54 protein-coding genes (2 of these 54 cut by a window edge) are annotated in these 56,626 nt (G+C 58.5%); 22 read left to right on the plus strand and 32 right to left on the minus strand.

Features of this window, described 5'->3' with window-relative positions; genetic code table 11:
- On the plus strand, positions 1–415 hold the 3' end of the coding sequence (locus CLR77_RS07715; protein ID WP_097460059.1) for an ATP phosphoribosyltransferase regulatory subunit. 770 nt of this gene lie to the left of the window's left edge; only the last 415 of its 1,185 coding nucleotides appear in the window; the start codon falls outside the window, past its left edge; the stop codon is at positions 413–415.
- Between the two features lie 49 nt (positions 416–464).
- A complete protein-coding gene (locus tag CLR77_RS07720) occupies positions 465–1,763 on the plus strand; it encodes an adenylosuccinate synthase (protein ID WP_097460060.1) in 1,299 nt (432 codons plus the stop codon).
- Between the two features lie 56 nt (positions 1,764–1,819).
- Here CLR77_RS07720 and cmoB read toward each other — a convergent pair whose 3' ends face one another.
- The 6 genes from cmoB to CLR77_RS07750 all read right to left on the minus strand — a co-directional run bounded on the left by cmoB (position 1,820) and on the right by CLR77_RS07750 (position 6,372).
- The gene (gene cmoB, locus CLR77_RS07725) at positions 1,820–2,815 is read right to left on the minus strand and encodes a tRNA 5-methoxyuridine(34)/uridine 5-oxyacetic acid(34) synthase CmoB (RefSeq protein ID WP_097460061.1); all 996 of its coding nucleotides are present in this window, start codon (positions 2,813–2,815) and stop codon (positions 1,820–1,822) included.
- Positions 2,812–3,582, minus strand: coding sequence for a carboxy-S-adenosyl-L-methionine synthase CmoA (cmoA, locus tag CLR77_RS07730; RefSeq protein ID WP_097460062.1), 771 nt, complete (start codon positions 3,580–3,582; stop codon positions 2,812–2,814). Before cmoA ends, cmoB begins: the two co-directional genes overlap by 4 nt.
- Before the next feature lie 26 nt (positions 3,583–3,608).
- On the minus strand, positions 3,609–4,520 hold the full coding sequence (locus CLR77_RS07735; protein ID WP_227519846.1) for a DMT family transporter: 912 nt from the start codon (positions 4,518–4,520) through the stop codon (positions 3,609–3,611).
- Entirely contained in the window at positions 4,517–4,864 is a 348-nt protein-coding gene (locus CLR77_RS07740; RefSeq protein ID WP_097460063.1) for a kinase, read from the minus strand. Before CLR77_RS07740 ends, CLR77_RS07735 begins: the two co-directional genes overlap by 4 nt.
- Positions 4,865–4,933: 69 nt before the next feature.
- Positions 4,934–5,932, minus strand: coding sequence for a serine/threonine protein kinase (locus tag CLR77_RS07745; protein ID WP_097460064.1), 999 nt, complete (start codon positions 5,930–5,932; stop codon positions 4,934–4,936).
- A gap of 8 nt (positions 5,933–5,940) precedes the next feature.
- Positions 5,941–6,372: a hypothetical protein gene (locus CLR77_RS07750; protein ID WP_097460065.1), complete on the minus strand. Its 432-nt coding sequence runs from the start codon at positions 6,370–6,372 to the stop codon at positions 5,941–5,943.
- A 248-nt stretch (positions 6,373–6,620) separates the two neighbouring features.
- Here CLR77_RS07750 and CLR77_RS07755 point away from each other — a divergent pair, with 248 nt between their 5' ends.
- On the plus strand, positions 6,621–7,838 hold the full coding sequence (locus CLR77_RS07755; protein ID WP_097460066.1) for a saccharopine dehydrogenase family protein: 1,218 nt from the start codon (positions 6,621–6,623) through the stop codon (positions 7,836–7,838).
- On the opposite strand, the gene CLR77_RS07760 is transcribed toward CLR77_RS07755, so the two are convergent.
- Positions 7,839–8,225 (minus strand): ComF family protein, encoded by a 387-nt coding sequence (locus tag CLR77_RS07760; protein WP_143269377.1) that lies wholly within the window; start codon positions 8,223–8,225, stop codon positions 7,839–7,841.
- A 468-nt stretch (positions 8,226–8,693) separates the two neighbouring features.
- On the opposite strand from CLR77_RS07760, the gene bioB reads away from it, so the two are divergent.
- The 8 genes from bioB (at position 8,694) to CLR77_RS07800 (ending at position 18,212) form a co-directional block, all read left to right on the plus strand.
- Positions 8,694–9,764: a biotin synthase BioB gene (gene bioB, locus CLR77_RS07765; protein ID WP_227519868.1), complete on the plus strand. Its 1,071-nt coding sequence runs from the start codon at positions 8,694–8,696 to the stop codon at positions 9,762–9,764.
- Between the two features lie 8 nt (positions 9,765–9,772).
- On the plus strand, positions 9,773–10,939 hold the full coding sequence (gene bioF / locus CLR77_RS07770) for an 8-amino-7-oxononanoate synthase (RefSeq protein WP_097460068.1): 1,167 nt from the start codon (positions 9,773–9,775) through the stop codon (positions 10,937–10,939).
- Positions 10,936–11,652, plus strand: a complete 717-nt coding sequence (locus CLR77_RS07775; protein ID WP_097460069.1) for an alpha/beta fold hydrolase — start codon at positions 10,936–10,938, stop codon at positions 11,650–11,652. The genes bioF and CLR77_RS07775 overlap by 4 nt, the downstream gene beginning before the upstream one ends.
- Positions 11,643–12,443, plus strand: coding sequence for a malonyl-ACP O-methyltransferase BioC (bioC, locus tag CLR77_RS07780; protein WP_158227144.1), 801 nt, complete (start codon positions 11,643–11,645; stop codon positions 12,441–12,443). Before CLR77_RS07775 ends, bioC begins: the two co-directional genes overlap by 10 nt.
- Positions 12,444–12,453: 10 nt before the next feature.
- Positions 12,454–13,149 (plus strand): dethiobiotin synthase, encoded by a 696-nt coding sequence (bioD, locus tag CLR77_RS07785; RefSeq protein ID WP_097460071.1) that lies wholly within the window; start codon positions 12,454–12,456, stop codon positions 13,147–13,149.
- Positions 13,150–13,229: 80 nt separating this feature from the next.
- Positions 13,230–14,069: a putative metalloprotease CJM1_0395 family protein gene (locus tag CLR77_RS07790; RefSeq protein WP_227519847.1), complete on the plus strand. Its 840-nt coding sequence runs from the start codon at positions 13,230–13,232 to the stop codon at positions 14,067–14,069.
- Between the two features lie 386 nt (positions 14,070–14,455).
- Positions 14,456–16,255: an acyl-CoA dehydrogenase C-terminal domain-containing protein gene (locus tag CLR77_RS07795; protein ID WP_097460073.1), complete on the plus strand. Its 1,800-nt coding sequence runs from the start codon at positions 14,456–14,458 to the stop codon at positions 16,253–16,255.
- Positions 16,256–16,424: 169 nt separating this feature from the next.
- A complete protein-coding gene (locus CLR77_RS07800) occupies positions 16,425–18,212 on the plus strand; it encodes an acyl-CoA dehydrogenase C-terminal domain-containing protein (RefSeq protein WP_097460074.1) in 1,788 nt (595 codons plus the stop codon).
- An 84-nt stretch (positions 18,213–18,296) separates the two neighbouring features.
- Here the strand turns inward: CLR77_RS07800 and CLR77_RS07805 are convergent, their stop codons facing one another.
- The 4 genes from CLR77_RS07805 to leuS form a co-directional block, all read right to left on the minus strand.
- A complete protein-coding gene (locus CLR77_RS07805; protein WP_097460075.1) occupies positions 18,297–18,557 on the minus strand; it encodes a hypothetical protein in 261 nt (86 codons plus the stop codon).
- A gap of 130 nt (positions 18,558–18,687) precedes the next feature.
- A complete protein-coding gene (gene holA / locus CLR77_RS07810; protein ID WP_097460076.1) occupies positions 18,688–19,698 on the minus strand; it encodes a DNA polymerase III subunit delta in 1,011 nt (336 codons plus the stop codon).
- A gap of 18 nt (positions 19,699–19,716) precedes the next feature.
- The gene (locus CLR77_RS07815; RefSeq protein WP_097460077.1) at positions 19,717–20,325 is read right to left on the minus strand and encodes an LPS-assembly lipoprotein LptE; all 609 of its coding nucleotides are present in this window, start codon (positions 20,323–20,325) and stop codon (positions 19,717–19,719) included.
- Between the two features lie 30 nt (positions 20,326–20,355).
- Complete coding sequence (gene leuS / locus CLR77_RS07820) at positions 20,356–22,941, minus strand: leucine--tRNA ligase (protein ID WP_097460078.1); 2,586 nt, start codon at positions 22,939–22,941, stop codon at positions 20,356–20,358.
- Positions 22,942–23,301: 360 nt separating this feature from the next.
- Between leuS and CLR77_RS07825 the strand changes: the two genes are divergently transcribed.
- Positions 23,302–23,862, plus strand: a complete 561-nt coding sequence (locus CLR77_RS07825) for a zinc ribbon-containing protein (RefSeq protein ID WP_097460079.1) — start codon at positions 23,302–23,304, stop codon at positions 23,860–23,862.
- Here CLR77_RS07825 and CLR77_RS07830 read toward each other — a convergent pair.
- Positions 23,808–24,752, minus strand: a complete 945-nt coding sequence (locus CLR77_RS07830; protein ID WP_097460080.1) for a LysR family transcriptional regulator — start codon at positions 24,750–24,752, stop codon at positions 23,808–23,810. The genes CLR77_RS07825 and CLR77_RS07830 overlap by 55 nt on opposite strands.
- Positions 24,753–24,886: 134 nt before the next feature.
- On the opposite strand from CLR77_RS07830, the gene CLR77_RS07835 reads away from it, so the two are divergent.
- Complete coding sequence (locus CLR77_RS07835; protein WP_097460081.1) at positions 24,887–25,825, plus strand: DMT family transporter; 939 nt, start codon at positions 24,887–24,889, stop codon at positions 25,823–25,825.
- A 103-nt stretch (positions 25,826–25,928) separates the two neighbouring features.
- Here the strand turns inward: CLR77_RS07835 and lnt are convergent, their stop codons facing one another.
- From lnt to miaB, 5 genes are read right to left on the minus strand one after another with little or no spacing between them, the layout of a single operon-like run.
- Positions 25,929–27,467 (minus strand): apolipoprotein N-acyltransferase, encoded by a 1,539-nt coding sequence (gene lnt / locus CLR77_RS07840; protein ID WP_227519848.1) that lies wholly within the window; start codon positions 27,465–27,467, stop codon positions 25,929–25,931.
- On the minus strand, positions 27,460–28,302 hold the full coding sequence (locus CLR77_RS07845; RefSeq protein ID WP_097460082.1) for an HlyC/CorC family transporter: 843 nt from the start codon (positions 28,300–28,302) through the stop codon (positions 27,460–27,462). Before CLR77_RS07845 ends, lnt begins: the two co-directional genes overlap by 8 nt.
- Before the next feature lie 18 nt (positions 28,303–28,320).
- Entirely contained in the window at positions 28,321–28,773 is a 453-nt protein-coding gene (gene ybeY / locus CLR77_RS07850; RefSeq protein ID WP_097460083.1) for an rRNA maturation RNase YbeY, read from the minus strand.
- Positions 28,754–29,761: a PhoH family protein gene (locus CLR77_RS07855; RefSeq protein WP_097460084.1), complete on the minus strand. Its 1,008-nt coding sequence runs from the start codon at positions 29,759–29,761 to the stop codon at positions 28,754–28,756. Before CLR77_RS07855 ends, ybeY begins: the two co-directional genes overlap by 20 nt.
- Before the next feature lie 12 nt (positions 29,762–29,773).
- Positions 29,774–31,114: a tRNA (N6-isopentenyl adenosine(37)-C2)-methylthiotransferase MiaB gene (miaB, locus tag CLR77_RS07860; protein WP_097460474.1), complete on the minus strand. Its 1,341-nt coding sequence runs from the start codon at positions 31,112–31,114 to the stop codon at positions 29,774–29,776.
- Between the two features lie 204 nt (positions 31,115–31,318).
- Here miaB and CLR77_RS07865 point away from each other — a divergent pair, with 204 nt between their 5' ends.
- Positions 31,319–31,639 (plus strand): DUF1820 family protein, encoded by a 321-nt coding sequence (locus CLR77_RS07865; protein WP_097460475.1) that lies wholly within the window; start codon positions 31,319–31,321, stop codon positions 31,637–31,639.
- Between the two features lie 8 nt (positions 31,640–31,647).
- On the opposite strand, the gene CLR77_RS07870 is transcribed toward CLR77_RS07865, so the two are convergent.
- From CLR77_RS07870 to CLR77_RS07885, 4 genes are all read right to left on the minus strand, one after another.
- The gene (locus CLR77_RS07870) at positions 31,648–32,670 is read right to left on the minus strand and encodes a nucleoid-associated protein (protein WP_097460476.1); all 1,023 of its coding nucleotides are present in this window, start codon (positions 32,668–32,670) and stop codon (positions 31,648–31,650) included.
- 134 nt (positions 32,671–32,804) lie between these two features.
- The gene (gene cysN / locus CLR77_RS07875; RefSeq protein WP_097460085.1) at positions 32,805–34,463 is read right to left on the minus strand and encodes a sulfate adenylyltransferase subunit CysN; all 1,659 of its coding nucleotides are present in this window, start codon (positions 34,461–34,463) and stop codon (positions 32,805–32,807) included.
- 28 nt (positions 34,464–34,491) lie between these two features.
- Positions 34,492–35,400 (minus strand): sulfate adenylyltransferase subunit CysD, encoded by a 909-nt coding sequence (gene cysD, locus CLR77_RS07880; protein WP_097460086.1) that lies wholly within the window; start codon positions 35,398–35,400, stop codon positions 34,492–34,494.
- Positions 35,401–35,615: 215 nt separating this feature from the next.
- Positions 35,616–36,080 (minus strand): PilZ domain-containing protein, encoded by a 465-nt coding sequence (locus CLR77_RS07885; protein WP_227519849.1) that lies wholly within the window; start codon positions 36,078–36,080, stop codon positions 35,616–35,618.
- 343 nt (positions 36,081–36,423) lie between these two features.
- Here CLR77_RS07885 and rimO point away from each other — a divergent pair, with 343 nt between their 5' ends.
- On the plus strand, positions 36,424–37,770 hold the full coding sequence (rimO, locus tag CLR77_RS07890) for a 30S ribosomal protein S12 methylthiotransferase RimO (RefSeq protein ID WP_097460088.1): 1,347 nt from the start codon (positions 36,424–36,426) through the stop codon (positions 37,768–37,770).
- 78 nt (positions 37,771–37,848) lie between these two features.
- Here the strand turns inward: rimO and gatB are convergent, their stop codons facing one another.
- From gatB to gatC, 3 genes are all read right to left on the minus strand, one after another.
- Positions 37,849–39,294, minus strand: coding sequence for an Asp-tRNA(Asn)/Glu-tRNA(Gln) amidotransferase subunit GatB (gene gatB, locus CLR77_RS07895; protein ID WP_097460089.1), 1,446 nt, complete (start codon positions 39,292–39,294; stop codon positions 37,849–37,851).
- A gap of 30 nt (positions 39,295–39,324) precedes the next feature.
- The gene (gene gatA, locus CLR77_RS07900) at positions 39,325–40,779 is read right to left on the minus strand and encodes an Asp-tRNA(Asn)/Glu-tRNA(Gln) amidotransferase subunit GatA (protein ID WP_097460090.1); all 1,455 of its coding nucleotides are present in this window, start codon (positions 40,777–40,779) and stop codon (positions 39,325–39,327) included.
- 104 nt (positions 40,780–40,883) lie between these two features.
- Positions 40,884–41,171 (minus strand): Asp-tRNA(Asn)/Glu-tRNA(Gln) amidotransferase subunit GatC, encoded by a 288-nt coding sequence (gene gatC, locus CLR77_RS07905; RefSeq protein ID WP_097460091.1) that lies wholly within the window; start codon positions 41,169–41,171, stop codon positions 40,884–40,886.
- 235 nt (positions 41,172–41,406) lie between these two features.
- Between gatC and CLR77_RS07910 the strand changes: the two genes are divergently transcribed.
- The 7 genes from CLR77_RS07910 (at position 41,407) to CLR77_RS07940 (ending at position 50,998) form a co-directional block, all read left to right on the plus strand.
- Positions 41,407–42,450, plus strand: coding sequence for a rod shape-determining protein (locus tag CLR77_RS07910; RefSeq protein WP_097460477.1), 1,044 nt, complete (start codon positions 41,407–41,409; stop codon positions 42,448–42,450).
- 135 nt (positions 42,451–42,585) lie between these two features.
- The gene (mreC, locus tag CLR77_RS07915) at positions 42,586–43,458 is read left to right on the plus strand and encodes a rod shape-determining protein MreC (protein WP_097460092.1); all 873 of its coding nucleotides are present in this window, start codon (positions 42,586–42,588) and stop codon (positions 43,456–43,458) included.
- Between the two features lie 3 nt (positions 43,459–43,461).
- Positions 43,462–43,941: a rod shape-determining protein MreD gene (mreD, locus tag CLR77_RS07920; protein WP_097460093.1), complete on the plus strand. Its 480-nt coding sequence runs from the start codon at positions 43,462–43,464 to the stop codon at positions 43,939–43,941.
- A 4-nt stretch (positions 43,942–43,945) separates the two neighbouring features.
- A complete protein-coding gene (locus tag CLR77_RS07925) occupies positions 43,946–44,554 on the plus strand; it encodes a Maf family protein (protein ID WP_097460094.1) in 609 nt (202 codons plus the stop codon).
- On the plus strand, positions 44,547–46,028 hold the full coding sequence (gene rng, locus CLR77_RS07930) for a ribonuclease G (RefSeq protein WP_097460478.1): 1,482 nt from the start codon (positions 44,547–44,549) through the stop codon (positions 46,026–46,028). Before CLR77_RS07925 ends, rng begins: the two co-directional genes overlap by 8 nt.
- Before the next feature lie 133 nt (positions 46,029–46,161).
- Positions 46,162–50,109, plus strand: a complete 3,948-nt coding sequence (locus tag CLR77_RS07935; RefSeq protein WP_097460095.1) for a YhdP family protein — start codon at positions 46,162–46,164, stop codon at positions 50,107–50,109.
- 49 nt (positions 50,110–50,158) lie between these two features.
- On the plus strand, positions 50,159–50,998 hold the full coding sequence (locus CLR77_RS07940; protein WP_227519850.1) for a carbon-nitrogen hydrolase family protein: 840 nt from the start codon (positions 50,159–50,161) through the stop codon (positions 50,996–50,998).
- A 19-nt stretch (positions 50,999–51,017) separates the two neighbouring features.
- Here CLR77_RS07940 and yjgA read toward each other — a convergent pair whose 3' ends face one another.
- From yjgA to lptA, 8 genes are all read right to left on the minus strand, one after another.
- Positions 51,018–51,542, minus strand: coding sequence for a ribosome biogenesis factor YjgA (yjgA, locus tag CLR77_RS07945; protein ID WP_097460097.1), 525 nt, complete (start codon positions 51,540–51,542; stop codon positions 51,018–51,020).
- Positions 51,543–51,554: 12 nt separating this feature from the next.
- Positions 51,555–51,824 carry an HPr family phosphocarrier protein gene (locus CLR77_RS07950; protein WP_097460098.1) on the minus strand — a complete coding sequence of 90 codons (270 nt, stop codon included), beginning with the start codon at positions 51,822–51,824 and terminating at the stop codon, positions 51,555–51,557.
- On the minus strand, positions 51,814–52,728 hold the full coding sequence (gene rapZ, locus CLR77_RS07955) for an RNase adapter RapZ (RefSeq protein ID WP_097460099.1): 915 nt from the start codon (positions 52,726–52,728) through the stop codon (positions 51,814–51,816). Before rapZ ends, CLR77_RS07950 begins: the two co-directional genes overlap by 11 nt.
- Positions 52,729–52,757: 29 nt before the next feature.
- Entirely contained in the window at positions 52,758–53,222 is a 465-nt protein-coding gene (gene ptsN / locus CLR77_RS07960) for a PTS IIA-like nitrogen regulatory protein PtsN (protein ID WP_097460100.1), read from the minus strand.
- A 17-nt stretch (positions 53,223–53,239) separates the two neighbouring features.
- Positions 53,240–53,548, minus strand: a complete 309-nt coding sequence (gene hpf, locus CLR77_RS07965) for a ribosome hibernation promoting factor (RefSeq protein ID WP_097460101.1) — start codon at positions 53,546–53,548, stop codon at positions 53,240–53,242.
- Between the two features lie 213 nt (positions 53,549–53,761).
- The gene (locus tag CLR77_RS07970; protein ID WP_097460479.1) at positions 53,762–55,294 is read right to left on the minus strand and encodes an RNA polymerase factor sigma-54; all 1,533 of its coding nucleotides are present in this window, start codon (positions 55,292–55,294) and stop codon (positions 53,762–53,764) included.
- A 282-nt stretch (positions 55,295–55,576) separates the two neighbouring features.
- The gene (lptB, locus tag CLR77_RS07975; protein ID WP_097460102.1) at positions 55,577–56,302 is read right to left on the minus strand and encodes an LPS export ABC transporter ATP-binding protein; all 726 of its coding nucleotides are present in this window, start codon (positions 56,300–56,302) and stop codon (positions 55,577–55,579) included.
- A protein-coding gene (gene lptA, locus CLR77_RS07980) for a lipopolysaccharide transport periplasmic protein LptA (RefSeq protein ID WP_097460103.1) crosses the window boundary here: on the minus strand, positions 56,302–56,626 show its 3' portion. 269 nt of this gene lie beyond the right edge of the window; only the last 325 of its 594 coding nucleotides appear in the window; its start codon lies off the right edge, out of view; it ends in the stop codon at positions 56,302–56,304. The genes lptB and lptA overlap by 1 nt, the downstream gene beginning before the upstream one ends.

The following is a 56,626-nucleotide window of genomic DNA, read 5'->3' on the forward strand; positions in this document are numbered from 1 at the left end:
GGCTTATCCGCATCTGGAAATGGGTTTCGATTTCTGTGAGCTGCGGGGCTACAACTATCATACCGGGCTTGTCTTTGCGGCATTCGTGCCGGGAGAGGGGCAGGCTGTTGCTCAGGGCGGTCGTTATGATTCGGTCGGACGGGACTTCGGCCGCGCCCGGCCGGCGACAGGGTTCAGTGTTGATTTGCGCCTGCTTGTCGCGGTGCACGGCCCGTCGGAGGACGCTATGCCAAAGGCTATCTGGGCACCGGCGCTCGCGGAAGTCGGGTTGAGAGTGAAGATTGCTGAGCTGCGCCAGAAGGAAACCGTCATACAGGCATTACCGGGAGATCTTGAAACGCCGGCCGATCTCGGGTGTGACCGGGTACTGGTGCAGCGTGACGGTCAATGGCAGGTCGAAGTATTGAATTCATGAGCCGGCCATTACCGGCGCAAGGTTTAATCAAGCGGGGCTAGAGAACATCATGGGCAAGAACGTTGTAGTACTGGGGACGCAATGGGGCGACGAAGGCAAGGGTAAGATCGTCGACCTGCTGACCGACCAGGTCGCGACCGTTGTGCGTTTTCAGGGCGGGCACAACGCGGGACATACTTTGGTCATTGACGGCCAGAAAACCGCGCTGCACCTGATCCCGTCCGGCATACTGCGTGAGCATGTCCAGTGCCTTATCGGTAATGGCGTGGTGTTGGCACCGGATGCCCTGCTGGAAGAGATGCGCCAGTTGGAGCAGCGTGGCGTCGATGTTCGCGATCGTCTGCGTATCAGTCTGGCCTGTCCGCTGATACTGCCGGTGCATAAGGCGCTGGATATCGTGCGTGAGCAGGCACGGGGCAACGCCAAGATCGGTACCACCGGCCGGGGAATCGGCCCTGCCTATGAAGACAAGGCGGCACGGCGTGGACTGCGTGTTGGGGACCTGTGCGACAACACCAGGCAGTTCGGGGAAAAACTGCGGGAAGTGATGGATTACCATAACTTCATCCTGCGTGGTTATTACCAGGCAGAAGCCGTCGACTATAAGCAGACGTTGGACGACATGCTGGCCTACGCCGAGGAAATCCTGCCGCTGACGGCGGACGTGACGGACATTCTGCACGCAAAACGGAAAGAAGGCGCAAACATCCTGTTTGAGGGTGCTCAAGGCTCGCTGCTGGATATCGATCTGGGCACCTATCCCTACGTGACGTCTTCCAACACAACGGCGGGTGGTACCGCCACCGGCAGCGGCTTCGGTCCGCTTTACCTGGATTATGTCCTGGGGATTACCAAGGCTTATACCACCCGTGTCGGTTCCGGTCCTTTCCCGACCGAGCTGTTCGACGACGTTGGTAAGCGACTGGCCTCCAAGGGACATGAATTCGGCACAACAACCGGTCGTGCGCGCCGTTGCGGCTGGTTCGATGCTGTTGCCTTGCGCCATGCTATCCAGATCAACAGCATCTCAGGTATCTGCCTGACCAAGCTGGATGTTCTTGACGGCCTGGAAACGGTCAAGGTCTGTACCCATTACCGTACGCCCTCAGGTGACCTCTCCCGGCCGCCTATCGGTTGCGATCACTACGCAGAGATCGAGCCGATCTACGAGGAACTGCCCGGCTGGCAGGAAAGCACCGTGGGACTGCGTTCCTTCGATGAATTACCGGCGAATGCGCAGGCCTATATCCGTTTCCTGGAGCAGCAGATCGAGGCGCCCATCGACATCATCTCCACCGGTCCGGACCGTGTGGAAACGATTACGCTGCGCCATCCATTCCTGAGCTGATTCGGGTTGTGGACCTAAAAGGCCGGCCCCAAGGGGCCGGCCTTTTCCGTTTGGGGCTAGCCGGGTTTTCGGGCAATAAACGTGGCTCTTAGCGGCGCCGGATAACCTTCTATGGTGCGGCTGGGGTTTTCCGGGTCGAGGAAGTCTGCCAGTGACTGGAACTGCATCCAGTCAGTCGAACGCTGTTCATCCACTGAGGTTTGGTTGAGGTCCACCTGGCGGATATCTTCGAAGCCGAGTCGGCCTAACCATTGGCTAAGGGTCGGACAACTGGGGATGAACCAGACGTTGCGCATCATGGCGTACCGGTCTTTCGGCATCAGCGCATAGCCTTCGTCGCCTTTGACGACCAGTGTCTCCAATACCAGTTCCCCGCCAGGGCGCAAGGCATCCATCAGCTCCTGGAGATGATCCAGTGGCGAGCGGCGGTGATAGAGTACGCCCATTGAGAAAACCGTATCGAACCAGCCCAGTCTTTCCGGGAGATCTTCCATCCGAATCGGAAGCAGGTCGACCGGGACCTCTCCGAGATAGCCTTTTACTGCAAGAAACTGCATCAGGAAGAGCAGGCTGGGATCAACGCCCACAACGCGCGCTGCGCCTTCGCCATACATGCGCCAGCAGTGATAACCTGACCCGCACCCCACATCCAGGATGCGCCGGCTTTTGAGCGGCGACAGGTGTGGAGCGACTCTTTCCCATTTCCAGTCCGAATGCCATTCGGTGTCGATGTGAATGCCGAAGAAGTCGAAGGGCCCTTTGCGCCAGGGCATTAGCCCTCGTAAGCCGGTTTCCAGCGCGTCACGATCAGCGTCATCCAGTGCGGTGTCTGCATGGAGCCTGATGGCGCTCTGGCGAAGGTCGGCTCGTACTGCTTCGACCTTCGGCAATGTGGCCAGGGCGGTCTGCCAGCGTGCGAGATCGCCGTGTATGCGCTCCTCGAAGCGTGTCATGAGTTGCTGTTGCAACCGGTCGGCCCAATCCGTTTGTCCTTCTTGGGCCAAGGTGTTCAGCAGGGGCGCAAAGCATTGGCGCCAGTCCAGTGTTTTCATGGTGAATCAGAGCGAATCGCCAGCAGGGACATAAAGTTAAAGCATTGATACCAGAGGACGACATGCTCGAAGCCCGCCTGGTGTAGTCGCTCCTTGTGAGCATCGATCGTTTCGGGAATCAGAACCCGTTCGAGCGCCGAGCGTTTCTGGCTGATTTCCAGCTCGCTATAGCCGTTGGCGCGCTTGAAGTCGTAGTAGAGTTCCTCCTGGCGTTCCTGTTCGTCAGAGTCGGCGAAGCAGATCTTCTCCGAAAGGACCAGGACGCCGCCCGGACGCAGCCCGTCGTGGATGCGGTGCAGTAACGGGAGCCGGTCTTCAGGGCTGACGAACTGTAACGTGAAGTTCAGCGTCACGATAGAGGCGTTTTCGATAGCGGTTTCGCGAATATCCGCGCATTTCAACTCCACTGGCGTCGGCGCGTCATCGAGTGCGATGAAATGTTCGCAGCGTTCGATCATATCGGTGGAATTATCGATGCCTACGATGCGGCAGCCCGGTGCGTTGATGCCGTGGCGCATGGCGAGGGTGGCGCCACCGAGAGAGCAGCCGAGGTCATAGCACAGGGAGTCCGGCTGAGCGTAGCGGGATGCGATGACGCCGATCATGGGCAGAATCAGCGTGTATCCCGGGACAGAGCGACGGATCATGTCCGGGAAAACGCGGGCGACCGCTGCGTCGAAACGAAATTTACCTATCTCGGTCCGGGCGTTGGCGAATACCCGGTCGATGTCATCGGCCTTGGAGGGCAGCGTGGGGCTGTCTGGCATCCGATATCTCCTGAAATTCTCTGGCCTCAGGCCGCGACGGCGCCGCGTCGGCTGGCCGGAAAGATACGCATTTGGGCGACCAGCATGCCGGTCAGCATCAGCCCGCAACCCAGCAACCCCTTGAAGGGCAGGGTTTCATTCAGGAACAGCCAGCCACCGATAACCGCGAACATGGATTCCAGGCTGAGAATCAGCGCGGCGTGGCTCGGCTGAGCCCATTGCTGTGCAACGACCTGCAATGTGTAGGCGATACTGGTCGACATCAGGCCGGTATACAGCAGTGCGGCCCCCGCTGCCTGAATGGCCTCAAGGCTGATCGACTCGGTAGCCAGCCCGATGATCAGACTCAGGATGCCTGTTACATAGAACTGGATGATCGACAGTCGGATGGCGCTGACCTTGGGCGATAGCCATCCGATCACCAATACATGGGCTGTCCAGAACAGGGCGCCGATCAGCTCCAGCGTGTCTCCCCAGCTCATCTTGAAGTCGCCGTGGATACTGAGCAGGTACAGGCCGATCAACGTGCATACGGCGCCAACCCAGGTTTCTGAGGATATCCGGTGGCCGATAAAGAGACCTGTCATTGGGACCAGGACGATATAGAGACCGGTGATGAAGCCCGCTTTTCCTGCCGAGGTATATTGCAGGCCGATTTGCTGGAGCGATGCGCCGGCAAAAAGGACGACGCCAGCGATCAGTCCTCCCCACCACACGAGAGAGGTTTTGACCTCAGCGTGTCGTACCGCGGGGGTGTGACGGTAATACCAGAGCACTGGCAGCAGTGTGGTGGCACCCAGCAGAAACCTTAGCCCGTTGAACGAGAAGGGGCCCAGGTGCTCCATACCCGTCCGTTGACCGACGAAAGCAAACCCCCAGATGGCGGCGGTCAGGAGCATTAAACCGTTGGCGATCAGCCGTTGCCGTGTTGAACTCACTGGACGTCCCCCTTATGCGCCGTCGCCGGCGGTACCGGCACACAACGAATGCCGCGGTTGCGGTAGTCGACCAAAAGACCCTTCATGTGGGGGTCGGCATCGGAGGCGATGACCACGTAGTCGTTCTGGCACTCGATATGGACGTTGGACGGCTTGGGTGACAACCGGTGCCCCTCGCCTGCCTTGAGGTAGATGGCGTGGAAGTCACCAACTGTTGTTGTCTGCTTATTGTTGTTGTGCTGGATAAGCCCATAGAAATCGAGGGCCAGAACGGTGCCGATGACGGCAATGAGTGCCGTTACCAGTAGCGCGCGGGCAGAGTATTGATCTCTCTTTTCTGTCATGTGAACGGGCTCTCCATTTCAATGGCGGGCAGCGGCACGGGCTCGCTGCCGACCACCGTATAAGCAGTTTCAGGGTTGTCCGGGCCTGGCCAGCGCAGGCGACTGGAGGGTGGCAAGTTGTTCTCGGAGCGCCAGGATATGATCCGCCCAGAATCGATCCTGTCCAAACCAGGGGAAGCTGCGAGGGAACGCCGGATCTTCCCAGCGATGGGCCAGCCAGGCAGTGTGCGTGACCAGGCGTCGCGCGCGTAAAGGCTCGATCAGCAAACGTTCCCGGTACGGAAAATCCCGAAACATTTCATAGCCTTCGAGTAATTCGGCAAACTGGCCGGCCTGTTCGTCCGGTGAACCGTTGAACAGCAGCCAAAGATCCTGAATCGCGGGGCCGTTGCGGGCGTCGTCAAAATCGACGAACAGCATCTGTTCCTGGCGCACCAGCATATTGCCGGCATGGCAGTCGCCATGCAGCCTTATCGTCTCGTAGGTACCGGCTTCCGTAACGAGCCGGTCGCACCATAACAGGATGTCCCGGACCAGGGTTTCATAACTGGCGCGCAAATCTTTGGGAATCCAGTTGCCGTCCAGCAAAAAGCGTTGATCCTCATCGATCTGCTCGACGATCCGGATAGTGGGGCGCTCCTCGAAAAGGTGCGTAGCCCCGACGGCATGAATACGTCCCAGCCATTGACCGAGCCGATAGAGCGTATCCTGCTCGCTGACGTCCGGTGCCTGGCCGCCGCGCTGGGGAAACAGGCAAAACAGGAAATCCCCCGCGTGCCCGAGTGTCTGGCCGTTGGCCAGCGGCAGGGGGGCGATGACCGGGATCTCCGCTTCCACGAGCTCCTGGCAGAAGCGGTGTTCCTCGAGAATTTGAGATTCGCTCCAACGTTGGGGGCGATAGAATTTGGCGATGACCGGCGTCTCGTCCTCGATGCCCACTTGGTAGACGCGGTTTTCATAGCTGTTCAGCCCGAACAGGCGGCCATTGACCCGGTAACCTTCGGCCTCGATAGCATCGAGAACGAGATCGGGCGTCAGCGCGTCATAAGGGTGGGGAGATGGGGTCATGGTGTACTTCAGAAGTCAAAAGGTGTTCTGGCGCTGTGTTTTTCCAGGCCGGCGAGGTAGTACCAGTTTTGATCCAGCTCCCAACGGATATGTCGGATATAGGGGCTGGCCAGCACGATTTCACTGGAGCGGGCCTGCAGGCGTGCGAATTCGCGCTCCGCATGTTGCCAGTCCGGGCTGTCGTCACTGGTGGAGCGGAGTTTTGGGTATAGATACTGTAAAGCCTGGTGCGTCGTGATGTTCGGTGAACGCAGGGTGCTCATGACCGCCGTGCTGCCATCGACACGCAGTACCCTGAATGGATAAGGGTAGTGACGCAGCTCCGTATCGCTACGGATGGCTTCGTTGAGGCGGATGACGACGAAGCCGCGCCAGCCCAACCAGGACACGAAGATGGCCGCAACCACCATTACCAGGATAAATTGTTTGCGATCCGACATGATCTCAACCGTTCTCTCGTGGCTGGCAGCGTGATGTCCCAAGCCGCCTATTATAGCCCGGAAACCCCTGTGAAGGGAGTTCAATCAGGCGCTTTAATCCCCGTTCCAATCCGCCTATAGTTTGTCCTCGATGGTCCCGAACAATGTAGTGGGCGCCTGCATTGGCATGGCCGCTCCGGGGACTCGGCGGTCTTAGGAGTGATGGGCGCTGAAACGTGAATCTGTTTCGATTGATTTAAGGAGCCAAGATGGCCAAGCGCAACTACGACATTGTTCTATTTGGAGCAACTGGCTTTACCGGCGAGTTGACAGCCGAATACTTGGCGCGGGCCATGTCCCGAGAGTCTTTCAACTGGGCGGTGGCGGGCCGTAATGCCGATAAGCTTGCCAGGGTATGTCGCCGGCTCGAATCGATCAACCCGGATTGTCGTGGCAAGGTTGGGCAGATTGTGGCAGATGTGGGGGATCCCGCGTCGCTGGCGGCCATGACAGCGCAGGCGAGGGTCGTGATCACGACGGTGGGACCTTATATCCACTTTGGGGAGCCGCTGGTAAAAGCCTGTGTGGAGCAGGGCACGGATTATGTGGACCTGACGGGGGAACCCGAATTCGTCGATAACATGATTCACCGTTATGGCGAGAAAGCCCGCGATAATAAGGTTCGTATCGTCAACAGTTGCGGTTTCGATAGTATCCCCCATGATTTGGGCGTCTGGTTCACGGTGCAGGAACTGACCCGGGACATGACCCGGAAAGCAGCGGCGGAGCAGCGTATTCAGGTCGAGGGTTTCGTGCGGGCTTCGGGCACCTTTTCCGGTGGTACCTGGCATTCCGCCATTCACGCCTTTTCCCGGTATCGGGAATTCATGAAAGAGAAGAAGGCGCATGGCAAGCCGCAGGGGCAGCGCGACCGCCGTCGCCTGATTCGGGCGATCCCGCCAAGCCTTCATTTTCACAAGGATCTCAATGCCTGGGCGGTGCCCTTCCCCACCATTGACCCACAGGTCGTGCGTCGTTCTGCACGGGAGCTGGACGATTACGGGCGTGAGTTCAGCTACGGCCATTATGTACAGGTGCGTAAGTTGCCCAAGGTGATCGCCGGAGGCGCCTTTGTGAGCGGCGTGTTCCTGCTGTCCCAACTGAAAATGACCCGAAACTGGCTGCTGTCGTTTAAATCCCAAGGCGATGGGCCTTCGCGGAAACAGATCGAACGGGCCTGGTTCAAGGTCACGTTCAAGGGCGAAATGGGGGACCGCCGGATCAAGACGATGGTGCGTGGTGGTGACCCCGGCTATGGTGAAACATCGAAGATGCTGGCCGAATCGGCGCTATGCCTGGCTTTGGATCGCCGGCGCCTGAACCCTGTATATGGTGTGGTTACGCCGGCGTCGGTCATGGGGCGTCCTCTCTACGAGCGTTTGCAGTCAGCGGGGATCGAGTTCCGGGTGCTCGAATTGTCGCCCTGACTATCCAGGCGACATCAGCGACCGGCCGGTTCTGGCGAGGGTCCAGACCTCAACCTGCTGGCAACCGCCTTTTCGCAGGAGTTCCGCCAGTGCGGTTGCTGTCGCGCCGGTTGTGAAAACGTCGTCGATCAGCGCCACATGTCGTGGTGGCTTGCCGGTCAGCCGAAAGGCTCCGCGCAGGTTGCCCAACCTTTCGGTTCGGCTCAACCCGGTTTGTGTTCTCGTGGCGCGCGTCCTTTCTATCAGTCGGTAATGAACGGGGATGGTGAGCGCTGTCCCCAGCCATTCGGCAATTTCCGCGGCCTGATTGAAGCCCCGGCCCCAAAGCCTTCGGCGGTGCAAAGGGCAGGGGATCAATCCTTCCGGCCTCACGGTCTCTTCAGCCAAACGCCTGGCTAACTCCTCCGCCAATGCCCGTCCGTAAGCTCTCTGGCCACCAAACTTGTAGCGCTGTATCAGCGAATTTGCCGGGTGGGCATAAAGGCAGAGGCTTTTGACGCTGTCGAAAGGGGGCGGCCTGTGCAGGCACTCGCCGCACAGCAGGTGGGGCGTTTCTTCGATGCCCGTTAGTGGGAGCCCGCATTGTGCGCAGGCTTGGCGACAGTAAGGCAGGTCGTTTGCGCAGCCTCGACAGAGTCCGCTCGGACTGTCTGGGCGCTGGCAGAGTACACAGGTCGTTAGTGTGGTGAGGGGCTGGAAGGATCTTAGACCTTCGTTAACCTCTAAAGATAATTTGGTTGACAGTGTTCTCAGGGCTTTTATCATCTCAGTCATTCCATGACCGTCTTTCGGTCTGCATCCATGTATTCCGGCATCACCCTACAGGGGCTGGCCGGTTTTGCCAAACAGGACGCCATGATGACTGCGATGACTGTAACTCCACGTCACGACTGGACTGCTGAAGAAGCGCGAGCGCTTTTCGAACTGCCTTTCAGCGATCTGTTATTCGAGGCGCAGCGGGTGCATCGGGCGCATTTCGATCCCAATGAAGTCCAGGTCTCCACGCTGCTGTCGATCAAGACCGGCGCCTGCCCGGAGGATTGCAAATATTGTCCGCAGAGCGGTCATTACAATACGGGCCTGGACAAGGAAAAGTTGCTGGAGGTCGAAAGGGTCGTTCAGCAGGCAAGAGCCGCCCGCGATAGCGGCGCGACACGCTTCTGCATGGGGGCCGCCTGGCGCAGTCCCTCGGAAAAGGATATGCCCTATGTGCTGGATATGGTGCAGCAGGTAAAGGAGCTCGGTCTGGAAACCTGCATGACGCTGGGAATGTTATCCGACGATCAGGCGCAGCGGCTTGCCGGCGCAGGTCTGGATTACTACAACCACAATCTCGATACCTCCGAGCAGTTCTACGGCAACATCATTACCACCCGGACCTATGCCGACCGGTTGCGAACGCTGGCTCATGTGCGTAATGCCGGCATGAAAGTCTGCTGCGGTGGGATCATGGGTATGGGGGAATCGGTGGATGACCGGGTGGGTCTTCTGGTGCAGCTGGCAACGATGCCGGTACACCCTGAAAGTGTGCCGATCAACATGTTGGTCAAGGTTCCCGGCACCCCGCTGGACGATGTGGATGCGCTGGACCCGTTCGACTTCGTTCGCACGATCGCGGTGGCCCGTATCATGATGCCTGCATCCCACGTCCGCCTGTCGGCCGGCCGCGAAGACATGAACGAACAGACCCAGGCGCTCTGTTTTCTGGCGGGAGCCAATTCCATCTTCTACGGCGAGAAATTACTGACCACCGTGAATCCGGCAGCCGACCGGGACCGCCAGCTTTTCGCCAAGCTGGGCATTCGTCCGGAATCCAGCGAAGAGTGCCGCTCGGAAGAAGCACAGCAGGCGGAGCTGATCGAATCCATCGAGCAGGAGAAAAATCGCCATCTCTTTTATGACGCCACTCGCAGTGCGAATGTCTGAGGTGTTGCTTGCGGGATTATGAAAAGGCCCTGGACCAGCGGCGGGCACAGCAACTCTACCGGCAGCGACGGTTGTTGGTGAGCCCGCAGGGGCCGGAAGTGCGGATCGATGGGCGTTCGCTGATCGCTTTTTGCAGTAACGATTATCTGGGGCTCGCCAATCATCCGGCACTGGTGGAAACCCTGCGCCAGGAGGCTGAGCGTCTGGGTGTTGGTGGCGGTGCATCGCATCTGGTGTGCGGCCATCATGAGGAGCATCACCGGCTCGAGGAGGCGTTGGCCGAGTTTACCGGCTATCCCGCCGTCCTGCTGTTTTCGACGGGCTATATGGCCAATCTTGGGGTCATCAGTGCCCTGACCGAACGGGGCGACACCGTTATCGAGGATCGTCTCAATCATGCTTCGCTAATCGACGGCGGTTTGCTGAGCCGGGCGAAACTGCAGCGTTATGCCCATGCCGATGTCGAGGCACTGTCCGCTCGTCTGGCAGCCGCCGAGGGAGAGAAGCTGGTGGTCACAGATGGCGTCTTCAGCATGGATGGCGATCTGGCGCCGTTGGCAGGGATGGCGTCAGCTTGCCGCCGGCATGATGCGCTGTTGATCGTCGACGATGCGCACGGCTTTGGCGTGATCGGCCATCAGGGGCGGGGTAGCGTCAGCCGCTGTGATCTTGGCGCGGATGAGGTGCCGGTCGTTATCGGCACATTGGGCAAGGCTTTTGGCACTGCCGGGGCCTTTGTCGCCGGGTCGCGCTCATTGATCGACTACCTGATCCAATCGGCTCGCCCCTATATCTACACGACGGCGATGCCCCCTGTTCTCGCTGCGGTGACCCGTCAAAGTCTGAGGCTGATTCGCGATGAAGAGTGGCGGCGGGAACGCCTGCGTTACCTGATTCGGATTTTTCGCGAAGAAGTCCAAGCCATCGGATTCCAGTTGATGCCCTCGGAAACCCCCATACAGCCGTTGTTGGTGGGTGACAGCGGCCGGGCTCTAGCGCTCAGCCAGGCACTGGAAGCGCAGGGCTTGCTGGTGACGGCGATTCGCCCGCCAACGGTGCCGACAGGTACGGCGAGACTGAGAGTCACACTGAGTGCTGCACATACAGACGCACATCTGGAGCAATTGCTCGCCGCGCTCAAGCGTGTCTACCGGCAACAACGGGTCACCCAATGACGGCCTTGGTGGTGATCGGCGGCTGGGGGCTTCCCGTCGAGGTGCTGGAACCGCTGGCTCGTGACTGGCGGGGCGAATGCTTTTACTTCGGGCTGGATCAGCCGCTGTCCTCCGTGGTGAATACGCCAGAGGCCTTCGCCGATACGTTGCTGGCACAGGTGCCAGACGGCGCTGCTTGGCTGGGGTGGTCTCTGGGGGGGCAATTGGCGATGTTGGCGGCATCGCGTGCGGTTATTCCTCCGGCAGGGGTTGTGACGTTGTGTAGTACCCCGGCTTTCGTGGAACGTCCGGGGTGGGAGCTGGGGATGGCTCGTGTTCGGTTTGAGGCTTTTGTGCAGGGTATGCGTGCGAATGCCGAGCGGGAATGGCGTCGCTTCCTGTTACTGCAAATCCGCGGTGATGAGCGTGCGACAGAGGCACGCCGGGCCCTGAATCCCTGGCTCGAACAGGGGGTTCCGGCGGCGCTGGCATCACTTCAATGCACGCTGGGCTGGCTGGAAACGCTTGACCTGAGAGAGCTCTGGCAGGCGCCGCCCTGCCCGGCGCTGCACATTTTGGGCGCCAGGGACCCTTTGGTCGATGCCGCTATCGCCGAGCAGCCGGGTATGCGGTCAAGGTTCCTGTCGATTCCGGAGATGGCGCATTGGCCCCATTCCCCATACTGGGGCAGCGTCCGGCAGTCTGTCATCGGGAGTATCGCAGCGTGGGAGTGATTGCACCGACACCTATAAACCTGGATAAGCAGTCGGTAGCCCGCGATTTCAGCCGGGCTGCGGAGCAATACGACCGGCTGGCGCTACTGCAGCGGCGGACAGGTCAGGCGTTGATGGCACGGCTGCCCACAAATGCCGTAGATGCGTTACTTGATCTGGGCTGTGGCACTGGTTTGTTCACGTCTCCGTTGCGGCAGCGTTTCCCGGGTGCCATTACGGTCGGCGCCGATCTCGCGCCGGGCATGATCGGTTACGCGCGCGATCATCATACGGGGGTGCGCTGGCTCGTCGCCGATGCGGAGGAACTGCCTTTTGCCTCGGCGACATTCGATGTGGTTTTTTCCAATCTGATGGTCCAGTGGTGTCCGTCACTTGAACGGTTCCTGGGTGAGGCTCACCGGGTGTTGCGGCCGGGCGGTATGCTGCTGTGTTCAACGTTGTTGGAGGGTACTCTCGCGGAACTCTCGGCGGCCTGGCATCAGGTCGACCCTGAGGGCCGTCACGTGAACCGCTTCCTTCCGGTTACTGTCTGGCAGCAGGCGCTAAAGCGACATTTCCCCGGGGCGGACCTGACGGTGGAAGCATTGACGTTATCCTATCCCGACCCGTTGGACTTGCTACGGGAACTGAAGGGAATCGGCGCGGGCTTTAAAGACGGGAGTCGCCGCCGCAGCGCGATGGCGCCAAGCCGCCTACAGCAATTGCGATCGGCTTATCCCCGGGCGCCGGATGGTCAGGTGATTGCGACCTATCAAGCCGGCTACGTGGTGGCAACGAAAGAAAACGGTTAGGCGGATACACATGGCAAAAAAGACATTCTTTGTGACGGGTACCGATACCGGTGTCGGAAAAACGTCGGTTTCGGCGGCTTTGTTGGTGGCCGCCCGTGAACAGGGACTGCGGACGATTGCGGTCAAACCTGTTGCGTCAGGGTGTGAGAGAACGCCGGAAGGCTTGCGGAACAGCGATGCACTGGCGCTCCAGAGCGCGATGACCGAGAGGCTTGCCTATGAGCAAGTCAATCCGGTGAGCCTGGAGCCGGCAATTGCTCCTCATGTGGCGGCTCGGCAGGCAGGGGTTCAGCTTTCCGTATCCCGCCTGGTGGGGTTCTGCCGCGGTGTTATGATGCGACCTGCGGAACTCTGTCTCATCGAGGGGGCTGGCGGCTGGCGGGTGCCTTTGAATCAACGGGAGAGCTTCGCCGGCGTGCCGCGTGAACTTGGCGTCGATGTCATCCTGGTGGTGGCGTTGCGACTTGGGGCCATTAATCATGCCTTGCTGACCGCGGAAGCGATACGCCATGACGGTTTGCGTCTGGCTGGCTGGGTGGGAAACCGGCCGGATTCGACGTCCATGGACGAGGAGCAGGATACTATCGAGTTTCTTCGGCAGCATATTGAAGCGCCTTGCCTCGGGCTTTTGCCCTGGGTCGGCAATGCCGATCCGGGCCTGTTGTCGCGGAGTCTGGATCTGTCGCCATTGACGCTCTATGGTTGATTTTTGTACAGATTCGTGCTTGAATTCTGATAACCGCCCGGACTCTATACGTCGTTAGTCGGGTGTTTGAGGTTTCAAGTGTGAATATTTCATCCCCGTCTCCACTACAGAGCGCGTTCTCTACGGTCTCGTCCTACGTACGCCAGGACACGAGAACGAGCGGTAATGTGCTGCGTAGCGGTGTCCTGGCTCCCGTCGATCAGACAGAGGCATCGGCCGCATCCCAGAGCGCGGCCGCCCGTTCTCCGGCGTCGACGGATACGGCCACCCAAACGAACGGTAACCAGGATAAAAACGCCAAGTCTTCCAGCAAATCGGATGACAGCAGCAAGACCTCAGGCGGCGATAACCGCGACAGGAGCGTGACGGGTCAGACGCTGACACCGCAGCAGAAGGAAGTCGTCCAGAAGTTGCAGGCGAGGGATCTTGAAGTTCATCAACACGAGGCGGCTCATCAGGCCGCCGGTGGCTCCTTGGCTGGTGCTGCGAGTTTTACCTATCAGCGTGGCCCCAACGGCGTGGAATACGCCGTCGGCGGGGATGTGCCCATCCAGATCAGCCAGGATCCGGGTAACCCTCAGGCGACGATTCAGCATATGGAGCAGGTTCGTGCTGCTGCACTGGCTCCTGCCCAGCCCTCTGCCCAAGACCGGTCGGTGGCTGCCGAAGCGTCACAGATCCTCCTCAAGGCGCAGACTGAGTTATTGAAAAAGCGCAGCGAACAACTCTCCTCCCAGGCTTCAGGCAACAGCGCCAAGACCTCCGGCCAATCCGGTCAGGGCAGTGCAGCGTCGGCGTCAGGTCAGTCTTCTTCGAACAGCGCGTCCGTTATCGGCATTCAGGCCTACAAGAATATTGCCGGCAACCCAGGTTCCAACAACGCTTCCTCATCGATCGCCAGTTTTTCCGCCAGCGCCTGATACCCTCTGTATCGTTTCTTCAAGGTTCCGCCCTGCTTCTCTAAACCCATGACACCACTGGGTTATGTCGGTATGAATTCGTGACGTATTAGACGTCTATTTTCTAAGCGCTCTCTTGACAAAAGCTTCCCAACAAACGTATGTTTCAAACACCTGTTTAATAATGGTCTAACGGAAGAGATCATGCGTATTGCGGTAGGTGGTCGCTTGAGTCGTCAGTCTATAACCGAGCGGCAACCTTGAGACAGTGATTGTCAAACCGCGATCAAGAATGCCGGCCGTCCCGTTACCGAGATTGAATGACGGGTTGAGCGGATAACCATTAGCAGACTGCGGCGATAGTCCTACGACAGCGCCGTCCAGAGCAGAAACCGAGGTGTGAGTCGATGCCTGAATATAAAGCGCCCTTGCGTGATATCAAATTCGTGATGACTGAGTTGCTGAACAGTGAGCAACATTACGCCAGCCTCCCCGGCGCCGAGGATTCGACGCCAGATATGGTTGAAGCCATTATTCAGGAAGGTGCGAAGTTCTGCGAACAGGTGTTGTCCCCGCTCAACCAGTCGGGCGACCGTGAAGGTTGTACCTGGAGCGAAGAGGGCGTGACCACGCCGACCGGCTTCAAGGAAGCCTATAAGCAATACGTCGAGGGCGGTTGGCCGTCCATGACGTCGCCGGTGGATTTCGGCGGACAGGGTCTACCCGAGTCGATCGGTCTGGTCATGAGTGAAATGGTCGGCAGCGCCAACTGGGCCTGGGGTATGTATCCCGGGCTGAGCCATGGTGCGGTCAACACCGTCATCGCTCACGGCTCTGACGAGCAGCGACAAGCCTACCTGCCCAAGCTGGTCAGCGGTGAGTGGACCGGTACCATGTGTCTGACCGAACCTCACTGCGGTTCGGATCTGGGCATCCTGCGTTCCAGGGCCGAGCCGAATGCCGATGGCTCTTACAGCATCACCGGCACCAAGATCTTCATTTCCGCCGGTGAACACGATATGGCGGAAAACATCGTTCACATTGTTCTGGCGCGTCTGCCAGATGCGCCGCAAGGCACCAAGGGTATTTCCCTGTTCATCGTGCCGAAGTTCCTGACGGATGGAAATGGCAACGTCGGCGAGAAGAACGCCGTGACCTGCGGTTCCATTGAGCACAAGATGGGGATTCACGGTAACTCGACCTGTGTCATGAACTTCGATGGCGCCAAGGGCTGGTTGATTGGGCCGGAAAACAAGGGCCTGAACTGCATGTTCACCTTCATGAACATTGCCCGTTTGGGTACCGCAATCCAAGGCCTGGGGGCTGCCGAGCTTTCCTTCCAGGGCTCTCTGGCTTATGCCCGTGAGCGTCTGGCCATGCGTTCCCTGTCCGGTATCAAAAACCCGGATGGCCCTGCCGATCCGATTATCGTACACCCGGATGTACGTCGTATGCTGCTGACCCAGAAAGCCTTTGCGGAAGGCGCTCGCGCGATGATCTACTTCGCAGCGCAGCAGGGCGACCTGGTTCACAAGGCGGAAGACGCGGAAACCCGCAACGAAGCTGACGAGCTGCTCAGCTTCCTGACGCCGATCGCCAAGGCCTTCCTGACTGAAGTCGGTTACGAATCGGCGAACCTGGGCATGCAGGTCTTCGGCGGCCACGGCTTCATCTCTGAGTGGGGCATGGAGCAGATCGTCCGCGATACCCGGATTTCCCTGATGTACGAAGGGACTACCGGAATCCAGGCGCTCGACCTGCTGGGCCGTAAAGTATTGATGAGCCAAGGCGAATCGCTTAAGCGCTTTACCAAGATCGTCCACATGTTCTGTAAGGAAAATGCTGACAACGAGCAGCTCAAGCCGCTGATTGAACCGCTGCAAAAGATCAACAAGGAGTGGGGCGAGCTGACCATGAAGATCGGCATGGCCTCGATGAAGAACCGGGATGAGGTGGGCGCAGCTTCTGTTGACTACCTGATGTACTCTGGTTATGCGGTTCTGGCCTATCTGTGGGCGCGCATGGCGAAAGTTGCACTCGACAAGCTGGCTGAAGGTACGTCGGAAGAGGCCTTCTACACGTCGAAGGTGCAAACGGCGCACTTCTACTTCCAGCGTTTGTTGCCGCGTACCCGCGCCCATGCAGAAATGATGGTGGCTGGTGCCGACAGTATGATGGATATGCCCGCGGAACACTTTGCGTTCTAAGCGGTGCTACCCGGAAAAGGCCCGCGATGCGGGCTTTTTTCTTTTGGGGTCGTATAACGATAACGTCCCAGGATTGACGTGCCCACGCCATGCGATTCCTTGAGGGATCGATTAAGATGGGGCCACGCCGATTCGGGAAACGGCAAGTGATCTTAAAGAGGGTGATTCGATGGCCGATTATCAAGCTCCGTTGCGCGATATGCGCTTTCTGCTCAATGAAGTCTTTGACGCGCCTGCACTTTGGGCTTCCCTGCCCGCGCTGAGCGAAGTCGTTGATCCGGATACCGCCGATGCCATTCTGGAAGAGGCCGGTAAAATCGCCAATGGCGTGCTGGCGCCATTGAATCGCGAGGGCGACGAGGAAGGCAGTCATTGGGATAACGGCACCGTTACTGCGCCGCACGGTTTCAAGGAAGCCTATCAAACGGTTGCCGAGGGTGGCTGGAATGGTCTGGGTGGTAACCCGGAATTCGGTGGCATGGGCATGCCGAAGATGCTGGTGGCGCAGTTCGAGGAAATGATGCAGGGCGCGAATATGGCGTTCGGTCTGGCACCAATGCTGACCGCCGGCGCCTGTCTGGCCTTGAGTGCCCATGGTAGCCAGGAGCTCAAGGAAAAATATCTGCCCAACATGTATGCCGGCACCTGGGCTGGAGCCATGGACCTGACCGAGCCGCATGCGGGTACCGACCTGGGCATCATTCGTACCAAGGCTGAGCCCAATGCCGACGGCAGCTACGCTATCACCGGGACCAAGATCTTTATTACCTGGGGCGAGCACGACATGGCCGAGAACATCATTCACCTGGTGTTGGCGAAATTGCCGGACGCGCCAGCGGGCCCCAAAGGTATCTCCCTGTTCCTGGTGCCCAAGGTCCTGGTCAACGGTGACGGCTCTTTGGGCGAGCGCAACAGCCTTTCTTGCGGTTCCATCGAGAAAAAGATGGGCATCAAGGCGTCAGCGACCTGTGTGATGAATTTCGATGGCGCCACGGGTTGGCTGGTCGGCGAGCCGAACAAAGGCTTGGCCGCCATGTTCACCATGATGAATTACGAGCGTCTTGGCGTGGGTATTCAGGGTATTGGTGCGGCCGAAGCCTCTTATCAGAATGCGCGCGCTTACGCGATGGATCGTCTGCAAAGCCGTGCGCCGACAGGCGCGCAACAAAAGGACAAGGCAGCTGATCCGATTATCGTGCACCCTGACGTGCGCCGAATGCTGCTGACCCAAAAGGCCTTCGTTGAAGGTGGCCGCGCATTCTCCACCTACGTGGCGAGCTATCTCGACCTGGCGAAATTTGCCGAAGGCGAGCGCCAGGAGCGGGCCGAGGCGATGGTCGCACTGCTCACGCCGGTGGCCAAGGCGTTCCTGACCGATCGCGGACTGGAGTGCTGTATTCTTGGTCAGCAAGTGTTCGGCGGCCACGGCTTCATCCGTGAGTGGGGACAGGAGCAGTTGGTTCGCGATACCCGGATCACGCAGATCTACGAAGGTACCAACGGTATCCAGGCGCTGGATCTTATGGGTCGGAAAATCGTGGCCAATAAGGGACGTTATTACGAACTGTTTGCCCAGGAAATCGTTGATTTCATTGAGGCGAATGCGGGTAACGAGAAACTGAAACCGTACCTCGAGCCTCTGGCGGCGGCGCTGGAGCGCCTGTCGGATGTCACCGAATATATTCTGGACGCCGCTGCACGTGACCCGAACGAAATCGGTGCTGCATCCGTCGATTACCTGGACCTGTTCGGTCTGACCGCTGTGGCGTTCATGTGGGCGCGTATGGTGGCGGTCGCGGGTGAGAAGGTCGATGCCGATACGTCCGGTTTCTACTCCAGCAAACTGAAGACGGCGCAATTCTTCTTCGGGCGCCTGCTGCCGCGTACTGTCTCCCTGGCGGAGAGTATTCGTAGCGGATCGGACCTGATGATGACGATGACGGCGGAAGAGTTCTAATCCGACGTCGATAACTAAAAAGCCGCAGAGATTTCGGTCCCTGCGGCTTTTTTGTATGTGGCATATTTTCCGTTATCGGTCTCGCTATAACCGGCCACGAATTCGGTCGTATCCTTTGTGAATCTCGCTACCCAGGTCTTTCGCCGCTGACGCAATGTCGTGGCTGGCGTCTTGGGCGTCATGCCCGATCTGTTTCATCTTGTTGAGAAACTGGTCCCATTTCACTTCCAGGTCATCCCATTCGTCTTTGACATCTTCCTTGGCCAGGTGCATCTGCACCCGTAACTCATCACGTTGCTGGCGCAACTGATCGTTCAGCTTTTTCAGATCTTCTTGCATGGTCATGCTGGCAGCTCCTCCCTGGGACAGGGTCCTTTCGGCGTTGTACGAGTCCGATATCCGGCCCGCTCCTTAATGAAGAGTCTGCGTTACAACGTGAAAGGAGGTGTTGACGCTCGTCAAGAAGGGAGGGGATTCAGCGGTTGGGTGCCGTGAGGTGGCCGACGAGCTGACTCAAGGCCATCCAGGGTAGTGCAGTATCTTGCCCCTTGGCGGCCCGGTCCACCTGCGCGCAGAGGGTGATCGCCTCGTTCAGGCGAGCGCTATTCACACGGCGTGCGGCTTGCTCCAGTTGACGGGCGCGTTGCGGCTGGCGAATGCGGCGGCTGTTGAAAAACTGACGAGTTGGGTGGCCGTGCTGCATCTCGTGCTGCAGTGCCATCAGCGTCTGCAGTTCCCGGGAGAGTATAGCCAGCACGCCAAGGGGATTTTCGCCTTCATGTTCCAGTGTCGTCAGGATCTTTTGCGCGTGAACCGCGCGTCCCTGCAATACCTCGGAAACCAGCTCGAAAACGTTAAAGCGCGCACTGTCGAGCACGGCCTCCTCGACCATCTGCTCGTCGACCGAGCCGTCCGGACAAAGAAGGTGAAGGCGATCCAGTTCCTGGCTTGCTGCCAACAGGTTGCCTTCCGTGCGGTCGGCCAGCAATTCCAGTGCGCCGCCAGTGAGTGACAGTCCCTTGGCCATGGCGCGCTCCCGCAACCATTCCGGAAAACGGTGCAGGTCGACAGGCCAGATCTGGACATGTACACCGGCTTCCTCGACCTGTTTCAGCCAGCGCTTACGCTGCTCGCCCGGGTCGAGGCGGGTGCTGATCAGGAGGACGATAATGTCGTCAGGCGGCTGTTTCAGAAAATCTTCAATGACCGTCTTGCCGTCGCCCAGTTTGCCTTTGGGCAGATGGATCTCGATGCGTCGTTTTGATGCAAACAGTGAAAGCGCGCTGACTTCATCGCGAACCAGATTCCAGTCAAGGTTGGTGTCGGCATGAAAGACCTGGCGGTCGAAATATTCGCGATCGCGAGCTGCTTTACGGATGGCGTCGCAGGCTTCCTGAACCAGCAGCGGTTCATCGCCGCTGACCAGGTAGACCGGCGCCAGGGTCTTGCGTAAATGGGTGTTCAACTGGGAGACGCTGGCTTTCAAGGGTGGGGCTCCCGGTTGTCAGGGGGTGGTGCCGGATGATGTGGCCGGTTTCCCTGGTGTGTTTGTTTTCTTCTGATAGTCCTGACGCAGGGTTTCGATCCGTTCCTGAGTGAAAGGCGTCAACTTGAACAGGATTTGCTGGGCAAGTCGCCCGTAGAGTGTCTTGTTCAGGTTTTGCTCTTCGCGACGTGCACCAAGGATGCTGGTTTCATTGTAGTTGTAGTCCTCGAAGGTGCTGACCGGATTATTGGTCAGCAGGGGAATCCCATCGGGGGTACTCAGCGACACCTTCGCGGTCATGCGAAGTTCGTATTGGGCGGCAACGGCCGTTTGAGTGATGGCCGTCGCCCGTTTCTCGCTGGTCAGGCTGTTCAGGGTCAGGACGTAATGCCCCTGTTCCTGGTCTTCGAGGACGATCCCGCTGCGTTTCAGTGTGTCCCTGACGCGGCTGCACAACTCGTAGGGAATGCCCGACTGACAGGATAGATACAGGGGTTGCACCGCCTGTGGCACCTGCGCAACGCCGCGCAGGTGAAAACCACAGGCGGCAAGCGCCAGTCCGGCTGACAAAGCGAGCGGGAGGCGGACCAGCGACGTCGCGCGCCTGTTCGATATGCCTGTCGTCATGGAGCCTGTTCCTTGTCGTTCATGCAGCGATCAGTTGGCGACGATATTGACCAGTTTACCTGGGACCACGATGACCTTACGGATGGTCTTGTCAGCCGTGAAACGGAGGACCGTCGGTTCCTCCAGTGCCTGCTGCTGCAGAGAGTCCTTGTCGATGTCAGCCGGTACCTGCAAGCGCGCGCGCAGTTTGCCGTTGACCTGAACCACGATTTCCAGGCTGCTGCGCACCATGGCGGATTCATCGGCGACCGGCCATGAGGCGTCCTCAATGGCATCCTGGTGCCCCAGCACTTGCCAGAGTTCGTGGCAGATGTGCGGCGTGATCGGCGCCAGCAACAGAACCGCGGCTTCGAGCGCTTCCTGGCTGACGGCCCTGTCCTGTTCGCTGTCGCCAGCGAGGCGGCCCGTTTCGTTGAGCATTTCCATGACCGCAGCAATCGCGGTATTGAAGGTCAGGCGACGGCTGACGTCATCGCTGACTTTGGCGATGGTTTCGTGAATCTTGCGCCGCAGGTCGCGCTGGCTGTCGTTAAGTTGTGCGGTATCCAGCGCCGGTGCAGGGCCTTGGGCAACGTGTTCCTGAACCAGGCGCCAGAAACGACGCAGGAAGCGGTTGGCGCCTTCGACACCACTGTCGGACCATTCGAGGGACTGCTCCGGCGGTGCAGCGAACATCATGAACAGACGAACCGTATCGGCGCCGTACTGGTCGATGATGGCCTGCGGGTCGATGCCGTTATTTTTCGACTTCGACATCTTGCTCATGCCTGCCGGAAGTACCGGCTGACCATCGTCCTTGTGCACGGTGCGGATGACCTGTCCCTTGTCGTCGCGCTCTACCACAACGTCCTGGGGTGAAATCCAGATCTTGCCGCCACGTTCGTCCTCCCGGTAATAGGTCTCGGCCAGCACCATCCCCTGACAGAGCAGACGCTTGAAGGGTTCATCGCTGTTGACCAGGCCGAAGTCGCGCAGCAGCTTGTGGAAGAAGCGGGAATAGAGCAGGTGCAAAATGGCGTGCTCGATGCCGCCGACATACTGATCCACCGGCAGCCAGTAGTTGGCGGCATCCGGCGCCAGCATGCCGTCCTGATACTGCGGGCAGCAGTAGCGCGCATAGTACCAGGAGGACTCCATAAAGGTGTCGAAGGTATCGGTTTCGCGGGTTGCCGGTATACCGTTAACCCGGGTCGCGGCCCAGGTCGGATCGGCCTTGATCGGCGAGATGACACCGTCCATTTCCACATCTTCCGGCAACACAACTGGCAACTGGTCGGCCGGTACGGGCATCTCTTCACCGTTTTCCAGGGTCAGCATGGGGATCGGTGCGCCCCAGTAACGCTGGCGGGAGACGCCCCAGTCACGCAGCCGGTAGTTGACCTTGCGTTCGCCCTTGCCGGCAGCCTGGAGTTTGCTTGCTATGGCATCGAAGGCTTCGGCGGAGGACATGCCGGTGAATTCGCCGGACGATACCAGTAGGCCCTTTTCGGTAAATGCGGCTTCCTGGACGTCTATTTCGCGCTCGTCGGTGGGTGCAATCACCTGTTTGATCGGCAGGCCGAACTTGTGGGCGAACTCGTGATCCCGTTCGTCATGACCGGGTACCGCCATAACGGCGCCGGAGCCGTATTCCATCAATACGAAGTTGGCCACCCAGACGGGGACTTCCTCACCGGTGAGCGGGTGCAGCGCGAACAGGCCGGTCGGTACGCCTTTCTTCTCCATCGTGGCCATATCGGCCTCGGCGGTCTTGGTATGGCGGCACTCTTCGATGAACTGTGCCAGCTCGGCGCTGCGCTGTGCCGCTTCCAGGGCCAGCGGATGCTGAGCCGCCAGGGCGACGTAGGTGACGCCCATCAGCGTATCGGGGCGGGTAGTGTAGACGGTCAGGGTTTCTTCGCGGTTCTTCAGGCCGAACTGGAGTTCAACACCTTCGGAGCGACCGATCCAGTTGCGCTGCATGGTCTTGACCTGTTCGGGCCAGCCTTCGAGCTGGTCCAGGTCGTTGAGCAGTTCCTCTGCGTAGTCGGTGATCCGGATAAACCACTGGGGGATTTCTTTCTGTTCGACCAGCGCACCGGATCGCCAGCCGCGGCCGTCGACGACCTGTTCGTTGGCGAGAACGGTCTGGTCCACAGGATCCCAGTTAACGGTGGCGTTCTTCTTGTAAACCAGGCCCTTTTCATACAGCTTGGTGAAGAACCATTGCTCCCAGCGGTAGTATTCCGGGGTGCAGGTAGCCAGCTCCCGCTGCCAGTCATAGCCGAAGCCCAGCTGTTTCAACTGGTTCTTCATGTAATCGATGTTGGCGTAAGTCCACTTTGCCGGCGCCGTTTCGTTCTTGATAGCGGCATTTTCCGCCGGCAGGCCGAAAGCGTCCCAGCCCATGGGCTGCAACACGTTCTTGCCACACATACGCTGGTAGCGTGCAATCACGTCCCCGATGGTGTAATTGCGCACATGCCCCATGTGCAACTTGCCGCTCGGGTAGGGGAACATGGAAAGACAGTAGTACTTGGGCTTGCCAGGTTCTTCGCGGACACTGAAGGTCTGGTTGTCGTCCCAGTATTGCTGTGCCGCTTTTTCGATGTCGCGCGGGCGATAATGCTCGTCCATTCCTGTGTTCACCTTCTTGATCGTGTGATGACGCTCTGCCGATGCGTTATCCTGAAAGTCTGACACGAAGCTTCTCGAGGGGCTGGCCGGCAGCGGGGAGTAATAACCCGTTCGCTGAAGGGGCACTGCCGCAGGCCGAGTCAAAACGGCCGTTCGTTGGAACTGTTCGTCCGGTTTGGGCGCCACCCTGTTGTCAGGCAGCTTCGTTGATGGATGTCAGGTTGTGGTTTAACGAAAGGACGTATTCTAACCTAGCATCAGGGTGACAGGTAGCCTTGTCGGGTCTGCTGGGCCAGGTTGGTCTCGGTGGTATTCGGATAGACAGTATTTGGATCGAATGTAGTCGGATGGAGACGTGTAATGAAAGATGAGAAAAGTCCGAAATTGAGCGGGCAGGCCGAGCAGATCTACAACCGCATGCTGCAACGGGTGGAGAAGGCTCTGGTCGTGGCTGAGGACAAGACCTGGGAGACCCTGACCGCCGAAATCGACAAGGCCGTGGAGTTTGAGATGGAGCTGGGTGAGGCCACCCGGGATGAGTTAAGCCTGTTGGCGGCCTATCTGCGTCGTGATCTGCAGCACCTGGTGCAATTCTTCGGTAGCGGTGACGAAGAGGAGACGCTGGGAGACTGGCTGCGGCTGGATCTGTCGCTGGTTGAAAAGCAGTTGGCGGATTTGCTGCTTTCCATTGCGGACAAAACCCAGGTCGAAACGCTGGAGCTGGATCAGAAAATTCATCATGCGCCGGATCAGTATCTGAGTGGCGAGATCGCTACGGCAGGTGTTCTGCGTTGCCTGGATTGCGGGGAACCGGTGGCGTTGACCGTTACGACCCGTATCGAACCCTGCCATCATTGTGGGTCGCATTACTTCGAACGAATTACGGCGAGGTCGCCAGAGCCGGACAGTGCTGCGTCCTGAGAATTATCGTTGAAGGCCGCCTGGATCAGTTGGGCCATGGCATCGGCGGCGGGGGTCAAGACGCGCCCCCGTCGCCATGCCAGGACACAGGAACGCTGCAGGCTGGGTTGTACGACCGGAATGGCGACCAGACATTCGACATTGCACAGCACACTTAATGTCACGCCCGGCAGCAAAGTGACTCCCAGCCCCCGCCGAACGAGATCGACCTGAACCCGTAACGAGTCCACCTCCAGGTCGGTCCGAACCGTCAATCCCTCGCGAAAGGCATATTGCTGAACCAGCGCGCGCAATCCGTGCCGCAATCCCGGCAAAATCAAGGGGAGCTCCACGACTTCGTCGAAACGGACACTGTCGCGGGATGCCAGGGCATGTTCCTGATCACAGACCAGGTGCAGATCCTCCGTCCCTAAAAAGCATGTCTGGACACCGCTGACCGCCGCGACTTCGTAGAGAATGCCCAGGTCGATGGTGTCGTTGAGCAGGCCCTCCTGGATAGTACCGCTGAGATCCTCTACCAGGCGCAGGCTGACGTTGGGGTAGAGGGCACGAAAACGTTCCACCAGTGGCGCAGTCAACCGGACGCCGACGCTCGGCGGAAGGCCAAAACTCAGGCGTCCTCCGAGGGTGTTCTTGTGCTGTCCGGTCTCCTGTCGTAATCGGGAGGCATTTTCCAGCACAGCCTTTGCGTGACCCAACGCTCTCCGTCCAGCTTCGGTCAGCGCGACGCCTCTGCCAGTGCGTTGAAACAGGCGTGCATTAAGCGCCTGTTCCAGGGCCTGTATTTGGCGACTCAGCGTAGGTTGCGACAGGTTGAGTTGCTCTGCTGCCCGCAACAGACTGCCCTGTTCTGCGGCTTGCACGAAGCAACGCAGCTGTTTCAGCTCCATGACGCGGGGTATCCGATAAATGAATATCTGATAGTTTGGAATTGCTGTTGGTAAAAGACAAGGTGTGGGAGATCATCGTCTTTCTCGGTTTACCATCCGTTTTTCGCACATCTTTCGCAAAGAGAGCCCTTGTTATGCCCATACGTCAACGCCTTGAATCCGGCCTTGTCCTGGTCGCCCTAGCCACCTTCTGTCTGGCTTTTAAAGGCATCTTTGCACGACTGGCCTACGAAGATGGGTTGTCTGTAGACAATCTGCTCCTCCTGCGATTCCTGTTTGCCGTTCCCTTGTTTCTCCTGGGTGCCCGTTGGCTCAATCGTGGCAAACCACGTGTGCGGCTCACGCGAAAGCAGTGGGGATGGGCCGGATTGACGGGCATGCTGTTTTTTCTCAGTGCCTTGTTTGACTTCAATGCGATCAAGTTGCTGGGCGCCAGTGTTTCCCGCTTGATCCTCTATGTCTTTCCCGCCCTGGTCATGCTCCTACAAAGCCTTCTAACACGACGCCTGCCGCCTCTACGGCAGGGCATGGCCTTCGTCGTGGCATGGCTGGGAATCGCTCTGGTCCTGTCACCGGGGTGGCATGGCGGCGGAATGGACCCATGGGGCGTCGCCTGTGGCTTTGGTGCGGCTTCGTGCTATGCGGTGTTCTGGCATATCAGCCAGCCGCTGACCCGCGAGCTGGGGTCTGTGCGTTTCAATGAAGTCTCTAACAGTTTTACCTTGGTGGCGATGTTGGTTTTCCTGGTGCCGGTCGCCCACCTCAATCAGTTGCGTTATGTTCAACCCATGGCCTGGGCCTGGGTGCTGGCATTGGTGGTGCTCACCACCGTCCTGCCTTTCTTCCTGTTGTTTGAAGGATTGCGCCGGGCGGATGCCGGCGAGGCTGGGGTGGTGGCAATGTTTGGTCCTGTGGTGACGGTTCTCGGGGCCTGGGTGGCCGTTGGCGAGCGGCTGTCGCCCATACAGTGGGCCGGGTTGGTCGTGGTGTTGGGGGCGATGGCGTTTATGAAGGCGCGGCGGAAGCCGGAGGCGGTTAACGCGACGGTTGATGCCTCCGCTTCGACACGTTGAGATCAAGGGCTCCGCCGGAGCCCTTGATGACGATCTGGCATTCGGCGCATTGCCCTTCGGTTAATGCGCCCTACCAATATCGAAGGAACAGCTGTCCGGGGCGTCAGCTTGACTCAGGACCCAGCTTGCGAGACCGGGCCAGCACAATCAGCGCCAAGCCGATGATCAGCGCCGGCCAGGAGCCCCAGCGCATAAAAGGCGTCAGTCCTGTCACCGGATACAGCTTGCCGGTCATGACCGTTTGCACGAAGCGAGGAGCCCGTTCCTCGATCTGTCCATCCGGTCCGACCAGTGCGGTGATGCCGTTGTTGGTATCTCGCAGGATATAACGCTGGGTTTCCAAGGCGCGCATACGGACGATCTGTAAGTGCTGCAAGGGGCCGAGCGAGTGGCCGAACCAGGCATCGTTGCTGATGTTGATCAGGTAATTGGTGTGCTCGGCATTGTGCGCGACGAAGTCCGGATAGGCTATTTCGTAGCAGATAAAGGGCATGACCTTGTGCGCGCCCACCGTCAGGGGTTCCTGATGGGCCGGCCCCTTGGTGAATTCGGACATGGGCAGGTCAAAGAAGGCAATCAGGCCTCGCAGCCAATGCTCCAGGGGAACATATTCACCGAAAGGTACCAGCTTCTGCTTGTGGTACACCCCGGACCCGTCCCCCATCGCCATAATGCTGTTGTGATAGATGTCCTGGCCCGTATCGCTGTAGGTATGCCACGGAATTCCGGTGACCAGCGTGGTGTTGGGGCCGAGCAGCTGGCGGATGTCGTCGATGATGGGGCCGGCATCGTCCTGGGGCAGGGGAATGGCGGTTTCTGGCCAGAGAACCAGGTCCTTGTTCCAGTGACCTTCAGTCAGATGGAAGTAGTCCTTGATTTGCCGGCTGAGGAATTTGGGGTCCCATTTCATTAATTGTGGGACATCGCCCTGGGCGGCAACGAAGCTGATGGGTTGGCTTTCGGGTTTCGTCCATTGGATTCTGGAGAGCAAGGGGCTGATCAGCCAAACCACCAGGATCGCGCCCACCAGGCCCCCGCTGAGTTTTCGCTGCTGCAGACGGTATGCCCGGTACGCCGCGAACAGGGCTGCTCCGGTGGCGACCTCAATCAGCGTGACGGCGTGTACCCCGGCGATGGGTGCCCAGCCGGCCAATGGTCCGCTTACCTGTGACGTGCCCAGATATAACCAGGGGAAGCCTGTCAGCACATGCCCGCGCAGCCAGTCGCCAATTACCCAGACGCCTGGCAACAGCCAGAGCCGGCGAATGCTGTCCGGGCCGGCCAGTTTCCCCCAGCCCCAGAAGGTCAGCGCTGGAAACAGTGACAGGCCGGCGACGAAAAGACCGGTCAGCGCCAGCGATAACGGCAGGGATGTCGATCCGTAGGTATTGATGCTGACGAAGACCCAGGAGGCTCCTGTGCCAAAGAGCCCGATGCCAAACCACCAGCCTGTCCTGAACAGGGCGCCGGAGGGTAGGTACCAGGCAATCCAGCACAGCAGTGCTATCGACAAAGGGCCGAGCGGCCAGGCATCGAAAGGCGAAAAGGTCAGCGTCTGCAGCGTGCCGGCCACCAGCAGTAAGGCAATTCTGGCGAGGCGACTCTGAAGCGGCGGTATGGCGTGTTGTCTGGCTTCAGGCACTGCGCTTGACCTGGATCAGCCGTATCACCCGGTTGTCTGCGTTGAGCACAGTAAAGTCCAGACCGTCCAGCGTAATGGACTCGCCACGACGGGGCAGGTGGCCGAAGGCCTTGAGCACGATGCCGCCTACCGTATCGAATTCCTCCTCATCCAGTGAGGTCTTGAAGAATTCGTTGAAGTCCTCGACGGGCGTCACGGCTTTCACCGCATAGCTGCCGTCATCACGGGTCTTGATCTGTGCTTCCTCGTCGAAATCGTGTTCGTCCTCGATTTCCCCGACGATCTGCTCAAGGACATCCTCGATGGTAATCAGTCCTGCAACGCCGCCATATTCGTCGACCACGATGGCCATATGATTACGGGTTTCCTTGAACTCCTTGAGCAACTGGTTGAGGCGCTTGCTCTCGGGAACAAAGGTGGCAGGCCTGAGCACTTCGCGGATGGTGTCCCGGCCCAGCCGGTTTTGCAGGGCCAGGGGCAGCAGATCCTTGGCCAGAAGAATGCCGATAACCTCGTCCGGATTATCGCCCATGACGGGGAAACGGCTGTGAGCGGATTCGATGATTTCCGGCAGGTAGTCGCGAGGATCGTTCGCGGCCTTCACGGTTACCATTTGCGACCGCGGAATCATGATCTCTTCGACGCGCATGTCGGTGACCTGCATGGCCCCTTCGATGATGCTCATGGCGTCGCTATCGATGATGTGCTGGGTTTCCGCGTCCCGCAGAATTTCTAGGATGTCGTCCGCCGATTCCGGTTCATTGGAGAATGCTTGGGAAATGCGTTCCAGCCAGGATTTGGAAGCCTGGCTGCGACTAGAGTGATCGTCGCTCATGGAGTCTGATCCGTGTCCTCAATCTTGATACGGGTTGGGATAGCCCAGTTCTGCCAGCAGGCGAATTTCCAGTGCTTCCATGACATCCGCTTCTGCTTCGGTTTCGTGGTCATAGCCCTGCAGGTGCAGAACGCCATGAATCACCATGTGGGCCCAGTGCATATCCAGCGGTTTGCCCTGTTCCGCCGCCTCGCGGGTCACGACACTGGCGCAGACTGCCAGATCGCCCAGCAATGGCAATGTTATACCGGGCGGCGCCTCAAATGGGAAGGACAGCACATTGGTTGGCTTCTCCTTGCCGCGGTAACGGGTATTCAGGTCCTGACTTTCCTCGGGGTCGACAACCCGTATAGTGACTTCGGTCGGCTCTTCCCCTTGATAGGCCTGTTCTGCCCAGCGCTTTATCTGTGAAGCCTCGGGTATGTTAGCGTCCGACGTGGCGATTTGAAGGTCAACGTTGACGTCGGTCATCACGGCTCCGCGGATCGTCAGTTTCGTCTTGATGTGCGTCGTAGGCTTCGACAATGCGTTGTACCAGCGGGTGACGCACGACGTCGGCGGAGGTGAACCGGGTCAGGCTGATCCCCTTGACCGGCTTGAGGACCTCAATAGCGTGGACCAGGCCCGAGTGCTGCCCCTTGGGAAGGTCGATCTGCGTGATGTCGCCGGTGATCACTGCCGTGGAGCCGAAACCGATCCGGGTCAGGAACATTTTCATCTGTTCCCGGGTGGTGTTCTGGCTTTCATCGAGGATGATGAACGCATTGTTCAGGGTACGGCCACGCATAAAGGCGAGCGGTGCGATCTCGATGACGCTGCGTTCTATCAGCCGGACGACCTGGTCGAAACCGAGCATTTCATAAAGCGCGTCATAGAGTGGGCGCAGATAGGGATCGACCTTTTGTGCCAGGTCGCCCGGCAGGAAGCCGAGTTTTTCGCCGGCTTCCACTGCCGGGCGGACCAACAGGATACGTTTGACTTCCTCGTTCTTCAGCGCTTCCACAGCACAGGCCACGGCGAGCCATGTCTTGCCGGTACCGGCCGGGCCGACACCAAAGTTGATGTCGTGCGTGCGGATCGAGTGTACATAGCGCTGCTGGTTGTCGCCGCGAGGCTTGATCTGCACTTTCGCCGTACGGATGACGATGCTGGAGCCATCGAAGACATCGCCTTCGGGGAGGCGATCGAAGCCGGATTCACGGATGAACAGATGCACCAGGTCGGGCGAGATGTCGTCCGATGCTTCGGTCTCTCGGTACAGGTGCTTGACCACTTCGGCGGCCGCCTGGGCCGCATCCTCATCGCCAATCACGCGGAACTGGTTGCCACGGTAACCGATTCGCACAGTCATGCGGCGTTCGATTTGTTTGAGATGTTCATCGAACTGGCCGCACAGCGCGGCCAGCCGTCGTGGATCGGCGGGAATCAGTTGAAACTGTCGACTCTCTTCGCTGCTCAAGCAGACCTCATATCAATATAGATTTGCGTCTATCATCTCGCCGCGCAGCGAGTTCGGCAAGGCTTCGACAATATGAACATCGACGAAATGGCCGATGACGTTGGGCAGGTCGCTGCGGAAATTGACCACGCGGTTATTCTCTGTGCGGCCCTGGAATTCTCCAGGATCCTTACGCGAAAGGCCCGTCACCAGAATGCGCTGGGTGGTACCGGCCATTTTGCGGCTGATATCCTGCGCCTGCTGGTTGATGCGTTGTTGCAGCAGGGCGAGCCGTGCCTTTTTGAGACTTTCCGGTGTGTCGTCGGGCAGGTCTGCCGCGGGAGTTCCCGGGCGTGCGCTGTAAACGAAACTGAAGGACACATCGAAGTTGATGTCCCGGATCAGGTTCATGGTGTCCTCGAAGTCCTTTTCCGTTTCACCCGGGAAGCCGACGATGAAGTCGGAGGAAATGCTGATGTCCGGGCGCAGCTTGCGCAGACGCCGGATTTTGGACTTGTATTCGAGCACGGTATGGCCGCGCTTCATCTGCGCCAGCACGCGGTCGGAGCCGCTCTGTACCGGTAGGTGCAGGTGGCTGACCAGTTCCGGTACCTGTGCATAGACATCGATCAGTGCATCGGAGAACTCGACCGGGTGCGATGTGGTATAGCGAATGCGGTCGATGCCATCGATTGCTGCGATGAAGGTGATCAGCTCCGCCAGGTCCATGATGTCGCCTTCGTGGGTTTCACCCCGGTAGGCGTTGACGTTCTGGCCGAGGAGGTTCACTTCACGCACACCCTGTGCTGCCAGGTGGGCGATTTCCGCAAGAACGTCGTCGACCGGTCGGCTGACCTCTTCCCCGCGGGTGTAAGGCACAACGCAGAAGGTGCAGTATTTGCTGCAGCCTTCCATGATCGAGACGAAGGCGCTGGGGCCGTCGACACCAGGAGCCGGCAGGTGATCGAATTTCTCGATCTCCGGGAAGCTGATATCCACTACGCCACCGCGGCCCTCGCGGGCATCGGCGATCATGTCCGGCAGGCGGTGCAGGGTTTGCGGGCCGAACACCATGTCCACGTAAGGCGCCCGCGACATGATGGCGTCGCCTTCCTGGCTCGCAACGCAGCCGCCGACACCGATCAACAGGTCCGGGTTGCGTGCCTTGAGCTGCTTCCAGCGTCCCAACTGGTGGAAGACTTTCTCCTGGGCCTTTTCCCGGATAGAGCAGGTATTAAGCAGGAGGATATCGGCATCGTCCGGCGTGTCGGTCAGTTCGACGCCTTCGCTGTCACGTAGCAGATCCACCATGCGGGAGGAATCATACTCGTTCATCTGACAGCCGTGGGTCTTGATATACAGCTTTTTGGCCATGATGGGGTGTGCAAACCTCAATAGAAACAGGCAGGTCTGCCAGGGTGCAGCCCGCCGGGTATCTGAAATCAGGTGCGCATTATACCGGTCTGCGCCCATTGCTGTAAAAGTGTGCGGTTATCTGTACGCACTGTCCGAAGGCTGGCTGCGAAGGGCGGCTATGGTATCATCGCCGCTTCGATGTTGTTGATGTCAGATCACTCCATGAGCCAGCGCAAGCTATACAAGATCATCTTCTATAACCAGGACGAAATCTTCGAGATCTATGCCGCTCACGTCTATCCCAGTGAGATGTACGGTTTTATCGAAGTCGAACAGTTGACCTTCGGAGAGCGGTCGCAAGTGCTTGTCGATCCGGGCCAGGAAAAGCTAAGGACCGAGTTCGATGGCGTCAAGCGCACCTGGATTCCCATGGGTGCAGTCGTGCGTATCGATGAAGTCGAGCAGGTTGGTATGGGCCGGGTCAGTAGCGTCAAAAACGGTGTGACGCCCTTCCCCGGCAACTCGGGGCGCAATAATACCTGACCCGGCGGCTACGACTCTTCCTTGCCTCTTTCGAGATACTGCTGTAACTGCAATTTCAGCGCTTTGGGCAGCTTTGTGATGGTGATCGCGTCTTTCTCACGGTCGTAGTAGACCGCCTGGTTAACCAGGTCCGACGAAAACGAAAGGCTGATCCCATTGCCGGCGCCGGAAATACGTACGAGTTTCTTCACCTTGCGATGGTCCGGATGCAGTACCGCATCCTCCGGCATGACCTGGGCTTCGTTGACGAAGCTCTTGAAGCGCGTGGGCTCCTGTTCGTCGAGGAAGCCGGATAACGCGTCGATGGGCACCGGTTCTCCCAGGTCGTGCTGCTGCTTGCAGAAATCATAGGCCCGGGTGCGGACCTTTTGTGCATCTTCGGGTTCGCTCTGGCGGGCGAACGCCTCCACCGCATCCAGAAAAGTACGGGTTTCCTGCTCGACGTCCACACTGCTCTGAAATCCCACCAGATCGCTGAAGGCCAGCCCCAGATCGCCGGTGCCGCGTGCGCGAACCAGCGTCAGGTAGTTGGTGGCGGCGGCTTCGCTACGCCAATCATCCAACTCGATGCGGGCCGCCAGGTCGAGACGAGAGGTGCTGAGTACTTCGGTCGCATCCAGTCCCAATTGGTTGTCGAGCAGCATGGCGCTGTCGGTTTCGAGCAGGAACAGGTAAACGACTTCACTGTCTGCGAGCGTTTCGTGAACCAGCATGATGGGGCCGGCGAACTCCAGGTCGCGTTGCGTCACCAGTTCCTCCCACTGCCCCAACAGGCGCTCGGAGAAGCTGGCAAAGCTCTGTCTGCCGTCGAGGTGATCGCGGAGCCAGGCGCTGAACGGGCTGGTACCGGTGTCTTCGGAAAAACGCCCGTAAAATTTGCCGGGCTTGCTGTTGAAGAGGCGCTTGTATTGCTTGAAGAGGCCTTCGTAATCGCCGCCGGGTGATGCCAGGGGCTCCCCGAGGCGTGTCGTGGCCGCTTGTCCCAGTTGCAGATGGGACACGAAGAGTACGCGAAGGTCTTGAATGGCCATGTTTCTGCAGATATGTCGGTCGGAATGGGGCGCCAGCATAACCCAGAAGCGCCGTTCTGTCAGGTGCGCTGAATGCGGCGCATGGCATGGCAACACTGGCGAATCCGGCTGCGCTGGCCGGATTCGCCTTGAGATTAGAGCAGGCCGCGTTCGCGCAGGTCCGTCAGCAGTTGGGCGGCGGTGGGTGCTGCCTGGGCCTCGTCATTGACTTCGGCCTGCCCGCCGATCAGGTCTCCGCTCAGGCCCTGAGCGACAACAATCAATCCCTGGTCGGATAACAGTTCAGCGACGTGCAGGCGCTCATCGGCGTCGGTGATACTGTTTTCGTCCAGAACGACGACCGTCTTGCCAAGATCGAACAACTGGCGCTCCAGCACATGTGCCAGCGCCGAGGCCTGCTGGCCGGAGACGGCAAGGATCAGAGGCTTCTGCCCCAGCCGCTGTATGCGCTCCTGTGCGGAAACCGGCTCGAATGCCTCGTCATTCTGCTCCAGCGCACCGTTGATCATGCCTGCCCCAACGGTCACATTGGTCAACCGGTCGATAATGATGAAGGCACCTGTGGCACGGTTCCTGTTGTAGGCGTCGAAAGCCACCGGCTGGCTGAGCGTGATTTCGCACAGGCCGATCTCGTTCAGGGCCAGGGCCTCTGTCGGCTGCTGTTCCAGCGTGTTGACGTCGGTACGGTAGTGGATTCGGCGTACCGAGCCTGACGTAAAGTTTTCGTTCAGCTTGATGTTGTACAACCGCCCTGGAACCAGGTCGTGATCGATCATCCAGACAATGTGCGCGTTGAAGCGGTTGCCTACCTGCGGCAGGTTGTCCGCCTTGACCAGCATGTCGCCACGGCTGATGTCGATCTCGTCCTTCAGTGTCAGGGTGACGGCCTGATCGGTGTAGGCTTCATCCAGTTTGCCGTCGAAGGTCACGATGTCCTTGACCGTACTTGTCCGTCGGGACGGCAGTGCCATCACCGCGTCGCCGGGGCGGATAACGCCGGAGGCGATGGTGCCGCAGAAACCGCGGAAGTCGAGGTTGGGGCGGTTGACATACTGCACCGGAAAGCGAAAGTCGCTCATGTTCTTGTCGCGGGCGATTTCGGCTGTTTCCAGGATGTCCATCAACGACGGGCCCTCGAACCACGGCATTCTTTCGCTACGGGCGACAACGTTGTCGCCTTCAAGGGCCGACATCGGGACGAAGCGGATGTCCTGGGAGCCGAGTTTGTCGGCGAAGGCCAGATAGTCGTCGCGGATGGCTTCGAAGCGCTCCTGGGAGAAATCGACCAGATCCATCTTGTTGATGGCGACCACAATGTGTTTGATGCCCAGCAGTGAGGCGATAAAACTGTGGCGACGGGTTTGCGTCAGCACGCCGTAGCGGGCGTCGATCAGTATGATCGCCAGTTGCGCGGTGGATGCACCGGTGGCCATGTTGCGAGTGTATTGTTCGTGCCCGGGTGTATCCGCAATGATGAATTTGCGTTTGTCGGTCGAGAAATAGCGATAGGCGACATCGATAGTGATCCCCTGTTCGCGCTCGGCCTGCAGCCCATCCACCAGTAGCGCCAGGTCCAGCTTTTCACCGGTGGTTCCCATCTTGGCGCTGTCCACCTTGAGCGCCGCCATGTGATCCTCGTAGATCATCTTGGTATCGTGCAGCAAGCGCCCGATCAGGGTGCTCTTGCCATCGTCGACGCTGCCGCAGGTCAGCAGGCGCAAGAGTTCCTTGTCCTCGTGTTGCTTGAGGTAGGTGTCGATATCGGTGCCGATCAGTTCGGATTGGTGTGCCATTGGTCTCTAATCCCGTGTCCGCTGCTGTTCAGAAATAACCTTCGCGCTTCTTTTGCTCCATGGAACCGGCCTGATCGTGATCGATCATCCGGCCCTGGCGCTCCGAGCCTTTTGCCAGCAGCATTTCCTGGATGATTTCAGGCAGCGTGGTGGCTTCGGACTCGACAGCGCCCGTCAGCGGATAGCAGCCGAGGGTGCGGAAGCGGACAAATTTCATTTGTGGCTCTTCGCCGGGCAGCAGCGGTATGCGATCGTCGTCAACCATGATCTGGGTGCCATCCCGTTCGACCACGGGTCGCTTCGCGGCATAGTAGAGCGGGACGATTTCGATATTTTCCAGATGGATATATTGCCAGATATCCAGTTCCGTCCAGTTCGACAGCGGGAACACCCGGATGCTTTCACCCTTGTTGATCTTGCCGTTGTAGATATTCCAGAGCTCCGGGCGCTGGTTTTTGGGATCCCAGCGATGGAACTGGTCGCGGAAGGAATAGACTCGCTCCTTGGCTCGCGATTTCTCTTCGTCGCGCCGCGCACCGCCAAAGGCAGCGTCGAAACGATATCTGTCCAGTGCCTGTTTGAGCGCCTGCGTCTTCATGATGTCGGTATATTTTGCGCTGCCCTGATCGAACGGATTGATGTTGGCGCGAACACCATCCTGGTTGGTGTGCACAATCAGCTCAAAGCCGTGCTTTTTGGCCTGGTCGTCGCGAAAACGGATCATGTCCTGGAATTTCCAGGTGGTGTCCACGTGCAGCAGGGGGAAGGGGAGCTTGCCCGGGAAAAAGGCCTTACGCGCCAAATGCAACATCACCGACGAATCCTTGCCGATGGAATACATCATGACCGGATTGCCGAACTCGGCCGCGACTTCCCGAATGATGTGGATGCTTTCCGCTTCCAACTGCTTGAGATGCGTAAGGTTGTACGTCGTCATTGCGTCCTTCACTTTGTGCAGGTGTCACGAAACATTTGGGACCCGGCGCCAATGACCCCGCGCAACCCGGGTGAGGGAGGGGAATATGGTTATCTAGCGACCGGTGCTTCTGTGTAGGAGCACTATATCAGAGGCAGGAAAGGCATAAGAAGTGTTTGAATTAGAGTTTAAAGCTATAACAATATGCCGGAATTTCGGAATGGTGGATCTTGCGATCAGGAGGTCTGGCCGAGATTGCGGTCGACAAACTGGTTGACGTAATCCTGTCCGTAACCTTCGAAAGAGACAAATTGCATGCCGATCTGAAAGGTGCTGCGCGAGACGCGCCGGATATGAACAACGTCGCATTCTGCATGGACGCGTACTCGCTGTAACGCAATGATTGGCAGATCGAAGACCGTCGATAGCCTCACCGCCTGACGCGGGGCGACGGGGGAGTGATTGGGGACGAGCTTTGCCATTTCCTCTGGCGTGCATTCCAGCATCATTCCGGCTCTCGACAGATTGGCGAGTTGGCAGGGCTGTACTGAGCCGTCTGGCAGTTTGACGTCGACGGCCAGTTCCAGCGCGATGCGCTGGTAATGACGCAGGTTTGGACGTGATGCCATGCGTTTGTCGGCTTCCAGGGGTGTTTTTTCCAAAAGTCTGTTCATGAGGCCGTAGGTTCGTCTCAAGGTCACGCCAGCTCCTCAGACTGCCTCGGCAGGTCGTGCCCCATGTCTCCAGGCCAGAGCGGCAACTGACTATCAAATAGTTGCAAGATGTATTGGATTGTAGGTCTCCGATAAAAAATGAACAAGTTATCCAGTCGAAGGGTGTCGCAAGTTGTGACGGTTTTCGTGGGACAGGCGGTTGCGGTGGTGAGATCCACTCATTTCGTGTCGCCAACAGCGTCTTAAGTCGGCGGGTGGAGATGAAGCCGGTGGATCCGTATTCCTGCGGCTTGGGTCTGGCCTGCCGGCTGTCTTACAATAGCAACCTTTGTGCAGGCGACTGCTCGTTGACAGGATTGACTGAGGTAGCATGACTTCTTCTACGAAAACGCCATCCGATGGGCGCACCGGCCGAGTCGGCTTTGTCAGCCTGGGCTGTCCCAAGGCATTGGTCGACTCCGAACGCATACTTACGCAGCTTCGCCTGGATGGCTATGACGTCGTGCCGACTTATCAGGACGCCGATGTGGTCGTCGTGAACACCTGTGGTTTTATCGATGCGGCCAAACAGGAATCTCTGGATGCGATTGGAGAAGCGCTGGCGGAAAACGGCAAGGTGATCGTCACCGGCTGTATGGGCGTAGAGGCGGACCGTATTCGTGAAACCCACCCAGGTGTGCTGGCCGTTACCGGACCGCAGGCGTACGAGGCGGTTGTCGGTGCCGTACATCAACACGTGCCGCAGGAGAAGCCGCACAATCCCTTCGTCGATCTGGTGCCGCCGCAGGGGGTCAAGCTGACGCCCAGGCACTATGCCTATCTCAAGATTTCCGAAGGCTGTAACCATCGCTGCTCGTTCTGCATTATTCCGTCGATGCGGGGTGATCTGGTCAGCCGTCCCATCGGCGACGTTATGGACGAGGCCGAGCGGCTGGTCAAGGCCGGGGTGAAGGAGCTGCTGGTCGTTTCCCAGGACACCAGTGCTTACGGGGTCGATATCAAATACCGCACAGGCTTCTGGCAGGGGCGGCCGCTGAAGACCCGGATGTATGAACTGTGTGAGGCGCTCGGCTCGTTGGGCGTTTGGGTGCGGCTGCATTATGTCTACCCCTACCCACACGTCGACACTATTCTGCCCCTGATGGCAGAGGGCAAAGTGCTGCCTTACCTGGATATTCCGTTCCAGCATGCAAGTCCTTCCGTGCTGCGGGCCATGAAGCGTCCGGCCCATGAAGCAAAAACCCTGGAGCGGATTCGTCACTGGCGTGAAATCTGTCCAGATCTGACGGTGCGCTCGACCTTCATTGCGGGCTTCCCCGGTGAGACTGAAGACGATTTCCAGTATCTGCTTGACTGGCTCGATGAAGCTCAGCTGGATCGCGTCGGCTGCTTTGCCTATTCTCCGGTCGAGGGCGCATCGGCGAATGCATTGGAAGGTGCCGTCCCGGAAGAGGTCAAGCAGGAGCGCGTGGCTCGCTTTATGGAGCATCAATCGAAGATCAGCGCCGATAAACTGCAGCGGAAGATCGGCAAGACCTTGCAGGTATTAGTGGACGAGGTCGATGAGGAAGGTGCTATCGCCCGTTCACAAGCGGATGCGCCGGAGATCGACGGCATGGTCTATCTGAACGGGGTGACCGATGTCGAGCCGGGATCGCTGTTGCAGGTGACCATTGAGCATGCGGATGAGCATGATCTTTGGGGGGTTCCGGTTTGATGTGATCCTGTCCGCCAACACTGCCAATGGACAGTGAATATGATGTTTTAATGGGGGCTTGGCAGCCCCCATTTTTATTCAGCCTTCCAGCTTCTGTTTGAGGATGTCGTTTACCTGTGCAGGGTTGGCCTTGCCCTTGGATGCCTTCATCACCTGGCCGACAAAGAAGCCCAGCATCTTCGGACGACGGTCTTCCGGCGCCGCACGGTAGTTGTCCACCTGCTCCTGGCTGTTGGCGAGCACCTCGTCGACAATCTGTTCGATGGCGCCGCTGTCGGTGACCTGTTTCAGACCCTGTTTCTCTATGATCTGATCCGGAGTGCCTTCGCCGTTCCACAGCGGTTCCAGGATCTGCTTGGCGATCTTGCCGGAGATGGTGTTATCGCGGATGCGTTGAATCAGTTGCCCCAGCGATTCGGCCGCGATCGGGCAGCGCTCGATGGGGGTGTCGTTCTGGTTCAACAGGCGTGACAGTTCCACCATCACCCAGTTGGCCGACAGCTTTGCGTCCCCCGATGTTTCGACGACCTGTTCGAAGTAATCCGCCAGGGCTCGGGTTTGTGACAGTACGGCGGCATCGTAATCCGAGAGACTGTAATTCTCGGTAAAACGATGGCGCTTCTCGTCCGGCAGCTCCGGTAGCGTGTCGCGCAAACGTTGGATATAACTATCGTCAATGACGACCGGCAGCAGGTCCGGGTCCGGGAAGTAGCGGTAGTCGTTGGCGTATTCCTTGGTCCGCATGGCACGGGTTTCGTTGGCATCCGGATCGTACAGGCGTGTTTCCTGGATGACTCTGCCGCCGTCTTCGATCAGCTCAATTTGACGCTGAACCTCTGCATTGATGGCCTTCTCCACGAAACGGAACGAGTTGACGTTCTTGATCTCGGCGCGGGTGCCAAATTCGGTTTGGCCGACAGGGCGAACCGATACGTTGCAGTCGCAGCGCATCGAGCCCTGGGACATGTCTCCGTCGGAAATGCCCAGATAGGTAACGATGGAGTGAATCTTGCGAAGATAGGCCACGGCTTCGGCCGCAGAGCGCATGTCCGGATCGGAAACGATTTCCAGCAGTGGCGTGCCGGCCCGGTTGAGATCGATGCCGGTCATGCCGTGGAAGTCTTCGTGCAGCGATTTGCCGGCGTCTTCTTCCAGATGGGCATGATGGATGCGAACCTGCTTGGTTTCGCCATTCTCCAGCGGGATTTCGACCAGTCCGGTGCCGACGATCGGCGCATACATCTGGCTGATCTGGTAACCCTTGGGCAGGTCCGGATAGAAGTAATTTTTACGGTCAAAGACCGAACGGTGGGCGATTTCCGCATTGACCGCCAGGCCGAAACAGACAGCCATGCGCACGGCTTCGCCATTAAGGACTGGCAGCATGCCCGGCATGGCCAGGTCGATGGCACTGGCCTGGGTGTTGGGGTCCGCGCCGAAAGCGGCACTGGCCCCGGAAAAGATTTTGGACTGGGTGGCCAACTGTACGTGAACTTCCAGCCCGATAACGACTTCCCATTGCATGATGAAACTCTCCTCGCAATCCGTCTCGGTTCAGGCCAGTCCGGCCGGCGTTTTCAGGTGCCAGTCAGTAGCCTGCTGGAAGCGATGCGCAGCGTTGAGCAGGCGCGCTTCGTCGAAATAGTTGCCGGTTAATTGCAGGCCAATCGGTAGTCCATTGATCAGTGCCGCCGGAATCGACATGCCGGGCAGGCCCGCAAGGTTGGTGGATATCGTAAAAATATCCTCCAGATACATGGTCACCGGATCGTCGGTTTTCTCGCCATGACGGAATGCCGGAGCCAGTGTGGTCGGCCCCATGATCACATCGACGTCCTTGAAGGCATTGATGAAGTCCTGCTGGATCAGGCGGCGGACTTTCTGTGCCTTGAGGTAATAGGCGTCGAAGAAGCCGGCGGACAGGGCATAGGTACCCACCAGAATTCGGCGTTTTACTTCATCGCCGAAGCCTTCCGCGCGTGAGCGCATGTACAGGTCTTCCAAATCCTTTGGCGCGTCGCAGCGGTAGCCATAGCGTACGCCGTCGAAGCGTGACAGGTTGGACGAGCATTCGGCTGGTGCGATCACGTAGTAGGCGGGGACCGCCAGGTGTGAATGAGGAAGATCGATTTCCTGGACCTTGGCGCCCATCTTCTCAAATTCGGCAATGGCGTCGCGAATGGCCTGGGCCACCACCGGGTCGAGTTGGTCGCTGAAGTATTCCCGCGGCAGCCCGATACGCATTCCTTCAAGGCTGTCATTGAGGGTGGCCGTGTAATCCGGAACCGGGCGGTCGATGGACGTGGAATCCTTGGCGTCGAAACCGGCCATGACATTCAGCATCAAGGCGCTGTCTTCCGCGGTGCGAGCCATGGTGCCGCCCTGGTCGAGGCTCGATGCGAAAGCCACCATGCCATAGCGGGAGACGCGACCATAGGTTGGCTTGAGGCCGGTGATACCGCACAGCGATGCTGGCTGGCGAATGGAACCGCCGGTATCGGTGGCGGTGGCGGCAGGTGTCAGTCGTGCGGCCACGGCAGCCGCGGAACCGCCGGAAGACCCGCCGGGAACCAGTCCCTCGCCCCAGGGATTGGTGACCTTGCCGAAATAGCTGTTTTCGTTGGAAGAGCCCATTGCGAACTCGTCCATGTTGGTCTTGCCCAGGCAGACCGCGCCGGCTTCCTTGAAGCGGGCAGCGACGGTGGCATCATAGGGTGGCACGAAATTGGACAGCATGCGCGAGCCGCAGGTAGTGCGAACACCCGCTGTACAGAAAATGTCCTTGTGCGCGAAGGGGATGCCGGTCCAGGGCGTGGCGTCTCCGCGCGCGCGCCGGGCGTCCGCCGCCTGGGCATCGAACAGTGCCTGTTCGTCGTTGACCGTAATAAAACTGTTGTAACGGCTGTCCTGCTCTTTGATGCGTTTCAGGAAGTGCTGGGTCAGTTCGACACTGGATACCTCACCCTGCTCCAGGGCGGCGGCCAGTTCGGTTACAGTCTTGTCATGCATGTCAAAACATCCGGGGCGTGATGAACGGTCTATACTATGTCCGATTCTGACTGTCGGAGGTCCGATTCCGGTGGTTGGTAGCCGGGTTCCGAGGCGCTGATGGCTTACTCGATAACGCGCGGAACCAAATACAGGCCATTTTCGGTGGCCGGCGCAACAGCCTGGAAGGCGGCTCTCTGGTCGCTTTCGGTGACAGCGTCCGCGCGCAAGCGCTGTACGGCATCGAGGGGATGTGCCATTGGCTGCACCGCGTCGGTATCGGCGGCCTGCAGTTGATCCACCAGGTTGAGGATGTTGGTCAGGTCCTTCTCCAGCGCACCGGTCTGGGCTTCGTCCAGCTGGAGGCGGGCGAGATAGGCGACTTTTTCGATATCCTCTCGCGAGATGGCCACGTTAGGTCTCCCTTGGTAATGGTTTGACAGTGCCTCGGGCAACGCGTTAGCGGCGGGCCGGGGCCTGTTTGGGTAAAGAGTCTCTCTATGGGGGGCTTATGGTATCAGATTATGGCAATCGCGGTAGCGGGTTGGATAGGATGCAGCTCGTCCTGCCGCCTTGCCTGCACAGGTGGCCGCTGATAAAGTTGCCGCAACGCTCCAGGGACTGATTTTTCAGGTTGAAATAACGCTAATGCTCATCAAGAAAATTCGTGGTTTATTTTCCAGTGATCTCTCCATCGATTTGGGTACTGCCAACACGCTGATCTACGTGCGTGGTCGCGGTATTGTCCTGAACGAACCCTCGGTTGTCGCCATCCGAACCAATAACGCTCAAAAAAGCGTCGCAGCCGTGGGCAGTGAGGCAAAGCGGATGCTGGGGCGTACACCGGGCAACATTACGGCGATTCGGCCACTGAAAGATGGCGTTATTGCCGACTTCGTGGTCACCGAGAAAATGCTGCAGCACTTTATTCACAAAGTGCATGAAAACAGCTTTATCACACCCAGCCCGCGGGTCCTCGTCTGTGTACCGAGCAAATCCACCCAGGTCGAGCGCAAGGCTATCCGCGAATCGGCCCTGGGTGCGGGTGCCCGGGAGGTGTTCCTGATCGAAGAGCCCATGGCGGCTGCGATCGGTGCAGGCCTGCCGGTGGAAGAGGCCAGTGGTTCGATGATCGTCGATATCGGCGGCGGCACCACCGAAATTGCGATCATCTCGCTGAACGGTATTGTCTATGCTGAATCGGTGCGTGTTGGGGGTGATCGTTTCGATGAGGCCATCGTGACCTATGTGCGTCGCAATTATGGCAGCCTGATCGGTGACTCGACGGCCGAGCGCATCAAGCATGAGATCGGTTGCGCCTATGAAGGCGTGGAGCTGCGGGAAATCGACGTGCGCGGCCGCAACCTGGCCGAAGGTGTGCCCCGGGCCTTTACGCTGAACAGCGAGGAGATCCTCGAGGCGCTGCAGGAGTCGCTGGCACAGATCGTACAGACTGTTAAAAGTGCACTGGAACAGTCGCCGCCTGAGCTGGCATCGGACATTGCCGAGCGTGGTATCGTCCTGACGGGAGGTGGTGCGCTGCTGCGTGGCCTGGATCGCCTGATCAGTGAAGAAACCGGCCTGCCGGTAATTATCGCCGAAGATCCGCTGACCTGTGTGGCTCGTGGTGGTGGCAAGGCGCTCGAACTGATCGATCGCGGCGGCATTGGTATGTTTTCCCCGGAAAGCTGACAGTTCCGGCTGTCGGTTTTGGGTGGCGGCCTCTGAGAGGCCGCTTCCCGACGAAGGCTAGCCTGATGATGCCACCTCTGTGTAGAAAGGTGGCACGGGTTTTATTGTTTCGCCGGAGACCAAACCATCAAGACCATTTTCGTTCAGGGGCCCCATCTCAGTGTTCGCCTGTTTTTGGTGACCCTCATTTCGGTTGCCTTGATTGTTCTGGATGTTAATTTTCCCCAGACAGAGCGACTGCGCAGTTGGCTGGGAACCGCACTAGCCCCGGTTGTCTGGTTGGGCCATGCGCCATCGAGCCTGGTCGACTGGGCTTCATTGTCCATGGCAAATCGCCAGCAGCTCATCGATGAAAACGAGTCATTGAAGGCGCAGTTACTGGTCCTGCAGCGGCGGTCGGAGAAGTATGCCGCCCTGGCGACGGAAAACAGCCGTCTGCGGGAACTGCTGCATGCGTCGGGTGCCCTGGACGACACGGTCATCGTGTCGGAAATCATCGGTGTGACCCCGGACCCATTCTCCCACGAAGTCATCATCGATAAAGGCCGACGTGACCATCTTTCCGTGGGGCAGGCTGTTCTCGATGCCCATGGCCTGATGGGCCAGATTATTCAGACCAGTGAATTCACTTCCCGGGTTCTCCTGATATCCGACAGCAGCAATGCCGTGCCGGTCGAGGTCAATCGCAGTGGGGTCCGGGCCATTCTGTTGGGGACTGGAGAGCCTTATCGCCTTGATCTGGTGCATGTCCCGGACACTGCCGATATTACCGTTGGCGATCTGCTGGTGAGCTCCGGCCTGGGTGGACGTTTCCCGAAAGGCTATCCGGTGGCAACGGTGACCAATGTCGAACACGACCCGGGTGAGCCATTCGCCAAGGTTGAGGCACGACCTATGGCGCACCTGTATCGCAGTCAACTGGTCCTGGTGGTTTTCAAGCAAGGTGTGGGCGATATCATCGGCACTCAGAGCGCGTCCCCTGCCGGTACCCAAAAGGGGGGACATTAAGCTATGGCGGCCGATTCCATCAGTTATCCCGTTTTCCTGCTCAGCACTGTGGTGGCTCTGGTACTGAGTATTGCCCTGTTTCCTCTGGCCTGGTTGCAATGGCGACCTGAATGGCTGGGATTGCTCGTTTTCTACTGGGTGTTTCGGGCACCGAGCCGGTTTGGCATCTTTGTCGCCTGGATGCTGGGCCTCCTGCTGGATGTCCTGGAATCCGCGACCCTCGGGGTCAATGCGTTGTCCCTGGCCGTTGTCGCTTTCCTCGTTCTCACCATGCATCAACGCTTACGTATGTTTCCGCTGCCGCAACAATGCCTGATGGTGTTCCTTCTGCTGGGTATCAATCAAATGCTGGTGCATTTCATCAATCAGTTGCTGGGCGTTAACGTGGAAGGTTTCGGGTACCTGCTGCCGGCAGTGACCAGTGCTTTTGTCTGGCCATTCGTCTGTTCGTTTCTCGACTTTTTCAATCGCAAACTGAGTTGATGCCATGAACGCCAACCGCACCCTGGTGCTCGCCTCGGCATCTCCGCGCCGGCGGGAGCTGCTGGAGCAAATCGGTCTCACCTTCCAGGTTCGGGCATTCGATCTCGATGAGAGGGTCCTGCCGAATGAATTGCCGGAGCATTACGTTGAGCGTCTGGCGCGCGCAAAAGCGAGTGCCGGTTATGCCGAGAGCTTAAGCTCTGATACGCTGGTGATCGGTGCGGATACCACGGTTGTGTGTAACGGGGATATCCTGGGTAAGCCGGTCGATGCAGATGACGCCGCACGCATGTTGGGCGCCCTTTCGGGGTGCAGTCACAAGGTGATGTCGGCAGTGGCGTTGGCTGGCGAGCATGGCTGTTTCGCGCGGTTGAGCGTGACCGAAGTGCGCTTCAGAACGCTGTTGGCGGAAGAGATCCATCATTACTGCCTGAGCGGGGAACCCTTTGATAAGGCTGGTGCCTATGCTATTCAGGGCCGCGCGGCCATTTTCGTCGAGGCTATCTCTGGCTGTTACAGTACCGTAGTGGGGTTGCCTTTGCAGGCGACAGCCGAATTGTTGCAGGAAGCGAATATGCCGGTTTGGCATTACTGGGGCGGTGCTGATGAGTGAAGAAATTCTGATTAACGTGACGCCGGTGGAAACGCGGGTCGCCCTGGTCGAAAACGGCATGCTTCAGGAAGCCTATATCGAACGGACTGGCCGCAAGGGGATCGTCGGTAATATCTACAAGGGCCGGGTTGCCCGGGTGCTACCGGGAATGGAAGCCGCTTTTGTCGATGTCGGTCTCGAACGTGCTGCCTTCATTCATGCTTCAGACGTCGTTAATTTGGCGACCTCGCAGGAAGAGGTCAGCGATGGCCCACGTCCAGTTCCGGATATCCGCTCGCTGTTACGCGAGGGGCAGTCTCTGGTGGTACAGGTAACAAAGGACCCCATCGGAACCAAGGGGGCCCGTCTGACCACACAACTCTCCATTCCCTCCCGTTATCTGGTGTTTATGCCCAATGTTCAGCATATCGGCATTTCCCAACGGATCGAGGACGAGGAAGAACGCTCCCGCCTCAAGTCCCTGGTCGAGGAATCGGCCCAGGAACTGAGTTTCGAAGGGGGTGGCTACATTATCCGTACGGCGGCGGAAGGCGCCGGGCGCGATGAACTGCTGGGGGATATGAAATACCTGCACCGACTGAGTCAATCCATCATGGAGCGCATCAAGTCGGCCAATGCACCCAGTGTCATCTATCAGGATCTACCGCTGTTTATCCGGACCATTCGGGACCTGGTTCGTCCGCAAACGGAAAAGGTGCGGATCGATTCCCGGGAAAGCTATCAGCGGGTGATGGACTTCGTGCATGAGTTCGTCAACGAAATTTCCGAAAAAGTCGAGTATTACCCGGGTGAGCGTCCCATCTTCGATCTCTACAGTGTCGAGGATGAAATTCAGAAGGCGCTGAGCCGCAAGGTGCAGCTCAAGTCCGGGGGATATGTGATCATCGATCAGACCGAGGCGATGACGACCATCGATGTGAATACCGGCGCCTTTGTCGGACATCGCAATCTGGAAGAGACCATCTTCAAGACCAACCTCGAAGCGGCCCGGTCAATTAGTCGTCAGTTGAGATTGCGCAATCTCGGCGGAATCATCATCATCGACTTTATCGACATGGAAGATCCCGAGCACCAGCGGCAGGTGCTGCGCATGCTGGAGAAAATGCTCGAAAGGGATCACGCCAGAACGAAGATCACGGGGGTCTCTGAGCTGGGTCTGGTCGAGATGACCCGTAAGCGAACCACGGAAAGCCTGGGTCAGGTGTTGTGCGAATCCTGCCCGATCTGTGACGGTCGTGGTTTCCTGAAGACGCCGGAAACCGTGTGCTATGAGATTTTCCGCGAGATCCTTCGGGTGAATCGGGCCTATGAGTCGGAAAGCTATCTGGTGCTGGCCTCTCAGGCAGTGGTCGACCGTTTGCTCGATGAGGAATCCGACAACGTTGCAGACCTGGAAACGTTTATCGGCAAGAGCATCAGGTTTCAGGTAGAGGCGCTCTACAGTCAGGAGCAATACGACGTCGTTCTGCTCTGACGGCGCTCCGTGGACTGAGCGTGCGTGTTGTTACAGGGTCGAGTCGGTACTGATGGCGCTGTTCGCGAGTTCTGGCCGCCTCGCGTCAACCGGCCGCATGCAGACTCGGTGAACAGGAAGTCACGGTCACGCGATGCGAGAACAGAATTACCCTCCGCAAATTCAAGCAGGTCCGCGGACGTGGCAGCGTTGGTTGCGGCGGCTGACGGGGCTGATTTGGTCCTTAGTCCTGCTGGTGCTGACCCTGATAGCGCTCTATGTCGGGATTGGCCGTCAGTGGGTGGAAACCATCGGCCAGTACCGCGTGCCGCTGGAGCACTTACTGAGTGAGCGTCTCGGGCAGCCGGTTACCATTGGATCAATTCAGGGGCGCTGGCAGTCGCTGGATCCCATTGTCGAAATTCACGACTTTACCATCCACAGTGCGCAGGCTCCGCAGCAGCCTGCGGCGTCTTTAAAGACCGTCCGTCTACGCCTGGATACCCTGGCTTCGTTACTGCGCCTGCGACTGGTGTTTCGGGACCTGTCGGCGTCAGGCGCGCACCTCTCGGTGGTTCAGTCTCCCGATGGGCGTGTTGGTGTGAAGGGCATATGGCTGCCGTCCGCCGAAGGTTCGACGAAGGAAGTGGCTTTTTCCGCGCAGGCAGTGGAGGAGTTTGTCGGTCGTTGGGTGGATAAGGCGGGGTCGGTGCTGTCCAACCCGCACATCAATGTTCGCGATATCCGGGTGACGCTTCAGTCGGCGAAAGGCGTTGAGCAGACGCTGCAAGTGCCGCAGCTGCGTCTCGTGTATGTCGGTGGCACCTTCGAGGCCAGTGGTCAGTTGACCCAGGGAGATGACCGTACGCCGCTGGCGGCCTTTGTGCTGCGCGGGGAACACTTTTTCCGTGGTCATTTCAATGGCGAGGCCTATTTCGATATCCGTTCGGGTCATCTGTTCGACCAATGGCTGCAGCGTTACCAATGGCAGGGCGTTCAAGTGCTCGGCCTGAATACGGTCAGCCAAGCATGGCTCGACTTCAAGGATGGGCGTATTCAGCAGGTCCTTGCCAAGGTTGCGGTTTCCCATCTGGAGCTCGGTGTGCCTCATCAGACGGTGGCGCCGGTCGACAACCTCTCGACGCTGATCGGGTGGCGGCGACAGGGGGATACCTGGAGCATGGCGGTCAGTAACCTGACATGGCAGTGGGGCGGCCAACGGGTGGCGGCATTGAATGCCACGCTGAGCCGGGATTCCGGTTGGCATGTGCGGGCCGATCAGGTGGATATCGGTCCCTGGAGCAGCCTGTTGCATGATCTCGCTTTACTGCCGGCGGACTGGAACGCCGATTTGGGCAGTCGGGCACCCAAGGGACAGCTGAGTCGTCTTTCTGTTGATGTGAACGCATCCGGCAACTTCCAGGTGGCTGCAAATCTGGCTCATGTGTCGGTGAAAGCCGCTCACGGTGCGCCGGGCGTTACAAACCTTTCGGGTTATCTTGCCTTTGACGATCATGATGGCGAAGTCATCATGAATGCCGACAACGCCAGTTTGGGTTTTCCGGATCTGTTCAAGGATAGCTGGCTACTGTCCCATCTCGGCGGACAGGTAACCTGGCACGTCGACAATCATGAATGGACGGTAAAAGGCGACGACCTGACGCTGGATTACGGCCAGAAAACCCGCTTTAACGGTGCCTTCGAGCTTCTCCTGAGCCCGCGTCGGGAGAATACTCTATCGCTGCATGTCGGGTTGCGGAACGGTGACGCGAGTCTCCTGCCTCTGTTTGTTCCGGTTCATGCGGTCAGTCCGGCGCTTTATCACTGGTTGACCACCGCAATCACCCAGGCCGATATCCCGGCGGGTGATTTTTATGGCCACGGCAGTATTCAGGAGGGGGCGCCGCCGGGCAGTTTCACCACGTCCATGTCTTATCAGTTCAGCAATGCCAGCGTGACCTATCAGCCTGACTGGCCTAGCGTGCAGAAGGCGAGTGGCTCGGTGACGGTGCAGGGTGGAGACGCCCATATCCAGATCGATCAGGGGGTGACGGGGGGTATTACGTTGGAGCCGGGCACCGTCGATGTGACCGACGATACGGATGGGACCTGGTTGCAGGTGCATGCCTCAGCCCCTGTCCCCGCCGAGGTGGTGCCGCAGTGGTTGACGGCAACGCCGCTGCACAGGCAGGTGGGGGACTGGATTAAGGACATGACCCTGACCGGCCAGTTCCACCTCAAGCTGGGTTTGGACATGTTGCTGGGAAGCAGCCGCGAACCCAGGGTGCAACTGGATGTGGGGGCAAAGGATGCGACACTCGTCTATAAGCCGCAGGACCTGGCCTGGAGCAAGATTCAAGGGCAGGTTATGTATGACTCCGATAAGGGGTTTGCGACAACACCGCTACAGGCCCGTTTTTTGGGCGCGCCGGTGAAGGTCTCGCTGTCGGGAGGAAATGCCAGTCAAGGTATTGTGATTGGCCAGACCGGCACCGCCGATATGGCCAAAATCAGCGCTCTTTTCGGCTTGAGCGGTGGCGTTCCGGGCGTTACCGGTACAGCGGGCTATCAGGCTCGCCTGGAAGCGTCGAGGACTGGGTCGCCCAGGCTCGTGGTCGATACGGACGGCCGTGGGCTCTCGGTGGATTGGCCGGCTCCGCTGAATAAGCCGTCAGGAGAGGCTCGCCCGTTACATCTGGTCTTGTCGGAAGGTGCCGATCAGGCACTGCGTCTTACCGGCCATTGGGGGGATACGCTGGCCTACCAATTGGATTGGCAAGGCGCAGGTCTGTCTGGTGGCCGGGTTGTTCTGGGGAAAGGCAGGCTTACATCTTCTGAGACTGCACCTGTGCAAGGGCTTCATATCAGCGGCACCGTCAAGGCTCTGGATGTGGCGGCCTGGCAGGGACGGCTGAAGGCGCTGCTGGCGCCATCGCCGACCGCGGCTTCCTCGTCAGCTTCCCAGCCGGTGAAAGGTGTCGATCTCCTGGTCGGTCGGTTGCAGGTTGCAGGGCAGTCTTTCCCGAACACGCGACTTCTGCTGTCGCCGGACAAGGGAGCCTGGACAATAACGCTGTCTGGATCGGCCATTGACGGATCCATTCTTGTGCCGGCTAACGATACCGCGCCGACGATCATGAAGCTGGCTCGCTTGGATGTCACTTCCGGAGGTGAGTCCGGCAAGGCGAGCGTGATCGTCGAGCAGCAGGGGGCACGTTCAGGATGGCCATTGCTCGATGCGACGATTCAGCAGCTCAGTGTCAATGGTAAGCATTACGGAGCCTGGCATTTTTCTCTCCGACCGAGCAGCGATGCGTTGCTTGTACAGAATATAGAGGGCAGTACGGGCTCCTTGAAGTTCTCCGGTAACCTGATCTGGGAGTACGATCGGGGCGGTATGGACGAAACTCGCCTCGACGGTACCTTGAAAGGAGGCAACCTCAATGACCTGAGTGCCTGGCTGGATAAGAAAGTGCCCTTGAAGAACAAAAGTACGGATGTCGAGTTCCACATCAACTGGCAAGGTTCGCCCACGCAGTTTTCACTCGCGCGACTGAACGGCGATATGAAGTTCCTGCTCAAGGACGGTGTTATCCTCCAGGACAACGATGTTGCCCAAATCTTCAGGATTTTCGGCATACTGAATACGGATACCATCTGGCGGCGCCTGAAGTTTGATTTTTCGGACCTTTACAAGGCGGGTGTCGCTTTTGATGGTATGTCTGGCAAGGCGAATTTCGAACAGGGAACGCTGATTCTGGATCCGGATATGCAGGTGGTTGGACCCTCTCTGGCATTTCGCCTCAGTGGCTCCACCCATTTGCTCAACGAAACCCTGGATATGCGCCTGGTGGTCATTCTGCCCTTGACCCAGAATCTGCCCCTGGCGGCACTTCTGGTCGGTGTGGCACCGCCGGTCGGCGGCGCGCTCTTCGTCCTGGATAAAATCCTCGGGGAACCCCTGAGCAAGTTAACCAGTGCGACATACAATGTCACCGGCACCTGGGATCACCCGGACATGAAGTTGCGCAATATCTTCGATACGGGGTCTAACAAGACACCAGCCAATACTGAAAATGGCCGTGATAACAGCCATCGGTAGTCACTGATATCGTTAACCCTGGTCCGTTTCTCATAGTAGGAGCCTGAACATGTCGTCGACGAAGCGTGTGGCAGCCATTCAGATGGTCAGCGGCTCGGACCTTGAGGCCAATCTTGCTCAGGCCCGAGAGTTACTGGCGGCGGCTCGTGACGGCGGTGCGCGCGTTGCCGTGTTACCCGAAAACTTCGCCCTTTTACACACGCCCGGCATGTGTGATCAGGGCGCGCTGGAAATAACGTCCAGCGGTCCCATTCGCGGATTTCTTGCCGAGCAGGCCCGTGAACTGGGGTTGTGGATCGTGGGCGGTTCGCTTCCGGTGGCGGCCCGACCCGATGGTTCTTTAATCCCTGACCGGGTCAGGGCGACCTGCTGGGTGCTCGATGACCAGGGGCGCGAGGTTGGTCGCTATGACAAGATTCATCTGTTCGATGCCGAGGTGGCGGATGCCCAAGGCCGCTACAAGGAGTCGGATACGTTCGAGCCCGGCGATTCCGTGGTAGTTGTGGATACCCCTGTTGGGCGTCTCGGGCTGAGCATCTGCTATGATCTGCGCTTTCCCGAGCTTTATCGTGCGCTTGCGCGGGAAGGCGCCGAGTGGGTGACGGTGCCGTCGGCGTTCACCTACAGGACGGGAGAGGCTCACTGGGAGCCGCTATTGCGCGCGAGGGCGATTGAAAATCAGCTTTGGGTCTGCGCGGTGGATCAGGGCGGGCAGCACAGCGCCAAGCGGCGTACTTGGGGGCATTCCATGGTGATTGACCCTTGGGGGAGTGTCGTCGCACAGGTGGAAGAGGGCGCGCAGGTGCTCTTTGCCGATATGGACTTGGAGCAACAGGCCGAACTGCGACGCCAGATGCCGGTGTTACATCACCGGCGCTTGCCGGACTGACCGCAGGCGAGCCTGACTTTCAGGTCTCTGCCTGGTCGATCAGGTCTCGGATTTCGCGAAACAATTTACGGGCATGTCCCGTGTTCTTTTGCAGGGCTGCATCCTTCCGCGCGTTGCGAATCAGGTTTCGCAGGTGTTGCACGTCCCCTCCGGGGACCTGTTCCATAAAGTCCGCCATGGCGCTGTCGCCTTCGGCAATCAGGCGCTCGCGCCAGTGTTCCGCCAGATGCAGCCGCCGTGTGTTTTCCTGGCTCCCCGCCGAATAGCCTTCGACGGCCTTCTCCAGTACTTCGTAATCCTCCGAACGCATCAGCTTGCCGATGTATTGCAGGTGCCGGCGCCGGGCTTCATGCTGGCGGATACGCTTAAACTCATCCAGGGCGCTCCGCAGGCGATCACTGATCGGCAGAGGCTCTAGTTGGTGGGTATCCAGCTCGCCCAATTTTTTACCGAGTTCTTGCAGTTGCTGCATTTCCCGTTTGAGTTGCGACTTGCTCTTCAGCTCATCGGATTCGGTGTCGAAATCATTTTCCTCTGCGCGCATAAAGGCTGTTTCCTAGCTTTCTTCACCAAAACGGTCGTTGATCAGCGCCTGCAAGGATTCCCAGGCTTCCTGTTCGTCCGGTCCTTCGATCATCAACTCGATGTCGGTGCCACAGCTGGCGGCAAGCATCATGACTGACATGATGCTTTTGCCGTCCACATCCCGTCCGTCCTTGACGATACGGACACTGCTTTCGAAGCGACTGGCTGTCGTGACCAGTTTGGCGGCCGCACGGGCATGCAGTCCCAACTGGTTAATGATCTTTATGGGTTCACGAATCATGGGCGTTTTCCGGCGCCTTGTCGGCCTGAAGGTTCTGGGCCCGTATATGGGGCATTTCGGTATGTCTGGCCTGCACGTTGCCAAACTGTTCAGAGAAATGTTTGGCCAGCCGGTCACAGACATAGACGGAGCGATGTTGTCCGCCTGTGCACCCGACAGAAATGGTCATGTAACTGCGATTGCTGCTCCGAAAACTGGGGAGCCAGCGCTCGAGCAGTTGTATCAAGTCCTGCAGCAACTGTTCGGTTTCCTCATGGGATTCGAGAAACTTCTGGACGGGTTCGTCGAGACCGGTAAAGCTGCGTAGGCTGGTATCCCAGTAAGGGTTCGGCAGGCAGCGCACATCGAAAACGAAGTCGGAGTCGATGGGGACGCCATGCTTGAAACCGAACGATTGGAAGAGCAGGGCCAGGTCCTGCTCGCTGCGCCCGGAAATCCGTTGCTTCACCATGTCCCGTAACTCGTACATCGAAAGCGCGCTGGTATCGATATGCAGATCTGCCAGGCGTGCGATGGGCTCGAGCAGGTGTTTTTCCTCGCTGATAGCCTCTTTCAGCGAGGTCCGGTCATTACTTAGTGGGTGCTTGCGGCGGGTTGCGTGGAAGCGTTGCAGCAGGGCTTGATCCCGGGAATCAAGATAGATGATCTCGGTCTGGATCGGGCAGGCCTTCAATTGCTGGTACAGTGTCTCGAAATTGGCAATTTCGTCGGACAGGTTTCGGGCGTCGATACTGACGGCCATGTGCCTCAAGCGCCCCGATGCGGTCTTCAGTGCTTCTTCCGTCAACGGGAAAAGCAGGCCTATAGGCAGGTTGTCGATGCAGTAATAACCAAGATCCTCAAGTACATGCAATGCTGTACTCTTGCCGGACCCGGAGCGTCCGCTGACGATAACCAGTTTCATGGCACCCACCTTGCCGGAGTCGAAATCGCTTAGCTGTCCTGGACCGTACGATACAGTTCAGTGGCGTCTTTGCACTGACGCAGCCGTTCGCAGAAACGGGCGTCGTTGAACCGCTCAGCCAGCTGGCTGAGCAAATCGAGATGTTCGCTGGTTGCTTCTTGCGGCACGATCAGCACGAAGAGAATATCCACTGGCTGGTTGTCGATGGCATCGAACGGGATACCCTCGCTCAGTGTCAGTAACGCGCCGAGCACATGCTTACAGTTCTGCAGCCGGCAGTGGGGGATAGCGATCCCCTGACCGATACCGGTGCTGCCGAGTCGTTCGCGAGCAATCAGGTTGTTGAATAGGGTGTTTTCATCCAGTTCCGGACTCTGTTTGGCCACTTTGGCGGCGATGAGTTCCAGGATCCGTTTCTTACTGCTCCCGGGCACACCACACAGGGTGAGCTCGGGAGACAGAATGGCTTGAATAGAAAGAGCTGTTTCCGTCATGAATCACGCGGTTCCGTTCAACGAGCCGTAGCACCGTGCATGCGGTCGATGTTCTTTTCCTTGTGCTTGAGGATTTGCCGGTCGAGCTTATCGATTAGCAGATCAATAGCGGCATACATGTCTTCGTGTTCGGCGCAGGCGTGAAGTTCGGCGCCCGAGATGTGCAGGATACCTTCGGCCTCCTGGCGCTGCTTCTCCACGGACAGGGTGACCTGGGCGTTGCTGATGTGATCGAAATGTCGCTCCAGTTTCTGGAATTTCGCGGTAACGTAATCTTTCAGAGCAGACGTCAGTTCGACATGATGACCGGTGATATTGAGTTGCATAAGCGGCTCCTATTGTCGATTTAGCCGGCGTTTCCACACCCCGGCAGCTTGCCATTTGACTATATCACAGGGTCCTGCGCTTTCCCTGTCCCGGATCATGTCCACGGGCATTCTCGGGCCAGTAGGGCATGATGGCCTATGGCTCGAACCGAAAACATGTCGAGCGCCGGTTTTCCCTGTGTTTACCTGTGGCGGTTGAACCGCCGTTTCAGCTCAAACGAGCCGTTTACGTTCGTTGGAAGGCGGAATTTGCATGGCCTCGCGGTACTTCGCGACTGTCCGGCGGGCCACCTTTATCCCCTGATCTCCCAGCAGTGCCGCAATCTTGCTGTCACTGAGCGGTTTACGCGCCGATTCTGCCGACACCAATTTGCGGATCATGGCACGAATCGCTGTAGATGAGCACTCTCCACCCTCGTCGGTGCTGACATGACTGGAGAAAAAGTATTTCAGCTCGAAAATGCCCCGGGGCGTGTGCATATATTTCTGTGTCGTCACCCGGGATATCGTCGATTCGTGCATCTCCACCGCCTGGGCAATGTCAGAGAGGATGAGAGGTTTCATCGCTTCTTCTCCCTGCTCAAGGAAACCTTGCTGGTGCTCGACGATCCGGGTGGCCACTTTGAGGAGTGTTTCGTTACGGCTCTGCAGGCTCTTGATGAACCACTTGGCCTCCTGCAGTTGATCACGCAGGAATGCGTTGTCTGAACTGCTGTCGGCGCGGCGCACCAGCGAGGCGTAATTGGCGTTAACCCGAATGCGGGGAGCAATATCGGGGTTCAGCTCAACGCGCCAGCGACCACTGTATTTGCGAACGATCACGTCAGGCACGATATATTCAGGCTCCGCCGTGTTCAATGCTTCGCCGGGACGTGGCTGAAGTGTCTGAATGAGTTCCAGTACGGCACGCAGCTGTTCCTCGGATAGCCGGCTGCGGCGCATTAGCTGTGCATAGTCGCGGTTGCCCAGCAGGTTCAGGTAGTGGCTGACCAGCAAGCGGGCCTGGGGGAGCCAGGGCGTGTCCGCAGGGAGTTGACCCAACTGGATCAGGAGGCATTCCTGCAGGTCGCGTGCGGCGACACCGGGCGGATCGAACTGCTGGAGGCGGTGCAGCACGGCCTCCACTTCGTCCAGTTCGAGCGGATCCTCATCGATCTCCTCGAAAAGGCCCGAGTGAATGTCTTCGAGGGAGGATGTCAGGTATCCGTTATCTTCGATCGCATCGATGATTGCCATGGCGACAGCGCGGTCGCGGTCGCTCATCGGCGTCAGATTCAATTGCCAGAGCAGGTGATCCTGCAAGGTTTCGACCGGGGAATTACGTGTTTCGAAGTCGCTGTCTTCGTCATCATCGTTGCGTGATGAGGACGCGGGTGCTGACTGATAGATATCGTCCCAGGCGGTATCGACTGGCAGGTCGTCAGGGATGTCCGATTGCGCTTCCCATTCCTGATTCTCGGTACTGTCGTCGGCGTCCCAGTTCTCGTCGTCGTTCTGGTCCTGTGATTCGTTTTCATAGGACTCGGTGTCGCGGGACTCCTGTTCTGCTTCCAATCGTTCAGCGTCGGTGGCTTCCTGATCCGCATCGGCATCTTCCGATACCTCAAGCATGGGATTGGACTCCAGTGCCTGCTGGATCTCCTGCTGAAGGTCTAGGGTCGACAGTTGTAAAAGCCGAATAGCCTGCTGGAGCTGGGGCGTCATCGTCAGCTGAGTGCCCAGCTTCAACTGTAGTGAGGCTTTCATAACCATTGGTTCGTTTCCGTCACCTTTCCTTCATTTGACTTCGGGACGGGCTGTAGGACAGTCGGCCCGGCCAAAGGGTCCGGTGCGCGACTTAAGACAATCGGCGAGACGTTGTCGAGTACCTGTACAGCCCGGTTGTGCAGCGCAAGCAAATTCTTTGCCGAAGTTTACTGTGTGGTGGGCGCTGCTGACAACGCGTTTCCCGGATGTCTGTTTCCGGGGCGCATATTTACAGTGTAGTCACAGGGTGTATGGTCGTCATTGCCGGCGCCGGATTTGACCTCAGAGCCGGAATTCATTCCCCAGGTAAACCTCTTTGACTTGTTGGTTACCAAGGATATCTTCGGCCGATCCGGACGCTATAATCTGTCCGTCGCTGACGATATAGGCTTTCTCGCAAATATCGAGGGTTTCCCGCACATTATGGTCGGTGATCAGTACGCCGATTCCCTTGGCCCGCAAGTGGCGGATAATCTGTTTGATGTCGCTGACCGATATCGGGTCGACGCCGGCGAATGGCTCGTCAAGCAGTATAAAGGCGGGCTCGGTCGCCAGCGCCCGGGCAATTTCCACCCGTCGGCGCTCGCCGCCCGAGAGGCTCATGCCGAGACTGTCCCGGATATGGGTGATATGGAACTCCTGCAGCAATCCCTCGAGCTTTTCTTCTCTTTCCGCGCGCCCCAACTCCTTCCGCGTTTCGAGAATTGCCATAATGTTGTCGCGAACGCTTAGGCGACGAAATACGGAGGCTTCCTGCGGCAGGTAGCCGATGCCGGACCGGGCACGACCGTGCATTGGCAGGGGTGTGATGTCCTTGCCGTCGATGCTGATCTGTCCGTGGTCGGCTGCGACGAGCCCGACAATCATATAGAAACAGGTTGTTTTTCCGGCGCCATTGGGGCCCAGAAGGCCGACGATGCTGCCACTTTCGATTTCCAGGGAGACGTCCTTGACGACCTGACGTTTCTTGTAGGATTTGGCCAGATGGGCGGCACGAAGTAGCGGCATTACTGTTTTTCTCGCGGAGCGGCGGGCTGAGTATTCGGTTGGACTTTCTTTGGCTGGATGATCATCTGTACCCGGCCGGAGGTGGCGTCGTTTCCGCTGCTGTTACCTTGGGCGGTGACGACACGGGTATTCGTGTCGTAGTGGATAAGGTCACCCTTGAAAACGTTGCCGTCCTGCTCGACGACAGCGTCGGTCTTCAGGGTGATTAAATGCTTGTCCCGGGAGTAGGTGATGGTCTTGGCCTGAGCATCGGTCGCCGGTTGGTTGGGCGGCGTTGCCGGCTCATGATAATGCGCGGGAGCACCGAAGGACTCGATGCGGTCG

The organism is Mangrovitalea sediminis (genome assembly GCF_002514725.1).
GTDB lineage: Bacteria > Pseudomonadota > Gammaproteobacteria > Pseudomonadales > Oleiphilaceae > Mangrovitalea > Mangrovitalea sediminis.

Excerpts from the sequence above, each read along its gene's own strand:
- CLR77_RS07720 (WP_097460060.1), top strand. The coding sequence starts at position 465 with ATGGGCAAGAACGTTGTAGTACTGGGGACGCAATGGGGCGACGAAGGC.
- cmoB (WP_097460061.1), bottom strand. The coding sequence starts at position 2,815 with ATGAAAACACTGGACTGGCGCCAATGCTTTGCGCCCCTGCTGAACACC.
- cmoA (WP_097460062.1), bottom strand. The coding sequence starts at position 3,582 with ATGCCAGACAGCCCCACGCTGCCCTCCAAGGCCGATGACATCGACCGG.
- CLR77_RS07740 (WP_097460063.1), bottom strand. The coding sequence starts at position 4,864 with ATGACAGAAAAGAGAGATCAATACTCTGCCCGCGCGCTACTGGTAACG.
- CLR77_RS07745 (WP_097460064.1), bottom strand. The coding sequence starts at position 5,932 with ATGACCCCATCTCCCCACCCTTATGACGCGCTGACGCCCGATCTCGTT.
- CLR77_RS07750 (WP_097460065.1), bottom strand. The coding sequence starts at position 6,372 with ATGTCGGATCGCAAACAATTTATCCTGGTAATGGTGGTTGCGGCCATC.
- CLR77_RS07755 (WP_097460066.1), top strand. The coding sequence starts at position 6,621 with ATGGCCAAGCGCAACTACGACATTGTTCTATTTGGAGCAACTGGCTTT.
- bioB (WP_227519868.1), top strand. The coding sequence starts at position 8,694 with ATGATGACTGCGATGACTGTAACTCCACGTCACGACTGGACTGCTGAA.
- CLR77_RS07775 (WP_097460069.1), top strand. The coding sequence starts at position 10,936 with ATGACGGCCTTGGTGGTGATCGGCGGCTGGGGGCTTCCCGTCGAGGTG.
- bioD (WP_097460071.1), top strand. The coding sequence starts at position 12,454 with ATGGCAAAAAAGACATTCTTTGTGACGGGTACCGATACCGGTGTCGGA.
- CLR77_RS07795 (WP_097460073.1), top strand. The coding sequence starts at position 14,456 with ATGCCTGAATATAAAGCGCCCTTGCGTGATATCAAATTCGTGATGACT.
- CLR77_RS07800 (WP_097460074.1), top strand. The coding sequence starts at position 16,425 with ATGGCCGATTATCAAGCTCCGTTGCGCGATATGCGCTTTCTGCTCAAT.
- CLR77_RS07805 (WP_097460075.1), bottom strand. The coding sequence starts at position 18,557 with ATGACCATGCAAGAAGATCTGAAAAAGCTGAACGATCAGTTGCGCCAG.
- CLR77_RS07815 (WP_097460077.1), bottom strand. The coding sequence starts at position 20,325 with ATGACGACAGGCATATCGAACAGGCGCGCGACGTCGCTGGTCCGCCTC.
- leuS (WP_097460078.1), bottom strand. The coding sequence starts at position 22,941 with ATGGACGAGCATTATCGCCCGCGCGACATCGAAAAAGCGGCACAGCAA.
- CLR77_RS07825 (WP_097460079.1), top strand. The coding sequence starts at position 23,302 with ATGAAAGATGAGAAAAGTCCGAAATTGAGCGGGCAGGCCGAGCAGATC.
- CLR77_RS07830 (WP_097460080.1), bottom strand. The coding sequence starts at position 24,752 with ATGGAGCTGAAACAGCTGCGTTGCTTCGTGCAAGCCGCAGAACAGGGC.
- CLR77_RS07835 (WP_097460081.1), top strand. The coding sequence starts at position 24,887 with ATGCCCATACGTCAACGCCTTGAATCCGGCCTTGTCCTGGTCGCCCTA.
- CLR77_RS07845 (WP_097460082.1), bottom strand. The coding sequence starts at position 28,302 with ATGAGCGACGATCACTCTAGTCGCAGCCAGGCTTCCAAATCCTGGCTG.
- ybeY (WP_097460083.1), bottom strand. The coding sequence starts at position 28,773 with ATGACCGACGTCAACGTTGACCTTCAAATCGCCACGTCGGACGCTAAC.
- miaB (WP_097460474.1), bottom strand. The coding sequence starts at position 31,114 with ATGGCCAAAAAGCTGTATATCAAGACCCACGGCTGTCAGATGAACGAG.
- CLR77_RS07865 (WP_097460475.1), top strand. The coding sequence starts at position 31,319 with ATGAGCCAGCGCAAGCTATACAAGATCATCTTCTATAACCAGGACGAA.
- CLR77_RS07870 (WP_097460476.1), bottom strand. The coding sequence starts at position 32,670 with ATGGCCATTCAAGACCTTCGCGTACTCTTCGTGTCCCATCTGCAACTG.
- cysN (WP_097460085.1), bottom strand. The coding sequence starts at position 34,463 with ATGGCACACCAATCCGAACTGATCGGCACCGATATCGACACCTACCTC.
- cysD (WP_097460086.1), bottom strand. The coding sequence starts at position 35,400 with ATGACGACGTACAACCTTACGCATCTCAAGCAGTTGGAAGCGGAAAGC.
- rimO (WP_097460088.1), top strand. The coding sequence starts at position 36,424 with ATGACTTCTTCTACGAAAACGCCATCCGATGGGCGCACCGGCCGAGTC.
- gatB (WP_097460089.1), bottom strand. The coding sequence starts at position 39,294 with ATGCAATGGGAAGTCGTTATCGGGCTGGAAGTTCACGTACAGTTGGCC.
- gatA (WP_097460090.1), bottom strand. The coding sequence starts at position 40,779 with ATGCATGACAAGACTGTAACCGAACTGGCCGCCGCCCTGGAGCAGGGT.
- CLR77_RS07910 (WP_097460477.1), top strand. The coding sequence starts at position 41,407 with ATGCTCATCAAGAAAATTCGTGGTTTATTTTCCAGTGATCTCTCCATC.
- mreD (WP_097460093.1), top strand. The coding sequence starts at position 43,462 with ATGGCGGCCGATTCCATCAGTTATCCCGTTTTCCTGCTCAGCACTGTG.
- CLR77_RS07925 (WP_097460094.1), top strand. The coding sequence starts at position 43,946 with ATGAACGCCAACCGCACCCTGGTGCTCGCCTCGGCATCTCCGCGCCGG.
- rng (WP_097460478.1), top strand. The coding sequence starts at position 44,547 with ATGAGTGAAGAAATTCTGATTAACGTGACGCCGGTGGAAACGCGGGTC.
- CLR77_RS07935 (WP_097460095.1), top strand. The coding sequence starts at position 46,162 with ATGCGAGAACAGAATTACCCTCCGCAAATTCAAGCAGGTCCGCGGACG.
- CLR77_RS07940 (WP_227519850.1), top strand. The coding sequence starts at position 50,159 with ATGTCGTCGACGAAGCGTGTGGCAGCCATTCAGATGGTCAGCGGCTCG.
- yjgA (WP_097460097.1), bottom strand. The coding sequence starts at position 51,542 with ATGCGCGCAGAGGAAAATGATTTCGACACCGAATCCGATGAGCTGAAG.
- CLR77_RS07950 (WP_097460098.1), bottom strand. The coding sequence starts at position 51,824 with ATGATTCGTGAACCCATAAAGATCATTAACCAGTTGGGACTGCATGCC.
- rapZ (WP_097460099.1), bottom strand. The coding sequence starts at position 52,728 with ATGAAACTGGTTATCGTCAGCGGACGCTCCGGGTCCGGCAAGAGTACA.
- ptsN (WP_097460100.1), bottom strand. The coding sequence starts at position 53,222 with ATGACGGAAACAGCTCTTTCTATTCAAGCCATTCTGTCTCCCGAGCTC.
- hpf (WP_097460101.1), bottom strand. The coding sequence starts at position 53,548 with ATGCAACTCAATATCACCGGTCATCATGTCGAACTGACGTCTGCTCTG.
- CLR77_RS07970 (WP_097460479.1), bottom strand. The coding sequence starts at position 55,294 with ATGAAAGCCTCACTACAGTTGAAGCTGGGCACTCAGCTGACGATGACG.
- lptB (WP_097460102.1), bottom strand. The coding sequence starts at position 56,302 with ATGCCGCTACTTCGTGCCGCCCATCTGGCCAAATCCTACAAGAAACGT.